General features: G+C 68.4%; 54 protein-coding genes. 29 read left to right on the forward strand and 25 right to left on the reverse strand.

The features are described from left to right. Positions 1-13 precede the first annotated feature (13 nt). Positions 14-1,579, reverse strand: a complete 1,566-nt coding sequence (dnaA, locus tag DIZ26_RS23450) for a chromosomal replication initiator protein DnaA (RefSeq protein ID WP_112245452.1) — start codon at positions 1,577-1,579, stop codon at positions 14-16. Between the two features lie 655 nt (positions 1,580-2,234). On the opposite strand from dnaA, the gene rpmH reads away from it, so the two are divergent. The 8 genes from rpmH (at position 2,235) to DIZ26_RS23490 (ending at position 8,709) form a co-directional block, all read left to right on the forward strand. Further along, positions 2,235-2,372, forward strand: a complete 138-nt coding sequence (rpmH, locus tag DIZ26_RS23455; protein WP_077018336.1) for a 50S ribosomal protein L34 — start codon at positions 2,235-2,237, stop codon at positions 2,370-2,372. 39 nt (positions 2,373-2,411) lie between these two features. Beyond that, positions 2,412-2,768 (forward strand): ribonuclease P protein component, encoded by a 357-nt coding sequence (rnpA, locus tag DIZ26_RS23460; protein ID WP_112245021.1) that lies wholly within the window; start codon positions 2,412-2,414, stop codon positions 2,766-2,768. Beyond that, positions 2,765-3,073, forward strand: coding sequence for a membrane protein insertion efficiency factor YidD (gene yidD / locus DIZ26_RS23465; protein WP_112245023.1), 309 nt, complete (start codon positions 2,765-2,767; stop codon positions 3,071-3,073). Before rnpA ends, yidD begins: the two co-directional genes overlap by 4 nt. Further along, positions 3,074-4,306 carry a membrane protein insertase YidC gene (gene yidC / locus DIZ26_RS23470; protein ID WP_112245025.1) on the forward strand — a complete coding sequence of 411 codons (1,233 nt, stop codon included), beginning with the start codon at positions 3,074-3,076 and terminating at the stop codon, positions 4,304-4,306. An 87-nt stretch (positions 4,307-4,393) separates the two neighbouring features. After that, positions 4,394-4,915, forward strand: a complete 522-nt coding sequence (locus DIZ26_RS23475) for a Jag family protein (protein WP_439648991.1) — start codon at positions 4,394-4,396, stop codon at positions 4,913-4,915. Between the two features lie 52 nt (positions 4,916-4,967). Next, positions 4,968-5,603, forward strand: a complete 636-nt coding sequence (rsmG, locus tag DIZ26_RS23480) for a 16S rRNA (guanine(527)-N(7))-methyltransferase RsmG (RefSeq protein WP_112245027.1) — start codon at positions 4,968-4,970, stop codon at positions 5,601-5,603. A 1,013-nt stretch (positions 5,604-6,616) separates the two neighbouring features. Further along, positions 6,617-7,552 carry a ParA family protein gene (locus DIZ26_RS37530; protein ID WP_269815403.1) on the forward strand — a complete coding sequence of 312 codons (936 nt, stop codon included), beginning with the start codon at positions 6,617-6,619 and terminating at the stop codon, positions 7,550-7,552. Positions 7,553-7,758: 206 nt separating this feature from the next. Then, complete coding sequence (locus DIZ26_RS23490) at positions 7,759-8,709, forward strand: ParB/RepB/Spo0J family partition protein (protein WP_112245029.1); 951 nt, start codon at positions 7,759-7,761, stop codon at positions 8,707-8,709. A gap of 2,237 nt (positions 8,710-10,946) precedes the next feature. Here the strand turns inward: DIZ26_RS23490 and DIZ26_RS23500 are convergent. The 4 genes from DIZ26_RS23500 to DIZ26_RS23515 all read right to left on the reverse strand — a co-directional run bounded on the left by DIZ26_RS23500 (position 10,947) and on the right by DIZ26_RS23515 (position 14,888). Next, the gene (locus tag DIZ26_RS23500) at positions 10,947-11,315 is read right to left on the reverse strand and encodes a DUF3817 domain-containing protein (protein ID WP_112245033.1); all 369 of its coding nucleotides are present in this window, start codon (positions 11,313-11,315) and stop codon (positions 10,947-10,949) included. Between the two features lie 260 nt (positions 11,316-11,575). Beyond that, a complete protein-coding gene (locus DIZ26_RS23505; protein WP_112245035.1) occupies positions 11,576-12,490 on the reverse strand; it encodes an SURF1 family protein in 915 nt (304 codons plus the stop codon). A 7-nt stretch (positions 12,491-12,497) separates the two neighbouring features. Beyond that, positions 12,498-13,445: a D-alanine--D-alanine ligase family protein gene (locus DIZ26_RS23510; protein WP_112245037.1), complete on the reverse strand. Its 948-nt coding sequence runs from the start codon at positions 13,443-13,445 to the stop codon at positions 12,498-12,500. 132 nt (positions 13,446-13,577) lie between these two features. Further along, positions 13,578-14,888: an aminotransferase-like domain-containing protein gene (locus DIZ26_RS23515; RefSeq protein WP_112245039.1), complete on the reverse strand. Its 1,311-nt coding sequence runs from the start codon at positions 14,886-14,888 to the stop codon at positions 13,578-13,580. A gap of 192 nt (positions 14,889-15,080) precedes the next feature. On the opposite strand from DIZ26_RS23515, the gene DIZ26_RS37960 reads away from it, so the two are divergent. The 4 genes from DIZ26_RS37960 (at position 15,081) to DIZ26_RS23530 (ending at position 17,035) form a co-directional block, all read left to right on the forward strand. Then, positions 15,081-15,257 carry a hypothetical protein gene (locus DIZ26_RS37960; RefSeq protein ID WP_166678620.1) on the forward strand — a complete coding sequence of 59 codons (177 nt, stop codon included), beginning with the start codon at positions 15,081-15,083 and terminating at the stop codon, positions 15,255-15,257. 16 nt (positions 15,258-15,273) lie between these two features. Continuing rightward, positions 15,274-15,930 (forward strand): GNAT family N-acetyltransferase, encoded by a 657-nt coding sequence (locus DIZ26_RS23520; protein WP_112245040.1) that lies wholly within the window; start codon positions 15,274-15,276, stop codon positions 15,928-15,930. Positions 15,931-15,937: 7 nt separating this feature from the next. Beyond that, on the forward strand, positions 15,938-16,309 hold the full coding sequence (locus DIZ26_RS23525) for a DUF2784 domain-containing protein (protein ID WP_112245042.1): 372 nt from the start codon (positions 15,938-15,940) through the stop codon (positions 16,307-16,309). A 105-nt stretch (positions 16,310-16,414) separates the two neighbouring features. Further along, positions 16,415-17,035 (forward strand): permease prefix domain 1-containing protein, encoded by a 621-nt coding sequence (locus tag DIZ26_RS23530; RefSeq protein ID WP_232828542.1) that lies wholly within the window; start codon positions 16,415-16,417, stop codon positions 17,033-17,035. 10 nt (positions 17,036-17,045) lie between these two features. Here the strand turns inward: DIZ26_RS23530 and DIZ26_RS23535 are convergent, their stop codons facing one another. Continuing rightward, a complete protein-coding gene (locus DIZ26_RS23535; RefSeq protein ID WP_112245045.1) occupies positions 17,046-17,378 on the reverse strand; it encodes a PadR family transcriptional regulator in 333 nt (110 codons plus the stop codon). 87 nt (positions 17,379-17,465) lie between these two features. Here DIZ26_RS23535 and DIZ26_RS23540 point away from each other — a divergent pair, with 87 nt between their 5' ends. After that, positions 17,466-19,607, forward strand: coding sequence for an MMPL family transporter (locus DIZ26_RS23540; RefSeq protein ID WP_112245047.1), 2,142 nt, complete (start codon positions 17,466-17,468; stop codon positions 19,605-19,607). Here the strand turns inward: DIZ26_RS23540 and DIZ26_RS23545 are convergent. The 8 genes from DIZ26_RS23545 to DIZ26_RS23580 all read right to left on the reverse strand — a co-directional run bounded on the left by DIZ26_RS23545 (position 19,604) and on the right by DIZ26_RS23580 (position 29,732). Beyond that, on the reverse strand, positions 19,604-20,752 hold the full coding sequence (locus DIZ26_RS23545; protein ID WP_112245049.1) for an N-acetylmuramoyl-L-alanine amidase: 1,149 nt from the start codon (positions 20,750-20,752) through the stop codon (positions 19,604-19,606). The two genes, DIZ26_RS23540 and DIZ26_RS23545, sit on opposite strands and share 4 nt — an antisense overlap. 71 nt (positions 20,753-20,823) lie before the next feature. Continuing rightward, positions 20,824-21,141: a thioredoxin gene (gene trxA, locus DIZ26_RS23550; protein WP_369410828.1), complete on the reverse strand. Its 318-nt coding sequence runs from the start codon at positions 21,139-21,141 to the stop codon at positions 20,824-20,826. 61 nt (positions 21,142-21,202) lie between these two features. Then, positions 21,203-22,189, reverse strand: a complete 987-nt coding sequence (trxB, locus tag DIZ26_RS23555) for a thioredoxin-disulfide reductase (protein ID WP_112245053.1) — start codon at positions 22,187-22,189, stop codon at positions 21,203-21,205. A 119-nt stretch (positions 22,190-22,308) separates the two neighbouring features. Beyond that, positions 22,309-23,070 (reverse strand): anti-sigma factor, encoded by a 762-nt coding sequence (locus DIZ26_RS23560; protein ID WP_112245055.1) that lies wholly within the window; start codon positions 23,068-23,070, stop codon positions 22,309-22,311. A gap of 103 nt (positions 23,071-23,173) precedes the next feature. Continuing rightward, complete coding sequence (gene sigM / locus DIZ26_RS23565) at positions 23,174-23,929, reverse strand: RNA polymerase sigma factor SigM (RefSeq protein ID WP_232828543.1); 756 nt, start codon at positions 23,927-23,929, stop codon at positions 23,174-23,176. Continuing rightward, complete coding sequence (locus DIZ26_RS23570; RefSeq protein WP_112245057.1) at positions 23,926-25,593, reverse strand: protein kinase family protein; 1,668 nt, start codon at positions 25,591-25,593, stop codon at positions 23,926-23,928. Before DIZ26_RS23570 ends, sigM begins: the two co-directional genes overlap by 4 nt. A 115-nt stretch (positions 25,594-25,708) precedes the next feature. Beyond that, complete coding sequence (murJ, locus tag DIZ26_RS23575; protein ID WP_112245059.1) at positions 25,709-27,364, reverse strand: murein biosynthesis integral membrane protein MurJ; 1,656 nt, start codon at positions 27,362-27,364, stop codon at positions 25,709-25,711. Beyond that, positions 27,357-29,732 (reverse strand): DUF6049 family protein, encoded by a 2,376-nt coding sequence (locus tag DIZ26_RS23580; RefSeq protein WP_112245061.1) that lies wholly within the window; start codon positions 29,730-29,732, stop codon positions 27,357-27,359. Before DIZ26_RS23580 ends, murJ begins: the two co-directional genes overlap by 8 nt. 63 nt (positions 29,733-29,795) lie before the next feature. On the opposite strand from DIZ26_RS23580, the gene DIZ26_RS23585 reads away from it, so the two are divergent. Together DIZ26_RS23585 and DIZ26_RS23590 are read left to right on the forward strand one after the other, a co-directional pair. Then, on the forward strand, positions 29,796-31,214 hold the full coding sequence (locus DIZ26_RS23585) for a CCA tRNA nucleotidyltransferase (protein ID WP_112245456.1): 1,419 nt from the start codon (positions 29,796-29,798) through the stop codon (positions 31,212-31,214). A gap of 7 nt (positions 31,215-31,221) precedes the next feature. After that, entirely contained in the window at positions 31,222-31,899 is a 678-nt protein-coding gene (locus tag DIZ26_RS23590; RefSeq protein ID WP_112245063.1) for an alpha/beta fold hydrolase, read from the forward strand. On the opposite strand, the gene DIZ26_RS23595 is transcribed toward DIZ26_RS23590, so the two are convergent. Then, entirely contained in the window at positions 31,896-32,717 is an 822-nt protein-coding gene (locus tag DIZ26_RS23595; RefSeq protein ID WP_157979795.1) for an aminotransferase class IV, read from the reverse strand. The two genes, DIZ26_RS23590 and DIZ26_RS23595, sit on opposite strands and share 4 nt — an antisense overlap. 63 nt (positions 32,718-32,780) lie before the next feature. Between DIZ26_RS23595 and DIZ26_RS23600 the strand changes: the two genes are divergently transcribed. After that, positions 32,781-33,389 (forward strand): hypothetical protein, encoded by a 609-nt coding sequence (locus DIZ26_RS23600; RefSeq protein WP_232828571.1) that lies wholly within the window; start codon positions 32,781-32,783, stop codon positions 33,387-33,389. Here the strand turns inward: DIZ26_RS23600 and DIZ26_RS23605 are convergent, their stop codons facing one another. Then, positions 33,390-33,842 (reverse strand): GNAT family N-acetyltransferase, encoded by a 453-nt coding sequence (locus DIZ26_RS23605; RefSeq protein ID WP_112245069.1) that lies wholly within the window; start codon positions 33,840-33,842, stop codon positions 33,390-33,392. A gap of 127 nt (positions 33,843-33,969) precedes the next feature. Between DIZ26_RS23605 and DIZ26_RS23610 the strand changes: the two genes are divergently transcribed. Beyond that, positions 33,970-35,274, forward strand: coding sequence for an amidase (locus DIZ26_RS23610; RefSeq protein WP_232828544.1), 1,305 nt, complete (start codon positions 33,970-33,972; stop codon positions 35,272-35,274). On the opposite strand, the gene DIZ26_RS23615 is transcribed toward DIZ26_RS23610, so the two are convergent. Further along, positions 35,265-37,193: a discoidin domain-containing protein gene (locus tag DIZ26_RS23615; RefSeq protein ID WP_112245070.1), complete on the reverse strand. Its 1,929-nt coding sequence runs from the start codon at positions 37,191-37,193 to the stop codon at positions 35,265-35,267. The genes DIZ26_RS23610 and DIZ26_RS23615 overlap by 10 nt on opposite strands. Before the next feature lie 133 nt (positions 37,194-37,326). Here DIZ26_RS23615 and DIZ26_RS23620 point away from each other — a divergent pair, with 133 nt between their 5' ends. After that, on the forward strand, positions 37,327-38,340 hold the full coding sequence (locus DIZ26_RS23620; protein WP_112245072.1) for a LacI family DNA-binding transcriptional regulator: 1,014 nt from the start codon (positions 37,327-37,329) through the stop codon (positions 38,338-38,340). A gap of 160 nt (positions 38,341-38,500) precedes the next feature. Here the strand turns inward: DIZ26_RS23620 and DIZ26_RS23625 are convergent, their stop codons facing one another. After that, positions 38,501-39,088: a TetR/AcrR family transcriptional regulator gene (locus DIZ26_RS23625; protein WP_232828545.1), complete on the reverse strand. Its 588-nt coding sequence runs from the start codon at positions 39,086-39,088 to the stop codon at positions 38,501-38,503. A 63-nt stretch (positions 39,089-39,151) separates the two neighbouring features. On the opposite strand from DIZ26_RS23625, the gene DIZ26_RS23630 reads away from it, so the two are divergent. Genes DIZ26_RS23630 through DIZ26_RS23655 form a run of 6 tightly spaced genes read left to right on the forward strand, consistent with a single transcriptional unit; the run spans position 39,152 to position 44,714 of the window. Further along, entirely contained in the window at positions 39,152-40,384 is a 1,233-nt protein-coding gene (locus DIZ26_RS23630; protein ID WP_112245074.1) for an acyl-CoA dehydrogenase family protein, read from the forward strand. Next, a complete protein-coding gene (locus DIZ26_RS23635) occupies positions 40,381-41,235 on the forward strand; it encodes an SDR family oxidoreductase (protein ID WP_112245076.1) in 855 nt (284 codons plus the stop codon). Before DIZ26_RS23630 ends, DIZ26_RS23635 begins: the two co-directional genes overlap by 4 nt. After that, on the forward strand, positions 41,232-42,323 hold the full coding sequence (locus tag DIZ26_RS23640) for a phosphotransferase family protein (protein ID WP_232828546.1): 1,092 nt from the start codon (positions 41,232-41,234) through the stop codon (positions 42,321-42,323). The genes DIZ26_RS23635 and DIZ26_RS23640 overlap by 4 nt, the downstream gene beginning before the upstream one ends. Position 42,324: 1 nt before the next feature. Further along, entirely contained in the window at positions 42,325-43,008 is a 684-nt protein-coding gene (locus tag DIZ26_RS23645) for a histidine phosphatase family protein (protein ID WP_112245078.1), read from the forward strand. Between the two features lie 9 nt (positions 43,009-43,017). Beyond that, positions 43,018-43,764 (forward strand): SDR family oxidoreductase, encoded by a 747-nt coding sequence (locus tag DIZ26_RS23650; RefSeq protein WP_112245080.1) that lies wholly within the window; start codon positions 43,018-43,020, stop codon positions 43,762-43,764. Then, complete coding sequence (locus DIZ26_RS23655) at positions 43,764-44,714, forward strand: LLM class F420-dependent oxidoreductase (protein WP_112245082.1); 951 nt, start codon at positions 43,764-43,766, stop codon at positions 44,712-44,714. The genes DIZ26_RS23650 and DIZ26_RS23655 overlap by 1 nt, the downstream gene beginning before the upstream one ends. A gap of 25 nt (positions 44,715-44,739) precedes the next feature. Here the strand turns inward: DIZ26_RS23655 and DIZ26_RS23660 are convergent, their stop codons facing one another. The 5 genes from DIZ26_RS23660 to DIZ26_RS23680 form a co-directional block, all read right to left on the reverse strand. Continuing rightward, on the reverse strand, positions 44,740-45,345 hold the full coding sequence (locus DIZ26_RS23660) for a hypothetical protein (RefSeq protein WP_157979796.1): 606 nt from the start codon (positions 45,343-45,345) through the stop codon (positions 44,740-44,742). Between the two features lie 445 nt (positions 45,346-45,790). Then, positions 45,791-46,288, reverse strand: coding sequence for a hypothetical protein (locus DIZ26_RS37535; RefSeq protein ID WP_157979797.1), 498 nt, complete (start codon positions 46,286-46,288; stop codon positions 45,791-45,793). Between the two features lie 283 nt (positions 46,289-46,571). Beyond that, the gene (locus DIZ26_RS23670) at positions 46,572-46,988 is read right to left on the reverse strand and encodes an MmcQ/YjbR family DNA-binding protein (RefSeq protein WP_112245086.1); all 417 of its coding nucleotides are present in this window, start codon (positions 46,986-46,988) and stop codon (positions 46,572-46,574) included. A 9-nt stretch (positions 46,989-46,997) separates the two neighbouring features. Then, complete coding sequence (locus DIZ26_RS23675) at positions 46,998-48,860, reverse strand: sensor histidine kinase (protein WP_112245088.1); 1,863 nt, start codon at positions 48,858-48,860, stop codon at positions 46,998-47,000. After that, positions 48,850-49,563 carry a response regulator transcription factor gene (locus DIZ26_RS23680; protein WP_112245464.1) on the reverse strand — a complete coding sequence of 238 codons (714 nt, stop codon included), beginning with the start codon at positions 49,561-49,563 and terminating at the stop codon, positions 48,850-48,852. Before DIZ26_RS23680 ends, DIZ26_RS23675 begins: the two co-directional genes overlap by 11 nt. Positions 49,564-49,674: 111 nt before the next feature. Here DIZ26_RS23680 and DIZ26_RS23685 point away from each other — a divergent pair, with 111 nt between their 5' ends. The 4 genes from DIZ26_RS23685 (at position 49,675) to DIZ26_RS23700 (ending at position 54,237) form a co-directional block, all read left to right on the forward strand. After that, a complete protein-coding gene (locus tag DIZ26_RS23685; protein ID WP_112245466.1) occupies positions 49,675-50,733 on the forward strand; it encodes a hypothetical protein in 1,059 nt (352 codons plus the stop codon). Then, positions 50,730-52,028, forward strand: coding sequence for a peptidoglycan-binding protein (locus DIZ26_RS23690; protein WP_112245089.1), 1,299 nt, complete (start codon positions 50,730-50,732; stop codon positions 52,026-52,028). Before DIZ26_RS23685 ends, DIZ26_RS23690 begins: the two co-directional genes overlap by 4 nt. Further along, complete coding sequence (locus DIZ26_RS23695) at positions 52,025-52,717, forward strand: ABC transporter ATP-binding protein (protein ID WP_112245091.1); 693 nt, start codon at positions 52,025-52,027, stop codon at positions 52,715-52,717. Before DIZ26_RS23690 ends, DIZ26_RS23695 begins: the two co-directional genes overlap by 4 nt. Positions 52,718-53,046: 329 nt before the next feature. Then, complete coding sequence (locus tag DIZ26_RS23700) at positions 53,047-54,237, forward strand: ABC transporter permease (protein WP_232828547.1); 1,191 nt, start codon at positions 53,047-53,049, stop codon at positions 54,235-54,237. On the opposite strand, the gene DIZ26_RS23705 is transcribed toward DIZ26_RS23700, so the two are convergent. Both DIZ26_RS23705 and DIZ26_RS23710 read right to left on the reverse strand, forming a co-directional pair. After that, positions 54,223-55,500, reverse strand: coding sequence for an MFS transporter (locus DIZ26_RS23705; protein WP_198676246.1), 1,278 nt, complete (start codon positions 55,498-55,500; stop codon positions 54,223-54,225). The two genes, DIZ26_RS23700 and DIZ26_RS23705, sit on opposite strands and share 15 nt — an antisense overlap. A gap of 172 nt (positions 55,501-55,672) precedes the next feature. Then, positions 55,673-56,155, reverse strand: a complete 483-nt coding sequence (locus DIZ26_RS23710) for a DUF4188 domain-containing protein (RefSeq protein WP_112245093.1) — start codon at positions 56,153-56,155, stop codon at positions 55,673-55,675. Between the two features lie 74 nt (positions 56,156-56,229). On the opposite strand from DIZ26_RS23710, the gene DIZ26_RS23715 reads away from it, so the two are divergent. Further along, positions 56,230-56,862 (forward strand): MerR family transcriptional regulator, encoded by a 633-nt coding sequence (locus DIZ26_RS23715; protein WP_112245095.1) that lies wholly within the window; start codon positions 56,230-56,232, stop codon positions 56,860-56,862. The last annotated feature ends 1 nt before the right edge of the window (position 56,863 follow it).

Genomic DNA, 56,863 nt, shown 5'->3' on the forward strand with positions numbered 1-56,863 from the left:
TCGGCCTGGTAAGTCATTGCTGTTTGGCCTGGTGCTTGATTCGGTTGGTCAGTTCGGTCACCTGGTTGAACACACTGCGGCGCTCGGACATCAGCTGCCGGATCTTCCGCTCGGCGTGCATCACGGTGGTGTGGTCGCGGCCGCCGAACTGCTGACCGATCTTCGGCAGGGACAGATCGGTGAGTTCACGGCACAGGTACATCGCGATCTGGCGGGCCGTCACCAGCACCCGGCTGCGGCTGGATCCGCAGAGGTCGTCGATCGACAAACCGAAGTACGAGGCGGTCTGGCCCATGATCATGCTGGCCGTCACCTCGGGCTTGCTGCCTTCGGGGATCAGATCCTTGAGCACGATCTCGGCGAGCGACAGGTCGACCGGCTGGCGGTTCAGGCTGGCGAACGCCGTGACCCGGATCAGCGCACCCTCGAGTTCCCGGATGTTCGTCTGCACCTTGCTCGCGATGAACTCCAGTACCTCGGGCGGCGCGGTCAGCCGTTCCGTCGCGGCCTTCTTGCGGAGGATCGCGATCCGGGTCTCGAGGTCGGGCGGCTGGATGTCGGTGATCAGGCCCCACTCGAACCGGTTCCGCAGCCGGTCCTCCAGCGCCTCCAGGCGTTTCGGCGCCCGGTCGGAGCTGATCACGATCTGCTTGTTCGCGTTGTGCAGCGTGTTGAAGGTGTGGAAGAACTCTTCCTGGGTCTGGATCTTGCCTTCGAGGAACTGGATGTCGTCGATCAGCAGTACGTCGACATCGCGGTACCGGCGCTGGAACTGGGCGGCCTTGTCGTCGCGGATCGCGTTGATGAAGTCGTTGGTGAACTCTTCGCTGGAGACGTACCGGACCCGCGCGCCCGTGTAGAGGCTGCGGACGTAGTGCCCGATCGCGTGCAGCAGGTGGGTTTTACCCAGTCCGGAGTCGCCGTAGATCAACTGCGGGTTGTACGCCTTGCCCGGCGCCTCGGCGACGGCGACGGCCGCGGCGTGCGCGAACCGGTTCGAACTGCCGATGACGAAGGTCTCGAACGTGTACTTCGGGTTGAGCCGCGCCTCGCCCTGCGCCTCGGACGCCGACTGGATCGGCGAACCGTTCGGCGGCGGCGCGACCGAGGTCGGCTGGCCGATCCGGTCCACCGGCGCGTGCTGAATCCCGTGCTGCTGGGCCGGCTGCATCGACTGGGTCGGCTGCATCGGCTGCATCGGCTGCATGGACTGGCCGGGCTGGAACACGGCCGGCTGCTGCAGCGACTGCCCCGGCGTCAACGCCCCCGACTGGATCGGCGCCGACTGAACGACCGGCGCCTGGACGACGGGTTGCGCCGGAGCGGGCTCGCGGAGCTCGGGATCCAGCGACGGGTCGACCGTGACGGCGATCCGGATGTCGCGGCCGAAGCTCTCGGTGAGGATGCGCTCCAGGTCGGGACGCAGCCGGGTCTCCAGCTGACCACGGGTGAAATCGTCCGGTACGGCGACGATCGCGGTGCTCTCGTGCAGCGTGACCGGCCGGGAATTCGTCAGCCAGGCTCGCTGGTTCGGTGGCAGGCCGGCCAGTACGCGGGTCCAGGCCTCGGTCAGATCCATCACTTCCGCCTTGCTTTCCGCATTGGCGGATTGGTCCTCGACCACGCGTTGCTCCCCGAATCCTTCGCTGCGGTGGCAGCGCCCGACCACTGCGCGACCTTTCGACCCGACCCCCTGCCCGTGCGGCCCGGGGGCCACCTCGTGCAGTTGCTGTTCTCCTCGGCCGGTTTCCTCATTGTCCACACCCTTGTCCACAGTTGTGAACGAAGCGCGGAGCTACTTGGTTACCGACCTCTGGCGAGGGGACCTCTGCTGTGAGGGGCCGACGCTAACAAGTCCGGCCATGGCCCTTCAAGCCGTCATCCACAGGCTATGGATGGCAAATTGGGGGCAACCTCCGGCGTGTCGGGTAGACGCCGGAGGGTGATCATGGTTCGCCTGTCGCCGTGGGTAGCGGTTTCCGTCGCTGTGTGACGGACCGCCGCCAGGGAGTGGACGACGTGATTCTTCCACAGGCCTGTGGAAAACTATGGGGACGGCTGGTTTGACCTGTCCACAGGCGGCCACGTACCGTGGATCGGTCGGTGTTGAACCGGCCGTTTCGTGCTGCGCTCCGTGGGAAGCCTTGGTTTCTCGAGCGGGTGAGCAGGACCTCGGACAGGTCTACCAGTGGATCTGTCTTTCATCTTGATCTCGAGTAACCGGAGTCATTCCAGTGAGCAAGCGGACGTTCCAGCCGAACAACCGTCGCCGGCACAAGAAGCACGGCTTCCGTCTTCGGATGCGTACCCGTGCGGGTCGCGCGATCCTCGCCTCCCGTCGCAGCAAGGGTCGTCAGCGCCTGGCGGCGTGAGCCGTCCGGCCGACACCCGCTGGTGACGGTGACCACCCCGTGTTGCCTTCGTCGCACCGGCTCCGCCGGTCCGACGACTTCCGTCGCGCCGTCCGATCCGGTCGGCGCGCTGGTCGGCGCGCGGTGGTGGTCCATCTGTTCTGCCCCTCCGGTCCACGACCGGCCGATGCCGAGCCTGCTCGCGTCGGATTCGTGGTGAACAAGGCGGTGGGAAACGCGGTTCTGCGGAACCGGGTCCAGCGCCGCCTGCGCGCTGTGATGGCGGCCCGCTTGACCGATTTGCCGGCCGGCAGTCTGACCGTAGTACGGGCCCTCCCGGCGACGGCCACTTCGTCGTACGACGAACTCGTGGCTGATGTCGACGGCGCCCTGCAACGTGTGCTGGGCGCGCGATGAAGCACTCGCCCGTTGCGTACGGGTTGATCGGCTTTCTGAAGGTGTACCGGAAGGTCGTCAGCCCGATGTACGGGCAGGTGTGCCGGTTCTACCCCAGTTGTTCTGCTTACGCCCTGGAAGCGGTCGAGCGCCACGGTGCGGTGCGCGGTAGCTGGCTGGCGGCGAGGAGACTCGCCCGCTGCCACCCGTGGAACCCCGGCGGCTACGACCCCGTTCCACCTAAAGATGTCGACCGCGGAGACCCGGTCTCCGCCAATCAGCCCGGACCGTCTGTGGACACCGGGCCAGCGCAGCGAGGTGCTTGAGTGACTCTTCTGGCCATCCCCGAACTCGCCTTGTGGGACGGGATCGTAAGCATTTTCAACGCCGTCATGACGCCGTTGTACTGGGCGGTGTCGGCGCTGCTGGTGGGATGGCACTGGCTGCTGTCACAGGTCTTCGACCCGAACAGCGGCTGGGCCTGGGCGCTGTCGATCGCCGGCCTGACCATCGTCATCCGGACGCTGCTGATCCCGCTCTTCGTGCGGCAGATCCGGTCCAGCCGGAACATGCAGTTGCTGCAGCCCAAGATGAAGGAGCTGCAGAAGAAGTACGGCCACGACCGGGAGAAGCTCGGTCAGGAAATGATGAAGCTGTACAAGGAGACGGGCACCAACCCGTTCTCCTCGTGCCTCCCGCTGCTGCTGCAGTCGCCGATCTTCCTCGCGCTGTTCCGCGTGCTCGACTACGCGGCCAAGGGTCAGGCCCACAGCGGCATCATGCTGCCGCACGTCAACTCGCTGCAGCACGCGAAGATCTTCGGTGCGGAGATCTCGCAGACGTTCCTGAAGGCCAGCGGTCCGGGTGAGACGAACGTCAAGATCGTCGCCATCGTCCTGATCCTGCTGATGACCGCGACGATGTTCACCACGCAGCTTCAGCTGATGCGCAAGAACATGCCGAAGGAGGCCCTCGAGGGCCAGGCGGCGCAGATGCAGAAGATCATGCTCTACGTCTTCCCGGTGTTCTTCCTGATCGGTGGCTTCAACTTCCCGATCGGTGTGCTGATCTACTGGTTCGTCTCGAACCTGTGGACGATGGGCCAGCAGTTCTACGTGATCCGCCGCAACCCGGCGCCCGGCACCCCGGCGTTCGACGCCATGCAGGCCCGCAAGCGCGAGCACAACCTGAAGGCCGGCCGCCCCGCGGATGCCGGCGAGGCGTCGACCGACACGATCACCGACACCCGTCCGGTCGTTCGCCAGCAACCGAAGCGTCAGTCCCGCAGCGACCGGCGTACCGGTGGTGCGGGCGCGTCCGCCGCGTCGACGGAGAGGCCGACGGACACCCCGGCGGCCGACCCGTCCAGCAACGGCCAGACCAAGCAGACGAACAACGGCCAGCAGCCGGCCAAGAAGGCCGCGGCGAAGCAGCCCGCGTCCGGTGCCAAGCGCCAGCCGGCCGCGAAGTCCCGCGCCGCACGGCAGGCCGCCCAGAAGAAGGCCGCGCAGAAGAAGCCCGGTGGTGGATCGCCGGCCGCCCGCAAGACCGACAGCTGATCGGTCGGGGCCGGAACCCCTGAGTTTCCTCTGCTTTGTACGACCTGGGTCCCCGTGGGGCGGATCTCGAACTGTGAAGGAGTGGCCGTGAGCGACGGCATGCAGGACAACGAGGCGACCGAGAAGTCTGCCCCGACGGCGAACGATCACCTGAAGGCACTCGAGGCCGAGAGCGACATCGCGGCCGACTACCTGGAAGAACTGCTGGACATCGCCGATCTCGACGGCGATATCGACATGGACATCGACGGCGACCGTGCCGCGGTGTCGATCGTCGGCGCCGACCTGAGTAACCTGGTCGGCGAGAACGGCAAGGTGCTGGAGGCGCTGCAGGAGCTCACCCGGCTCGCGGTGTACCGGGAGACCGGCGAGCGGTCGCGGCTGATGCTCGACGTCTCGAACTACCGGGCGAACCGGAAGGCCGAGCTGGAAGAGGTCGGTCGCAAGGCGGTCGAGGAGGTCAAGGCCACCGGTACGTCGGTGCGACTGGACCCGATGACTCCGTTCGAGCGCAAGGTCGTGCACGACGTCGTCGCCGCGGCCGGTCTGACCAGCGAGTCCGAGGGCGAGGAGCCGCGCCGCCGGGTCGTCGTACAGCCCGCGCAATGATCGCTGCGTACTGCTCGTGACGGATCGCGTTTCACGTGAAACCCCGCCGCTCGTGGACAAGCTGTTTCCACGAGCGGCGGATCGGCTTGCGGCCTATGCCGAGTTGCTCGCGACCGAAGGGACGCTGCGCGGCCTGATCGGTCCGCGCGAGGTGCCGCGGCTCTGGGAGCGGCATCTGCTGAACTGCGCCTTGCTCGAACGCCTGATCCCAGAGGGTTCGACCGTCGCCGACATCGGTACGGGAGCGGGTCTGCCCGGCATCGTGCTGGCCATCGTGCGGCCGGATCTCGAGGTGGCGCTCGTCGAGCCGTTGCTCCGGCGTATCACCTTCTTGGAGGAGGCGGTCGAGCAACTCGGCTGCGACAACGCCGAGGTCGTCCGCGCCCGAGCAGAAGAGCTACCTACGGCCTCGTACGACGTGGTTGCTTCGCGGGCCGTTGCTCCGCTCGGGAAGCTGGCCGGCTGGTGTCTGCCGTTGTGTGTCGAGGGCGGTCTGATGCTGGCGATGAAAGGCGCGTCGGCGGAGGAGGAACTGGCCGCCTCGGAGCGGGAGCTGGAAGCTCTCGGAGCCGAGGTTTGGCATGTTCACCAACTCGGTGTGGATGAACTGGCCCAGCCGACGACAGTCGTGAGTATTGTGGCCGGACGTGCTGCGCGGGGATCCCAGCACAGAAGACGCGGGAGGTGAGCGGGTTCGTGAGTCGCGCCCTCGGATGGCCTGACAAGAGCACCGGGGAACCCCGGACCACACAGGGGATCGGCTGGCCCTCGCCTGGCCCGGCAACAGTCCGCCTGGTGACGCCGGACCCGGAGATACTCCCCGACACCGAGCCGGATCCGTCCGACTCCACTTCGCCCCAATCGGCCGATTCTGCCGAGACTGCATCTAGCTCGTCGGCTGAGACGCAGGAGAGCATCGCCGACCACTCGGCCGGTTTTGTAGAGGCTGCGCCTGGCTCGACAGCCGAGACTCGGGAGAACGCCGGCATCCAATCTCCCGGTCCTGCAGAGGCTGGGCCGGGCTCACTGTCCGAGACTCCGGAGAGCGCCGGCACCCGATCTCCTGGTCCTGCAGAGGCTGGGCCGGGCTCGCTGGCCGAGACTCCGGAGAGCATCGGCGGGCAGCCGGCCGGTCCTGTAGAAACTGCGTCTAGCCCAGCTGCCTTGCCGGACGATAGCCACGCCAGCCAATCGGCCCCGGCGTCGATCAGCGCCTTCACCGGCGGCTCGGTTGCTCCAAGCTCAACCGCGGTGATTGATGCGGACGCCGGTCCTGAAGCGGTGGGCGGCTCAGACGCCGGCCTCGGACCTGATGCTGCGGCCGTCGCTCCGAAGCCGCCCGCTGCTCCTGCGCCGGCGAGTGGCGACTCCAACTCTTCTGCCTTCTCGGACCTGTCTGCCGCGCCCTCACCCCTCCAGGCAGCAGCTTCTCTTGGTCTTGGCAGCGACCCCGTCGAGTCCACGACGACACCTGTTTCACGTGAAACAGGTACCGACGTTTCACGTGGAACAGCGCTACCCGCAGCCACGGAAGAGGAGTTCCCGGAATCCCCACCGCCTGTGGATGACTACCCCCTGAACCCCCCTTCTCACGCGGGAATTCGTCCACAGAGGCCTGTGGATGAACCTGGGGGCAAACCCACCCCGACCCCAACGGACATCCTCTTCGGGCCGAGTCCCGCACCTATTGGAATGGGCGCCATGACTGCCGCACAGATCGCCGCGCGGGCCACCTCGGACGAGCTTCAGCGACGCCTTCTCGAAACTCCGATCGCCGCCGCCACCGAACGGACCCTGCTCGTGAACGAAGGACGCACCATGGGCCGCGAGTTCCCGCTGCCTGCCGAAACCCGGGTCTTTGTCGTCGCCAACCAGAAGGGCGGCGTCGGTAAGACCACGACCACGGTCAACGTCGCAGCCGGTCTTGCTCTGTACGGTGCGCGGATCCTGGTGATCGACCTCGACCCCCAGGGCAACGCGTCGACGGCTCTCGGCATCGAGCACTCGGAGGGAACGCCAGGTGTCTACGAGGCCGTCATCGAAGGCGAGCCGCTGAGCAAACTCCTCGTCCCGTGCGCGGAACACCCCGGCATCATGGTCGTCCCGGCGACGATCGACCTGGCCGGCGCGGAGATCGAACTCGTCAGCATCGTGGCTCGCGAGAGCCGGCTGAAGAGGGCGCTGGACGCGCACCTGGCAGAGACCGAGGCCGCGGGCGAGAAGTACGACTACGTCTTCATCGACTGCCCGCCGTCCCTCGGCCTCCTCACGGTCAACGCGCTGACAGCCGCGCGTGAGGTCCTGGTCCCGATCCAGAGCGAGTACTACGCACTCGAGGGTCTGTCCCAGCTCCTCCGCCACATCGACATGGTCAAGTCGCACCTCAACCCGACCCTGGATGTCTCCACCATCCTGCTGACCATGTACGACGCCCGCACGAAGCTGGCCGGCGAGGTGGCAGCCGAAGTCCGCGGCCACTTCCAGGACGCAGTACTGCGGACCGCCGTGCCGCGCTCGGTCCGGATCTCCGAAGCACCCAGCCACGGGCAGACCGTGCTGGCGTACGACCCGGCCTCCGCCGGCGCGCTCTCGTACCTCGAAGCGAGCCGCGAGATCGCCATGCGCAACAACGCCTGAGTTCTTCGGTACGACCTCCACTCGCGGACCGAACTTCGGCCCGGTTGCGGTGGGGTGAGCAGGGAGCGGCTGGGACGACCGGTTACCGTGGCGCAGATGCGGCGCTGCGGGAGCAGATCGCGGCGGCGTTGAGAAGTGACTAGGTGCGGGGGCGGCATGACTAAGTTGTGGTCAGTTCAGGGCAGTCGAATTTCAAGGGAGCGTCGATGAACACCCGACTCGGACGTGGGCTCGGTGCGCTGATCCCCAGCACGGCCACTCCCGGCACCACCACGGCCTTGGGCAGCAAGTCCAGCTCGATCCCCGGTGCGCCGCCGGCCAAGCCGGAGCCCGAGCTCGCGGCGGTACCGGGCGCGGAGTTCGCCGAGATCGACGTCGACAAGATCTCGCCGAACCCCAAGCAGCCGCGGAGCGTCTTCGACGAGGACGCGATGGCGGAGCTGGTCCACTCGGTGAAAGAGATCGGGCTGCTGCAGCCGATCGTGGTTCGCCGGCTCGAGGACGACAAGTACGAACTGGTCATGGGGGAGCGCCGCTGGCGAGCGACCCAGCTGGCCGGCCTGGCGTCGATCCCGGCCATCGTCCGGGACACCTCCGACGACGTAATGCTCCGCGACGCGTTGCTGGAGAACCTGCACCGCAGCCAGCTCAACCCGCTGGAAGAAGCGGCGGCCTACCAGCAGATGCTCGACGACTTCGGCTGCACCCAGGAAGTCCTCGCCACCCGCATCGGCCGCTCGCGCCCCCAGATCTCCAACACCCTGCGCCTCCTGAAGCTCCCCTCCGGCGTCCAACGCCGTGTGGCTGCTGGTGTCCTCTCAGCCGGCCACGCGCGCGCACTCCTCGGCCTTCCGAGCGGAGACGCAATCGAGCGCCTGGCCCAACGCATCGTCGCCGAAGGCCTCTCGGTCCGCACGGTCGAAGAGATCGTCGCCATGGGCGACATGTCAGCCGATGACCCGATCCCGCCGCGCCGCCGCAACAAGCCGGTCGCCCCTCGCCTGGTGGACCTGGCCGACCGCCTCTCGGACCGCTTCGAAACCCGCGTCAAGGTAGACCTCGGCAAGACCAAGGGCCGCATCACCGTCGAATTCGCCTCTATCGACGACCTGGAACGAATCGTCACCCTCATGGACCCCAACAAGCCCACCCCCTGACACGACCACTCGCCCCACACGCGCCCTCCCGCCGCTGGCCGGAGGGCGCCCCCATTTCCACGCCGCCGCCTGGATACCGCCAAGTCGACAAACCGACGCCGCCGAGCCGCCGAAATAGTTCTGTGAGCGCCCTCCTAAGCGAACTAGCGATGCCGACGCCAGGCCGCCCAAAGACAAGACACCCCTGAACACCACCACGAACCGCCCTTCCAACCCCTGCGACCAGCAACTCCCACCGTCCCAAAGCACCCGGCCGCCCGCCCCTGCCGGACACATCAGTGCCCCCTCTAGCCGGATGTACCAGTGACCGCTCTAGCCGGACGCACCAGTGACCTTCTACTGGGAACACCGTCAGCGCTGCCGGATCTGAGCGCCACCGGCCGCCGAGGAATCGTGACCTAGTCGACGAGTGCCCGCCGGTCCGCGACAAAGCCTTACCGATCCACACCAATGCTCGCTGTCGCCTCCTTCAACGCCGTGCGAGGTGCCCTCGGCATCGCATGGAGGGTCGGCGCGACTCCTCGCCAGTACTCAGCGATACGGTCCCGATCGCCGCGGTACTCCGTGCATCGCGCGGTCAACTCGTACGTTGCAACCGTCTCAACGCCGATCCGAGTCGCGGTCAGCTGTAGACGGGTCTCGGACGGCTGGCGATCGTAAAAGCAGATTGCGTCGCCCGAGCGGGACGACGTACGGCCAGGACGGCGAAACATCGAGGCGGCCAGAGACGGACCCAGCTGGCCGGTTTCACGTGAAACCGCCCGAGCATGACGGTTCAAGCGCCCGCCGGCCAGGCAGCGGGGTGAGCTGCCTAGATCGGCGACCACGATTGACAATCAACTCGAGGCGGCTGAGATCGTGTGCTCAGACTGCGTCGGCCGAGACCGCACATCTCAGTCATCCTCTATCGCCTGGCCACCGGTACGAGCAGGCCAACTCCTGGCTGTGGATCGACGAGCCTTCCTTCGCCGGAGCCGAAGCGAGCAGGAGCACGTTGTACCGTCGGCTTCGGTCCGCAAGCCGCACCCGAGTCTGTGGATCGGCGGTGGCGGGCCGAAACGTCACGCTGAAACTGGTGGCGAGTACGGCGACGCGGCCGTCATCGCCTCCCACTGCTCGACCGAGTCACTGAACCCCGCCAGACCGTTTGAAGCCAGCAGGGATTGTCATCCGGAGTGCGGCCGATCATCCGGGAGGAGCGACCGCGCGGTGCCAGCACCACCCTCAGCCTCAGCCCGGTGCGAGTATGTGCGTCGAAGGACCGCGACTCGTGGCCGCATCGCACATCACCTCACCTCAGCTCTGCTCAGCCAGCGCGCAACGGACTCGAAGCCCGAGATCCGGGGCCCGAAATCCGTCGCCGAAGCGCGGCGCTCGAAGCCCGTCGTTCGACGGTCGTCGCTGAAAGTCCGGAGGCCGAAGCGCGGCGCTCGAAGCCTGTCGCTCGAAGGTCGTCGCTGGAAGCCCAGAGGCCGGAGCCCGACGCTCTTCGCCGGAAGCCCGGAAGCCCGGAAGCCTGGATGCCTGGAAGCGCGGATGCGCGGATGCTTGGATGCGCGGATGTCCGGAAGCGGGGATGTCCGGAAGCGGGGATGTCCGGAAGCCCGAAAGCGCAGATGCCCCGAAGCGCGGATGTCCGGAAGCGCGGATGCCCGGATGCCCGGGAGCCCTGACTCCCGGAGCCTGGAGCTCGTCGCTCGAAGCTCCGTCCCGAAACCCCATGCTCGCAGCTCGTCGGCCGAAGCTCGTCGCGAGTCCAATGGCCGGCGTTCGTATCGCGCATCTGCCGTCGGTTGCCGCGATGGTGGCGATGCCCGATGCCTATCGCTCGTTCGTTGCCGCGTGCCGCGTGCCGCGTGCCGCGTGCCGCGTGCCGCGTGCCGCGTGCCGCGTGCGCTCGTGACTCCTCGTGGAGTCCTGGCATGCGGCAGTCGCTCCCACCCACAACGGTTCCGCCGCTCCAGCGCGAACTGCTGCTGGTGAAGGTCAAGGCCGTCAACGCGAGCAGCAGCGCCTGGATGAGGTCGCTGATGACCTCCTTGCAGTCACCCACGCCATCACTCGACAGGTGGCTTCGGTCTCAGGTTGCGCTGTGTCTTCGCGGGCGGGCATCTGGCCTCTGACGGGCCCGCGTGCGGCTGCGGAACTAACGCGGGGATTTGTCGACATAGCTACTTGGAGATGAATCGGCCGATGTTTCATGTGAAACATCGGCCGGGGGAGGAGCGGGGGTTGGGTCAGGAAGGGGTTAGTTCGTGGGTGGTTTTGCGTTCGGCGTAGAAGGAGAGGAAGGGGATGGTTCCGGCCAGGGCTACCAGGACGAGGCGGGGGAGGCTCCAGCGGACTCGGCGGGCGAGGTCGAAGGAGGCGAGGAGGTAGATCACGTACAGGAAGCCGTGGAGGGGGCCGACTACGTTCATGGCGGACGGATTGTCGCCTAGGTACTTCAGGGGCATGGCTACGAAGAGCAGGACCAGGAGCATGACGCCGACGATGTAGGCGATCACCCGGTAGCGGGTCAGAGCGCTGCGGGTGGCCGGCGAGATGGCGGGCGTGGTGGTGCTCGGAGTACCGGCTTGGCTGGCGGGGTCTGCGGGGGAGGTCACCTTGAAACGGTACCGCTTGAAGATCGCGGGTCCCGGGCCGGTGGGGGGAGGTGCGGTGGGCGGCTGGGTGCGCGACTAACTGCGAGTGGGCCCGGCGTTCCGAAGAGTCCCACCGTGCGCGTCTCACGCTCCACCAGCGAACCAACTGGCGATTCGGACATCGGCCTCCTCGAGGGCGAGCGTGCAGGAGGGTCAGGCCTGGGTGCAGAAAGGCTAGGCCTGGGTGGGGGTGCGGGAGGCTAGGCCTGGATGCGGGAGGGTTAGACCTCGGCCGGGTTGGTTTGGGTGTCGCGGAGCATTCGGGTGTACATCCAGAGGGTGAAGGCGGCGAAGATCCACCATTGGAAGGCGTAGGCGACGTTGCGGAGGCCGGCGTGGTCCGTGGGTGGGGCGGGGGGTGCGACGATCGCGGGGGTGTTTGGCGCGGGGGCGGGGGTGGCGGCGGACATGACGACGAAGGCGTCGTAGATGCGGTAGTCGACCAGGTGGACGATGGTCGGGATCCGGAGGGACTGGAGGACGCGGCCCTCGGTGTCGTCGCCGGAGGCGTCCTGGGCTTCGGAGGCGACGATCGCGCCGACCAGTTGGACGTGGCCGGTCGGTGGCTTGGTGGCCGGGTCGGTGACGGCGGGGACCCAGCCGCGGACGACCATGACCGCACCCGACGCGGTGCTGCCGGAGCCCGAACCATCGCCCGACGTCGAACCATCGCTGGACGTTGGGCTATTGCCGGACGTTGGGCTATCACCGGAGGTCGGAGTATCGCCGGACGTTGAACCGTTGCCGGAGGTGTCCAGGAGGAGTGGAGTGACGACCCAGAAGCCGTCGCGGTCGCCCAGGCGGCGGTCCGAGATGTAGAGCTGGTCGGCGGCAGGTCCCCAGGTGCCAGAGACCGTGACTCGGCGACCGACCGCCTTGGAGGGAAGGCCGGCGTCGATGGTGAAGAGGGACTGCAAAGGAACCGGAGCAGCCGTGGCGCGCTCGGCTGTCTTCGCTGCTGTCTTCGAGCGATAGACGTCAAGCTGCCACACACCGAGAACCGACATCACCGCCGCGATCGCCACAGCGAGAGCGAGCAGACCCAGCCACCGCGGCGTGAGGAGCGTCTTCCACAGCGACCGGGTGGGCTCCGCCGGAACAGCAGCCTCGGGTTCGGTGGTCGGTGCGACAGGCATTAGTACCTCAACGTGCTGCGGCGGCGGCCAACAGATCGCGGCACAGTACGCCGAGCTCGATGCCGGCCGCCTCGGCGGCCAGTGGAACCAGCGAGGTCTCCGTCATCCCCGGTGCCACATTGACCTCCAGGAACCACGGCACACCCTCGGCGTCCACCACGAGATCCGACCGCGACAGATCCCGCAGCCCGAGCGCCCGGTGGGCCGTAATGGCCGCATCCGCACAAGCGGCGGCGACAGCAGGCCCAAGCCGTGCCGGGACGATGAACTGCGTTGCACCCGCCGTGTAGCGAGCCTCGTAGTCGTAGAACCCCGAGTCAGGCTGAATCTCGACAGCAGGCAGCGGCCGCGGACCGTCACCAGTGTCGACCACGGTCACCGCAACCTCGGTCCCCACGATGTACCGCTCGATCAAAGCAACCGGTCCATAGGCGTAGCTGTTCACCATCGCCGACGGCAGATCCTCCACAGCACGAACGATCGAGGCACCCAAAGCCGAACCACCACGGGCCGGCTTCACCACCAAAGGAAGACCGATCTGCTGGACGACGGCCTCCATCAACGCCGCCGCACCGAGCTCGCGGAACGTGTCGTGACCGAGCACGATCGAAGGCGGTGTGTGCAGACCGGCCGAACCGACCATGGTGCTCGCGACCGGTTTGTCGAAGGCCGTCCGGCAAGCAGCGGCATCGGCGCCGACGTACGGAACGCCGTACAGGTCGAGGACCTGGCGGAGGGCGCCGTCCTCGCCGGTGACGCCGTGCAGGACGGGAAAGACCGCGTTGGGGGGATCGTTGCGCAGCCGGTCGACGAGGCTCGCGTCGACGTCGCGTTGCTCGACCTCCACACCGACGCTGCGCAGTGCTTCCGCCACGCGTCGGCCGGAGCGCAGCGAAACGTCGCGTTCGTGCGACAGCCCACCGGCAAGTACCAGCACTCGACCCAGATCACTCATAGAACTTTCCCGATCACTCGTGGGCGACTCCGGCGGGGCGCCGGTCCCGAGGCCCATTCGAACGGTACCGCTACCTGTCGGTGGACCGCGGAGCCGCCCGAAGATCCATGCGCAACCTTTGCGCGCACGGCATCAGCTCAGCTCCGGTCCCGGAGCGTCGTAGTCGTGCCCGTGGCCGGCCGGCAACGGACCGAAGGTCTGCCGGAGCTCGAGCTCCTCGTTGATCACCGCGGACAGCCGGGCGACCCCTTCGGTGATCCGTTCGGGCGTCGGGTGACAGTAGGAAAGCCGCATGCACTGCGAGCCGAAACCGTCCGCAAAGAAGGCGGTTCCAGGCACATAGGCGACCCGCGCCGTGACTGCCCGCGGCAGCATCGCCTTCGCGTCGAGGCCGTCCGGCAGCGTGAGCCACACGTAGAACCCACCACCAGGCTTGGTCCAGGTCGTTGCCGCAGGCATCTTGTCGGTCAGCGCCGCGAGCATCGCGTCGCGGCGTTCGCGGTACATCTCCCGGAACTGCTTCACCTGTCCCATCCAGTCGTGCCGGGACAAGTAGGACGAGATCGCCAGCTGGCTGAAGACGGGCGGGCACAGCGTCGCCGACTCCTGCGCCAGCACGAGTTTCTCCCGTACGGCGTGCGGCGCCGCCACCCAGCCGACCCGGAAACCGGGCGCGAACGTCTTCGAGAACGAACCGAGGTAGATGACACCTTCCCGGTCGTCGGCCCGGAGCGCCCGCATCGGGTCGCCGTCGAACCCGAGCAGCCCGTACGGGTTGTCCTCCAGCACCAGCAGATCCGCCTTCTGGCAGATCTCCAGCACCTTCTGGCGCCGCTCGGCCGACAGTGAGATACCGGCCGGGTTGTGGAAGTTCGGGATCGTGTAGAAGAACTTGATCTTCTTGCCGGCCGCCCGCACCGCCGAGATCGCCTGCTCCAGCGCCTCCGGCTGGATCCCGTCGTCGTCCATCGCGACGTGCACGACCTCGCACTGGTACGCGCGGAACACGCCGAGCGCCCCGACGTACGACGGAGCTTCGCAGATCACCACGTCGCCCGGGTCGCAGAACACCCGGGTGACCAGGTCCACCGCCTGCTGACTGCCGACGGTGATGACCACGTCGTCGGGGTGGGCGTCGATGCCCTCGATCCGCATCACGTCGCAGATCTGCTCGCGCAACCCAGGATCCCCTTGGCCCGAGCCGTACTGCATCGCGGTCGCGCCGTGGTCGATCACCAGGTCGCGGACCGCGCTGCCGACCACGTCGAGCGGCAGACCGGCGATGTTCGGCATCCCGCCGGCCAGTGAGACGACCTCGGGACGGCTCGCGACCGAGAACAGCGCCCGGATCTCCGATGCGGTCATGCCCTTGGTCCGTGCTGCGTACCGGTCGACGTAATTGTCGAGACGGGTCTGCCGGACGTCGGGCAGGTCAGCACTCACGGTGGCGCTCCAAGGCGGACTCGAGGGGAAGGTCCAGGTTACGCCGAAGTAGCCACCCGCTGTCGCGGGCCCGGGCTGCCGATCGGCGCGACCTCTCACTACCATGCCTTATAGGGGAAAGTTCGGCCATGTCACCGACTGGTGGCTGAGACGGCCGTCCAGGACCCTGCACACCTGGAAGGCAGGATCAGGATGAGCGTGGGCAAGACGTTCGGCTGGACCCTCGGCGGGCTGCTTCTCGGCGTCGCGGCCGGGTTCGCCGGTGAGCTGTTCCGGCGCCAGCCGGCCGACAAGGTGCAGCAGCGCTATGTCGCCCCCGAGGCGGCCGAGACACCCGACGCCAGGACTCCGGCCCCGGCTGCGCGATGACGGCCTGGACGTCCTGATGGCCCGACGGCTGGAACCGCTGACGCTCGCCAATCTCGGCGACCTGCCGACGTCCTGCCGTGCCTGCGTCTTCTGGGAGCTGGACCCGGTCGCCGCCCGTCAGGCCGGCCGCGCGGGTGACACCGAGCTGGAGAAGGAAGCCTGGTTGTCGCAGTTGCTGCTCGACTGGGGTCAGTCCGGAGTCGTCCTGTACGTCGACGACGAGCCCGCCGGGTACGCCGTCTACGCACCGGCCGCGTATCTGCCGAGGATCCAGGCGTTCCCGACCGCCCCGGTCAGCCCCGACGCCATCGTGCTGGCGACCGGGCGCATCCAGCCGCGGTACCTCGGGATGGGACTCGGCAAGGTCCTGGTCCAGGCGGTCGCCAAGGATGTGCTCAAGCGCGGTTTCCGCGCCCTCGAGGCGTTCGGCGACTCCCGCTGGGACGGCCCGAGCTGCGTCTGGCCGACCGATTTCCTGCGCGCGGTGGGCTTCGGCGTCGTCCGCGATCATCCGCGCAATCCCCGGCTCCGGCTCGATCTCCGGTCCACGGTGACGTGGCGGAGCGAGACGGCGGCCGTGGTCGAGCGGCTGATCGGTGCGATCAGGCCCGAGCATTCGCCGCCCGCGCCGGTGACCGTGCGCGACGGTCTCAGCCGCGAGCCGCTGAAGTAGGCGCCTCATGGTGTACCGCTTCCTCGCTGAGCTGGTGATGGTGGTGCACGGCGCGCTGCTGATCTTCTTCCTGGTCGGCGGTTTCCTCGCCTGGCGGTGGCGGCGACTGATCTGGTTCCACCTGGGCATCGGCCTGTGGAATCTCAGCATCGTGATCCTCGACTTCGGCTGCCCGGTGACCGCACTGGAGAAGGAACTCCGCCGCCGCGGCGGTGAGCAGCCGTACGCCGGTGGCTTCATCCAGCACTACGTGGAGGGCACGATCTACCCGGCCGGCTACACCTGGGTCGCGGAGAAGGTCGGATTCGCCCTGGTAGTGATCTCGTACGCCGGATTCTTCGTACTCCGTCGTCGCCGGCGGACCCGGGTGCCCGTCTGAGTCAGGGACACCTCAGTGGAGACCCCGACGTGTTCCACCCGGCGCGGCCGCATACTGGTAACCGTGCCCGCAACAGAGACAAGCCGAGCTCCAGTTGAGACCTACTTGGCCGAACTGAGCCGGGCCCTGACCGGACCGCGGCGTCGCCGCGCCGACCTGATGGCCGAGGCGCGGGACAGCTTGGAGGACGCCACCGAGGCCTTCGAGGCCGGCGGGCTCAGCCGCTGGGAGGCCGAGCAGCACGCGGTCGCCGACTTCGGTGAGCTCGACGAGGTGGTGCCCGGCTACCGCGCCGAACTCGGAATCGCGCAAGGACGGCGTACGGCGCTGGCGTTGTGTCTGGTGATGCTGGTGCAGCCGATCATCTGGAAAGAAGGCGTCTGGGCCTGGAATCGCGATTCCGGCTCGCCGACCGCCTACACCGCGTTCCTCAACGACCTCGTGATGGTGGTCGGGATGCTGACGATCGCGGGGAGCGTGCTGGCCTTGCTCGCCTCGGGGATCGGGCTGCGCTATCCGGCTGTCCGTGAGCGCGCGACCAGGGCGATCGCCGTCTTCGCGCTCCTCAGCGGCGGCGCGGTCAGCGTGGTCGCAATCGCTTTGTCGACATCGAGCGCCTTGGCCGAACGCTCCGGTCCGGACGGCATAGCGGTCGTCCTCGCTTTCGTGCTGTTCCCACTCCTGCTCGTGGGCCGTTCTGCTCGCCGTTGCCTGCGCCTGGCCTGAGCCGGCAGCGTCAGCTGGAAGCGCCGCGAGGCCGTAGTACGCCTTCTACTACCGCGCGGAAGGCGTCCCACTCGGACTTGCCGGTGGCGAGCATCTTCTGTCCGGCCGACGTGAGCTGATACGTACGCCGTTTGCGCCCGCCGACCGTGCTCCACTCGCTGGCCAGATAGCCGGCTCGCTCGAGCCGGCGCAGCGCCGGATAGAGCGTGCCCGTCGGAAGATCGAGCGCGCCTCCGCTGCGCTCCAGCAGGGCCTCCATGATCGCGTAGCCGTGCAGGGGCTCGTGCTCGACCACGGCCAGGATCATCGGGTCGAGGTGCCCTCGGAGCGCGTCCGCCTTCACGTAGCCAGTCTACTCATACACCTGCTAACGTCGAGGTACTACATGTAGACGGGCTACATGTAGCTGGACAAACCTCAGGGGGCTCCGATGAGCGTGCAAACCACCAGTCAGCGACCGGCGCAAAGCCAGCCGCCGCCGGGCGGACTGCTGCACCGGGTCTCCGGCTGGGCGATGCGCCGAGCCGGCCTGGCGGTCTTCCTCTGGGTGCTCGCCCTGGTCGCTGTCACCGTCGCGTCCACTCTGGTCGGCAGCGCCTATCGCAACGACAACTCACTCCCGGGCACCGATTCCCAGAAGGTCATCGACACCTTCCGCGAACACCAGCCGCACGGCTCGACCGACTCGATCCAGATCGTCCTGTACGACGCCGGCGGCCTGGCTCCCCACCGTGCCAAGATCGAACCGATGCTGGCCGAGGTCGGGAGACTCCAGCACGTCGCGGCCGTAGCAAACCCCTTCACCAGCGGCGGATCCATCTCCCAGGACGGTCGTACGGCGTACGCGACTGTCTCGCTGGACGTCGCGGCCACCGCCATGCCGACCGCTGATGCGCGGGCGATCATCGACAAGGCCCAGGAGATCTCGAAGGACGGGCTGCAGGTCGAGCTCGGCGGCGACGTGGTCCGTAGCGCTCAGGAGAGCAGCGGCGGCGCATCCGAAGGCGTGGGAATCCTTGCAGCGTTGGTGATTCTCGTCTTCCTCTTCGGCTCGCTGCTTGCCGCGAGCCTGCCACTGCTGACCGCGATCTTCGCTGTCGGAAGCACACTCGGCCTCTTGGTGCTGGCCTCTCACCTGTTCAAAGTGCCCTCGTACACCGCGCCGGTGATGATGCTTGTCGGCCTGGGCGTCGGCATCGACTACGCCTTGCTGATCTTCTCGCGCTACCGAAGCGAACTGCTCGCCGGCGCGGACCGTCTCGATGCTGGCCGGAAGGCGCTCGACACGGCAGGGCGCTCGGTGATGTTCGCCGGCTGCACGGTCGTCATCGCGCTGCTCGGCCTGCTCGCGCTCGGACTTGGTTCTCTGCAAGGGGTTGCGGTCGGTGTGACGCTAACCGTCCTGATGACGATGCTGGCGGCGGTGAGTTTGTTGCCGGCATTGCTGACGCTCTTCGGCAAGCGCATCGAGCGGAGCGTTCGCAAGCACGCGGCGAAGGCGCGCCGCAACCCCGGCGACGGCTGGCGGAAGTTGGCGACGCTCGTACAGCGCCGCCCGTGGGTTCCGCTCATCCTCGGAACCGTCGCATTGGTGGCACTCTGCCTGCCCGCTCTCGACCTGCGGCTCGGCTTCGCCGACTCCGGCACCGACGCTCCGGCGAAGACCAGCCGGAAGGCGTACGACCTGCTGGCCAAGGGATTCGGGCCTGGCTTCAACGGGCCGCTGATCGTCGTGTCGAAGGGCGATGAGGCCGCCGCGAACGCGCTCGGCCGGACGCTGGCCGCCGATCCCGGCATTGCCGCGATCGCCCCGCCGCAGCTGATGGCCGACGGCAAGGTCGCCACAGTGATGGCGTTTCCCAAGTCCGCTCCGCAGGACAAGGCGACCAGCGATCTCGTCGAACGACTCCGGGACAAGACCTTGCCCGCATTGGAGACGCAGACCAACGCGACGTACCTGGTCGGGGGAGCGACCGCCGCCGCGGACGACTTCGCCGGCGCGGTGAGCCAGCGGCTACCGATCTTCGTCCTGGTGGTGGTCGGGCTCTCGGCTCTTCTGCTGATGGCCGTGTTCCGGTCCGTGTTGATCCCGTTGAAGGCGGCTCTGCTCAACCTGCTCAGCATCGGCGCCTCGCTCGGCGTGATCACGCTGGTCTTCCAGCAGGGCTGGTTCGGTGCGCAGCCGGGTCCGATCGAGGCGTTCGTCCCGGTGATGATCTTCGCGATCGTGTTCGGGCTCTCGATGGACTACGAGGTGTTCCTGGTCTCCCGCATCCACGAGGAGTGGCGGCGTACGGGCGACGCGCAGAACGCAGTACGGGAAGGGCTTGCGCATACCGGCAGCGTGATCACCGCGGCGGCCGCGATCATGATCGTCGTCTTCGGGGCGTTCCTGCTCAGCCCCGACCGGATGCTGAAGCAGTTCGGTCTGGGCCTCGCGGTCGCCGTCCTGCTTGACGCGCTGCTGATCCGCTGTGTGATCGTTCCGGCCGTACTACGGTTGCTCGGCGACCGCGCGTGGTGGCTACCCCGCAGCCTGCACCGCGTCGTACCGAAGATCGCGCTCGACTAGACGGTGAGTTGGCCGAGGCGGAGCATGCCGGTCGCGGCGTCCTGCTCCGGCGGGAGGTACACCCGCTGGATCGCGACCACGATCGCTTCGGCCACCACGTCCCGGAAGTCCGGATCCGCCAGCCGCGAGGCGTCGTGCGGGTTCGTCACGTAACCGATCTCGAGGCGGACGGCCGGCATCTTGGTCCGGCGGAGCAGGTCCCAGGTCTTCGCGTGGGTGCGGCAGTTCAGCAGGTCGGTGCGGGCGACGACCTCGCGCTGCACCAGGCCGGCGAACTGCTCGCCCACGCTGGACGAGGCGCCGTGCAGATCGGCGCCGTAGTAGTACGTCGCGACGCCCTGGGCCGCCGGGTTCATCGAACCGTCGGTGTGCAGGGAGACGCACAGATTCGCGTCCGTCTCGTTGGCGAACGCGGCCCGAGCGAGCTCGTCCGGCCCCTGATCCCGGCCCCGGGACAGATAAGCCCGTACGCCGGTCGCGCCGAGGCGACCCTCGATCCGCGCGGCCAGGTCGTAGGCAACGTCGGATTCACGCAGCCCGTTTCCTTCCCAGCCGTAGTCGAAGCCACCGTGGCCGGGGTCGATCACCACGGTCTTGCCGGACAGTCGCGGGCCGGCGGCGCGCACCGCTTCGGACGCGCGCAACGCGTCGGGCCGGCCGCCAGTCGCCATCGGCCGGATCCGCTGCAGGGCTTTGAAAGTCGAGGGGCCGCACGTGCCGTCAGAAGGCAGGCCCATGTTGCGCTGGAACTCGGTCACCGCGCGCTGGGTGTCCGGTCCGAAGATGCCGTCCACCCGGGCGACGGCGAAGCCCAGCTCCTGCAGTTTCGCCTGCAGGGTGGCCACGTCGTCCCCGGTGAGCGGATGCGACGGGACGTACGTCAGCAGCCGGTCGCCCAGCCGCCAACGGGCGTCGTCGATCGCGCGATACGTCTGCGGACCGACGATCCCGTCGATCATCAGGCCGCGAGCCTGCTGGAACCCGCGGACAGCCTGCGCGGTTGCCTCGTCGTACACGTGGTGATCGCCGGGCTCCAGCAGGCCCAGCCGCTGCAGTTTGCCGATGATCTCGGCGACAGCGTCACCGCTGTCGCCGATCCGGTAGATCCTGGCGCCGTGCGGGCCATCCAACGAGTTCCCGGCCATCAATGCTCCTTGCTGCTACTACCGTGCGGCGGAAAGTGGCCGTGTCGCCGGGCCACTCGAGCTGTACTGCGTCAGCCGGTGAAGGCAGCCAGTTCCTTCAGCAGCGCGGCCTTCGGCTTCGCTCCGACGATGGACTTGGCCAGCTCACCGTTGACGTAGACATTGATGGTAGGGATACCGGTGACGCGGTAGTTGCTCGGGGTGACCGGGTTCTCGTCCACGTTCATCTTCAGGAAGGTGAGCTTGTCGCTGTGCTCGCCGGCCAGCTCCTCCAGGATCGGGGAGACCTGACGGCACGGGCCACACCACTCGGCCCAGAAGTCCACCAGTACGGGCTTGTCGCTCTTCAGCACCGTGCTGTCGAACTCGGCGTCGGTCACGGCGTTCATCTTCTCGCCCACGGCGATCTCCTTCGGTTTGCTGCTCGAGATGGTGTCGGTGGTTCTTGGGTCAGACGCCGGCGGGCACGGTGGCCGCTGCGGCCGCCGAGCTCTCGGCGTGTTCCAGCGTCGCCAGGAAGCGCTCGGCGTCCAGTGCGGCCGAACAGCCCGTTCCGGCGGCCGTGATGGCCTGGCGGTAGGTGTGGTCGACCAGGTCGCCGGCGGCGAAGACGCCGGGCAGGTTGGTGTTCGTGGAACCGCTCTGGACCAGGACATAGCCCTCGTCGTCCAGGTGGACCTGGCCCTTGACCAGCTCCGAGCGCGGGTCGTGACCGATCGCGATGAACAGGCCGGTGACCGGCAGTTCGCGGGTCTCACCGGTGACGGTGTCGCGCAGGGTGATCCCGGTCAGCTTGTCCTCGCCCTGGATCGAGGCAACCTCGGAGTTCCAGGCGAACTCGATCTTGTCGTTGGCGAAGGCGCGCTCGGCCATGATCTTGGAGGCGCGCAGCTCGTCGCGACGGTGCACGATGGTCACCTTGTCCGCGAACCGGGTCAGGAAGGTCGCCTCCTCGATCGCGGTGTCGCCACCGCCGACGACGGCGATCTCGTGCTGGCGGAAGAAGAAGCCGTCACACGTCGCACACCAGGACACACCGTGGCCGGACAGCCGCTCCTCGTCGGGCAGGCCCAGCTTGCGGTAGCCCGAGCCCATCGCCAGGATCACGGTCTTGGCCCGGTGCACGCCACCGGCCGAGTCGGTGACGGACTTGATCTCGCCGGTCAGGTCGACCTCGACGATGTCGTCGGCGACCAGTTCGGCGCCGAAGTGCTCGGCCTGGGTGCGCATCTCGTCCATCAGCGCCGGGCCCATGATGCCCTCGGAGAAACCGGGGTAGTTCTCCACCTCGGTCGTGGTCATCAGGGCGCCACCAGCGGTGACCGAGCCCTCGAAGACCAGCGGGGCCAGTTGCGCGCGGGCCGCGTACACCGCGGCTGTGTATCCGGCCGGGCCGGAGCCGATGATGATGACGTTGCGGACGCCTGCGTCGCTCATGAAGTGGGTTCCTCGGTTGTCGTCGAGTGGTACGTCGTACTCAACGGATCCTAGAGGCCGACCATTCCCACCGTACCCATCCCAGGCCGCCCGCATGCCGCAGGCTCACGGCACCCGGCTCAGCGGTTGCGCAGCGTCACCGTCGTGTCGTAGAACGGGCTGGCGACGCCACCCGAGCCACTACAACCGGTGACCACGAAGATCTCGATGTCGCGCGCCGTGGCGCCTTGCAGGCCGATCATCGTGGCGCGCTTGCCGTCCACCGTCGCCGGCTGCACCAGCCGAAGCTGCGTGTTCGGCCGGCTGGAGGCGAAGCTCTTCGCGCAGCCGATCTCGTCGGCGCTGCCGTGCAGCACCGGGCTGTTGGCCTTCTCGAGCCAGCGCTGGGTCTGGGGGCCCACCTGGTCGGTCGTCAGCGTCGGTACGGCGTCCGGCAGCGGGCTGGTGTTGATCCCGGCGGCACCCTCGTTGCTCCGGTCCATCGTGCTGATCATCACGCCGGCTCCGGCGGCCGCGATCGCGAGCACGGCCGCAGCGGCCAGCAGGAGCTTGGGCAGATGACGACGCGGCTCCTCGCGGAGCTGGGCCAGCGAGTGCACGCCGACCGTCGACGCACGGAGTACGGACTCGGAGACGATGACGGCGTCCAGGTGCTCGGCGACGTCGAGGGGGATCGGGATGTCGGCGCGACCCTCGTCAGCCAGGTCCTCGGTCAGCTGCACCAATGCGTCGTACGTCTGCTGGCAGTCGGGACAGGCCTTCACATGCTCACGAGCGCGATGGGCCTCGGGCGCGGGCAGCAGGTTCTCGATCAGGTCGGCGATCGTGTCCGTGGACAGATGCTCGAGGTGCTCACTGGTGGGCAGACCGGATTCGGTCATCGGGAACTCGCCCCCTCGTGGGAGGTGCGCAAAGTGGTCATCGCTGAAATGCTCCGGGATCGCGGGTCATGGGTGGGCGACCCCCCTTCGACGGCGGTCCCGCTCATTCGGTTCCCACCGAATCCGCGCTCGTCCGCGCCGGTTCCGCAGCCTTGTCCTTCGCCGAATCAGCCACCGGTACTTCGGGGCTGCCGCCGCGGGTCGTCTGCCAGTGCCGCAGCAACGGCAGCAGCTTGGCCCGGCCGCGGGCACACCGGCTCTTCACCGTGCCCGGCGCGCAACCCAGGATGGCGGCCGCCTCCTCGATCGAGTAGCCCTCCATGTCGACCAGTACCAGAGCGCTGCGCTGGTCGGTGTTGATCTGCTTGAGCGCGTGCAGGACGTCGAGCCGGCGCTCGCGGACCTCGGCCGGATCGTCCTCGGCAGGCCCGGCCAGCTCGGCCGCGCGATCCTCGTCCTCCGGTAGCGGGTCGGCCTGGCGCACCTGGCGGCGGCGGATCCGGTCCAGACAGGCGTTCACCACGATCCGGTGCAGCCAGGTGGTCACCTTCGCGTCGCCGCGGAACGAGTCGGCACGCCGGAACGCGGAGATGAACGCCTCCTGCAGCGCGTCCGCGGCCTCTTCGGGCTCGCCCAGGGTACGGATCGCAACCGCCCACATCCGGTCCCGGTGCCGCTTGACCAGATAACCGAAGGAGTCCGGATTGCCGGCCACGTGCAGCCGGAGCAGCTCGTGGTCGTCCATCGACTCGTACGGCGGGCGCGGCGCGACCGGGTGCTCCGGGGAGCCGCTCACCGGACCGATCCGCGGGATCTCCGACCGCGGGGGCGGGGTGGGGTCCGCATCAAGAGAGGTCATTTCTGGACGACGACCTCCGCGATCTCGCCCTGGTAGTCGCCGCCGACCTTGGGCAGGCTGGTCAGCCAGACCAGTACGAACCGCGTCTGGGTCGGCGCGGCGGGCTTGAGCACGGCGGATTCTCCGGCGTCCTTGAGTTTGGCGACCGACTTCCAGCCGTCGACCTTGTCCGGCGCCGTGGTGGCGCCGGAGTCCGCCGGAACCATCAGCTGGAGGCTGGTCGGGTCGCCGACCAGGGTGACCGTCACCTGCGACACGTTGGTCGGCTGGCCGAGGTCGTACCAGATCCCGACGCCCTTCTTCTGGCCGCCCAGATCCGGCCGCTTGAAGTAGGACTGGGTGGTCCAGCTGGTGTCGGTCTTACCGTCGTAGGTCTTCTTGACGTCTTCGGAGTGCTCGACACCGTTGCCGTCCGGCGGTGGGTCGAAGTCCTTGGCCGCGACGATGGTGGCCTTGGTGTTCGTCACCGGCGGCGGTCCGCTGGTGGTGGGCGTGTTCTTGCCGCCGTTGCCGCCGTTGCCCTGGTCGTTGTTGATCGCGCCCTTGACCAGGAACTGGGCGATCCCGACCACCGACAAGAGGGCGAGGATCGCGAGCAGGATCAGGATCCGGCCGCCCCAGCTGCCGCGGGGCTTCGGCTCGTCCTGCGGCGGCTTGCGGCGGCCGTGACCGTTCTGGTTCGGCGGCGGCGCCTGCCGGCGTACCGGGCGGGTTTCTGCCGCGGTCGCGTACGCCGGTTGCGCCTGGGTCTGGCCGTTGCCGAGCTGGTAGTCGGGCGTGGGGGTCGGGTCCAGCGCGGGCGGTGCGTACGTCGGCGGGACGATCTGGGTCGCGTCGTCGACGCTGCCGTTCTGTCGCGCGACCGCGACGGTCTCGTCCATCTGACTCGGCGGCTCGTGCGAACTGCCGACCACGCCCGACAGAGCGGCGGACAGGCCCGCGGCGCTCGTGATCGGCGCCGAGTGGTGCCGGGGCGGGTCGCCGAGCAGCCGGTCGGCGATGTCGTCCAGCGAGCGCGGGACGCCGGCGCGAACCTGGCGGGGGCTGAGCAGACGACCGTGTTCGATTGGTGCGGGCTGGAGTCCCCAGGCCGGGGCCGGGCCGGGCCACCTACCGGTGAGAGAGGCGTAGAGGAGTTCGCCGAGCGCGCGGACGTCCTGCTCCGGCGTACCGGGGCCGGCTGAGCGCAGGGCCGCTTCGGTGGCGAGACCGACGACCTTGATCGCACCCGCGTCGGTCACGACGACCGTGGCCGGGCTGATCGAGCCGTGGGCGTGTCCGGTGCGATGCAGGTTCTCCAGTGCCTCGGAGACCTCGCGGGCGAGCCAGCCGGCTTGCTGACCGGTCAGTGGGCCCGCGCTGAGCATCCGCTCCAGCGGGCGGCCACCGGCCCACTCGCGAACGCAGTACGTGACGCCCTCGTGCATGTCGCAGTCCAGCACCCGGAGGAATCTCGGGTCGGCCGCGGCCGCTGCCCGGCGGGCAGCCTCGAAGAGCAGGTTCGTCCGGGGATCGCCGACCGGAAGGACGTCCACCACGACAGCGCGGCTGAGCACCTCGTCCACAGCGCGCCAGACCCGGGCGCCGTCGATCTCGGCGAGCAGCTCGGCGATCCGGTAGCGCCCGGCGAGCAGAGCACCCGGACTGACTGTCTGGTTCGACACAGGGTCTCTCGCCCTCCTCGATGGCACTGGTCAGATCGCAGCCCCATGCTAGTACCCCGCGGCGCAGGTGCTCCCGGCCACGCCAAGCGGGGTGCACGAGCGCACAAGCGGCGGATCAGGCGCGCCGGGACCGGCCTGGCAACTTCGATGTGACCATGGACACCACGTCGGTGACCTCGTGAATACGTAGTACCCGGGCCACCGCCACGTACACCGGCAGCATCACCGCGGCTGCGATCGCCAGCAGCACCGCCGAGGTGACCGGACCGTTCCAGTCGGTCACAGACTCGATCACGCTCACGACGGCCCGGCCGATCCCCGCCCCGACGACGGCCGCGATGACCATGGCCAGCAACGGCAGCCCGATCCCCGCTCCGGCCACCTTGGGGATCCGGCGGGCGAGCACGCGGCGCGACAGCAGTACGGCGACCAGGTAGGCGAGCGCGTACGCCGCGCCCAGCATCACACCGCTGTACCGCAGGTGCTCCTTGTCCAGCAGCACTCGCACACCGATCAGCGCTGCAGCGATGTTGGTCGCCGCGATCGCGCACTGCATGAAGAACGGCGTCCTGGTGTCCTCGAACGCGTAGAACGTGCGCAGCTGGAAGTACTGCACGGTGAACGGCACCAACCCGAGCGCCAGCGTCATCAGCGTGTAGGCCATCAACTGGGTGTTGTTCTTACCAGCGCCGTACCCGGCGATCACCGTGACGATCGGGTGCGCGAACGCGATCATCGCGGCCGCCGCCGGTACGACGATCGCCAGCGTCTGGCGGATCGAGTTCGCCGACAGCCGGGCCACCTCGGTCACGTCGTTCTCGGATGCCAGCGCGGACATCTGCGGCAATGCGGCCGTCGCCAGCGAGACGGTGACGATCCCGTGCGGGACCAGGATGATCAGCATGGCCGTGCTGTAGGCGAACAGGCCGGCCTTGGCGCCGGGGTCGGTCGACGCGCTACCCGCGATGGCGAGCTTGGTGACGACCACGAGGGTCACCTGGTTCACCGCGACGAACAGCACCGTCCAGGTGCCGAGCTTGGCTGTCTGGCCGAGGCCGGTGCCACGCAGCCCGAACTTGGGCACGTACGTGTGCCCGCTGGCCTTCAGGTACGGCAGCAGCACCAGGAGTTGCACCGCGATGCCGACGGTGTGGCCCAAGCCGAGCAGCAACTCCTCGCCATGCGTGAAGGTCGGCGGGTTGTCACCGGCCCGGTAGATCAGCAGGAAGGTGATGATCGAGGCGCAGGCGACGATGTTGTTCGCGATCGGCGCCCACATCATCGGGCCGAACCGGCGGCGCGCGTTCAGCACCTGGCCGACCAGCACGTACGCGCCGTAGAAGAAGATCTGCGGCAGGCAGAGCCGGGCGAACATGATCATCGAGGCCTTCTCGGACGCCCGCGACGGGTCGTGCAACTCCTTCGGCAGGTACAGCTCCGAGATCTGCGGCGCCAGCACCACACAGCCCACGGTGACGACGGCGAGAACCACGAAGCCGAAGGTGAGCAGCCGGTTGGTGAAGTCCTGACCGCCGTCGTCGTGGTTCTTGATCGCACGGACCAACTGCGGCACCAGCACGGTGTTGAAGATGCCGCCGGCCAGCAGGATGTAGAGGCTGTTCGGAATGGTGTTCGCGGCGGTGAAGATGTCGCCCCGCAACGCCGTACCGATGGCTGCGGCGAGCAGGGCGATCCGGACGAATCCGAGCAGGCGGGACAGCACCGTTCCGGCTGCCATCACCGCCGCGGATCGCAGGGTGCGGTCAGCCATCCTTCGTCCCGACTCCTTCTTTCAAGCTCTGCTGGGCGTGGCCGTTCGGTTCGGGGGTGGCCGCGAGGTGCGGTTGCAGCTCGTCGGCGAGCGGCTCGACCGGTTCCGATCCGGCGTCGACGGCGTCAACGGCGCCGTCGGTGGTGCCGGTGGTGTCGAGCGGGGCCGGGTGCAGCGGGTCCGGGCCTGGTTCGGTGGCGCTCGGGTTCCGCTTCTCCGAACGGATCCGCCGGTAGATCCGGACCGCCGACGTACCGAACAACAGCGCGCAGGCGGAGCCAACCAGGATCCAGCCGACACTGCCGTACTGTCGGGCCTGGATCACCAGCTCCTGCGACTTGCCCACCGGCGCCTGGGACTGCGAGATCACCTTGGCCTCGGCCCGGATCAGGCCGTTCTGCTCGGCACTCGCCTTGATCTGGAAGGTCGCCTTCTGGTGCGGCGGGACGATCTTCTGCTGGATCGGCTGGATCCGCAGGTCGTCGCGGTTCGGCGAGGAGACCGCGACGCCGATCCGGATCGTGACGTCCAGCCCGTTCTCTACGGTCAGCGGGAACTGTCCCTTGCTGCCGGACAGGTTCACCTTGATCGCCCGGTGCTGGCCGCGAACGCCGCCCGCGTTCGTCACCAGGTGCACCTTGTTGAGCTGCGAGGTGACTCCGCCTTCTTCGTAGCTGACGAACCGCTGAGCCTCGTCGGCGAATCCGCGCCAGCTGTAGGAGGAGGCCCGGAGCAGTGCCCGGCGCAGGTTCTCGTCGGCCTGCTCGATGTCGTTCAGCAGCGAGACGAAGGTGGTCGTCGCGTTGCCCAGCTTCCGCACCTGGTCGAGCTGACCAGGGCTGAGGCCGGGTGCCGGCCGTCCCGCGGGTGGTGCCTTGGTGACGACCGGTTTCGGCGTCGCCGCGATGATCTCGGTCAGCGTGACCGGCTTGACCCACGGCAGGATGCTGAGGCTCTGCACCAACTGGACCGCGGCCTGACCGTCCGGGTCCCAGCCCCGCGGCGGCAGCGCGACGACGGAGATCGGGCCCTTGCCGCTCGATGCGAGCAGCTCGGTCTCGGCGGCGAAGCGCTGCCGGACCTGCAGCGGTGACGAGGCGTCGGCCGGATCGGGGCCGCCGGCGGTCAGCGACGAATCGGCGATCACGGTCCTGACGCTCTTGACCGGGCCCTCAGGCGTGAGCACGTCGTAGACCGGTGAAGGCGACAGACTCGGCCGGTCGGCGGCAGTCCACGAGGAGCTGCTCACCAGCGTGGTGTCGTCCGGCCTGGCCCCGGCGTACCCCGTGGAGGCAGCGGCGAGGTTGCGGCTGGTGACCGCTCCGTTCTCCAGCCACAGCCCGGATCTGAATCCCTGCGCGCCGCCGAGGTTGTACTGCTCGGTGGCGGCCCGCGACTGGCCGACCAGGTCCCTCAGCCCGCCGGCGGCCTCGATCAAACTGCCCACGTCCGGGTCGCCGTACGGGAGCAGGACGACGGGGTTCTTTGCACGAGTGGCGTCGAACGCCCGAAGCCAGTTGGCGACCGCTTTTGCGCCAGTGCCGGGCCGGCTCACGTTGTTGTCGCCGACCACCCGGTAGCCGTCGCGCATCTGCCGGGCCTCGTCGAGCATGCCTGGATCGACCAGCCAGGTGACCTTCTGCTTCTGGCCGAGCGCGAGCAGTCGGCCGAGCGCACCGGTCGGGGCCATCGACTGGGCCAGCGACTCGTTCGCGAACCGGTCGGCGGCAAGCAACGTCGGCCGGTGGCGCAGCGGCAGCACCACCGCGGTGGTCACCTTGCGGGCGGTCGGCTTGCCGTCGGTCACCGGCATCAGCATCCGGCTCCGGCCGGCGGTGATCCGGTTCGTCGCCTTCTGTCCGTCGACGGTCGTCGCGACGGTGCCGCGGAACATCACGCCGACCACGTAGACGCCGGGCTTCTTGCCGATGTGCCACTCGGCGAACGGCACCACCAGCTCGAACTTGACCCTGGCCTTCGGGACGAGCGGTTCGGTGAAGGGCTGGAAGGTGGCGGCTTCGGCACTGTCGAGGCCGTGGCAGTTGTTCCGGTTCCCGACCGGCTTGCTCTCCTCGGTCGGGATGTCGGCGAGCTCGGCCCGGGTGGTCAGCCGCTCGGTGTCGATACAGGCGATCGCCTGCGGCACCTCGAGCGTGACGTTGCTGGTGTTCGTGACCGTGCCGGTGATCGTCACGGCCTGGCCGACCTTGGGGACCGCCGGGGTGAACGAATCGATCGCGACGTCGACCACCGGATCGTCGGCCTGCGGGCTCGCACCGGCGGTCGTCGCGGCGGAAACTGTTGCCGACGCAACGATCATCAGGCTCGCCGCCGTCGCCGCGGAGAGCCTCAGTCGCCGTCTGAACACGCCGTCACCGTAACCTAGTTCCCCGTGTCCTCTACTGCCGACCGTTCTGCCACCCCTGGATCGCTGACCGCCGTGCAGCGGAAAGGGGTCCAAGCGTTGCTGGAGATCGCGCCGGTGGTCGACGAACTGGGCAACCGGTTCGCCGCGGCCGGGCACGAACTCGCCCTGGTCGGCGGTCCTGTCCGGGACATTCTGCTGGGTCGCGGGAGCAAGGACCTCGACTTCGCCACCTCGGCGCGGCCGGAGGCGGTGGAGAAGTTGCTGGCCGGCTGGGCGGACCACGTCTGGGACATCGGCAAGGCTTTCGGCACCATCGGTTGTCGGAAGGGTGAGTGGATCCTCGAGATCACCACCTACCGCTCGGAGTCCTACGATCCCACCTCGCGCAACCCCGAGGTGTCCTACGGCGACAATCTCCCCGACGACTTGTCCCGGCGCGACTTCGCGATGAACGCGATGGCGGTCCGGCTCCCGTCGCACGAGTTCGTCGACCCGTACGGCGGGTTGGCGGACGTCGCCGCCAAGGTGATCCGGACGCCGGGATCACCAGAGGACTCGTTCTCCGACGACCCGCTGCGGATGATGCGCGCGGCCCGGTTCGCCGCCCAGCTGGGATTCACCCCCGACCCGGCCGTGGTGGCCGCGATGACGGCGATGGCAGAGCGGATCACGATCATCTCCGCCGAGCGGGTCCGGGACGAACTGGTGAAGCTGGTCTGCGCGTCCTATCCGCGGATCGGCCTGGACCTGCTGGTGTCGACCGGCCTGGCCGACCACGTCCTGCCCGAGCTTCCCGCTTTGCGGCTGGAGCGCGACGAGCACCACCGGCACAAGGACGTCTATGAGCACTCGCTGACCGTGCTGGAGCAGGCGATCGAGCTCGAGCCGCGACTCGGTGGGACCGAGCCCGACTTCATCAGCCGGTTCGCCGCGCTGATCCACGACATCGGCAAGCCGAAGACGCGCAAGTTCGAGGCCGGCGGCAAGGTGACCTTCCACCACCACGACGTGGTCGGGGCGAAGCTGGCGAAGAAGCGGATGAAGGCGCTCCGGTTCAGCAACGAGCAGATCGAGCAGGTCGGCAAGCTGGTCGAGCTGCACCTGCGCTTCCACGGCTACGGCACCGGCGAGTGGACCGACTCCGCCGTACGCCGGTACGTCCGTGACGCCGGCGACCTGCTCAGCCGGTTGCACATCCTCACCCGGGCCGACTGCACCACCCGGAACAAGCGCAAGGCGGAGGCCCTGCGGTCGGCGTACGACGAGCTGGAAGAGCGGATCGCCCGGCTCCGGGAGCAGGAGGAGCTGGACTCGATCCGCCCCGACCTCGACGGCAACCAGATCATGGAGATCCTCGGCATCGGTCCCGGCCGCGAGGTCGGCGAGGCCTACAAGTTCCTGATGAACCTCCGGATGGACGAGGGCCCACTCGGCGAGGACCGTGCTCGCGAAGAGCTCCTCAGCTGGTGGAACAACCGTTAGCCGACTGATGACCGAGTTCACCCTCGTCCGGGACGACGTGGAGCTGCGGGGTACGGCGACCGGCAGTGGTCCGACCGTCCTGCTCCTGCACGCCGGGGGTGAGGAGCGCGGGGTGTGGGCGCCGGTGGCGGCCGTACTCGATCAGCGCAACTTGCGGAGCGTGGCCTACGACTTGCGTGGGCACGGCGCCAGTTCGGGACAGGCGATCACGCTCGCGCCGATCGCGGCAGACGTCGCCGCGATGATTCACCGGGAGCCTGCACCGGTCGTCGTGGTGGGCGCGTCACTCGGCGGCCTGGCGGCGGTCGGTGCGCTCGCCGACCCGGACACGGCCCAGGCCGTCGCCGGGTTGATCCTCGTCGACGTCGTCCCCGAACCCGATGCGCCTCGGGTCCGGGCCTGGCTCGACAGCATCGGCCTCCGCGACCGGCGTACGAACCTCGTCGAGGACATCTTCGAGCACAGTCACGAACTGCTGGCCACAGCGACAGCCCTCGAACTGCCGATCCTGCTGGTCCGTGGCGGGCCGACCTCCCCGCTCGCCGATGCCGAGGTCGACCGCTTCCGCGCCGCCAAACCCACCGTCGTGGTCACCCGCATTCCAGGCGCAGGACACCTGATCGCCCGCGATGCGCCCGAAGAACTCGGCCGCCTGATCGCGGACCAGGCCACGAGCTGGCTCTAGATCACGTCGAGCGGAACCGCGGCGTAGGCACGCGCGATGAGCTCGGCCGACGCCGGATCAGACTTGTACTGCGTGGTGCCGGCCGGCGTGGTGATCGAGGCGACCGGGAGTGCAGAGTCGATGGAGTTCGTGAGGTACGCCGCGTCGTAGTCGGCGATGGTGCTCAGGGGGACGGGCACCGTTTCACGTGCAACGCCGACAGCTTCGAGGCCGGCTTGGAGCGTGAGCATGGTGATGCCGGGGAGGACGGCCGCCTCGGGCCAGATGATGCGGCCGGCTCTGGCGAAGCAGATGTTCCAGATCGAGGCTTCGGAGACGTTGCCCGAGCGGTCGTAGAACAGCGCATCGTCGTACGACGCGAGCCGCGCCTGGCGGGCGTAGTACGTCAGGCTGAACGTGCCGGTGTGTTTCAGGTGGGGGACGGGGCGCTCGTGCTCGAAGGCGAGCAGCCTCGGTGGAGTGCTGGTCGGAGCGATCGGATCGGAGACGGTGACCAATAGGTCCGGCTCGGGTTGGAGCGTCTCGGCTCGGCGGGTTTCGGCACGCGGCAGGACGAAGGCGCTGATGCGGACGGAGACATCGACCGACCACGCGCGATCGAGCGCGGCTCGTAGTACGGAGAGCACCCGGTCGGCCGAGAGGCCCTGGCCGAAGAGTTCGCGGGAGCTGCGGTCGAGCCGGTCGAGGTGCTGGGCCAGTCCACGGACGCGGCCGTCGCGGACCTGCATCGAGGTGAAGTGCCCGTAGCTGGTTGCCCTCAGCAACATAGGTGGCAGGGATTCGAGCGGTATGCCGTTCAGCTCCAGGTTCTCGGTCACACCCACAAGTCTGCGCGCAGCGGTCCACCCGGTGCGCTGGTCTAGTCTCACGGCGTGGACCTCATGAGCATCATCGGGTGGGGCGGCTCGGCACTCGTCGTGGTGTCGTTGCTGCAGACCCGGATCCTGCGACTGCGTGTACTGAACCTGATCGGCTGCGTGATCCTGGTCGGCTTCAACCTCGCCATCCCCGTCTGGCCGATGGTCGGGATGAACGCCGTACTGGCCGTGATCAACGTGATCCAGCTCTGGCGACTGCTACGCCACCGGCACGACGACGCGGAGTACGCCGTCCTCGAGGTCAACCCCACCGACGCGTACCTCGGCCACGTGCTGACCGCGCACGGCAAGGACATCAGCCGGTTCAACCCGGGCTTCACCTCGGCCGCCAGCCCGTACGCGTTCCTGGTCCAGCGCGGCGAGCGCACCGTAGGCGTCGTCCTCGCCCACGACGCCGGGAACGGCCGCGCCCAGATCGACCTGGACTACGTCCTCCCGGAGTACCGCGACTTCACCCCCGGCGAGTTCGTCTACCGCCGCAGCGACGTCTTCACCGACCACGGCTTCCACCAGGTCATCGCCCCCCGCCGCATGCGCAACTCAGCCTCCTACCTCAACAAGGTCGGCTTCCACCGCGAAGACCAGGACCTCGTCCTCGACCTGCCGCAGTGATCAGAGGTTCTTGGCGAAGCAGAGGGAGGCTGGTTCGTGTTCGAAGGGGGGATAGGGCGGGGTGGGGGTGTAGCCGTGGTGGGTGTAGAGGGCTCGGGCTTCGTGTTGGGCGGTGCCGGTTTCGAGGCGGAGGCGGGTTAGGCCGAGGCGGCGGGCCGCGGACTCGACCTCGGCGAGGAGGAGGCGGGACAGGCCCCAGCCGCGGGAGGCCGGTTCGACGTACATGCGTTTGATCTCGCCGAGGCCGGGAGAGACCGGTTGCAGGCCGACGCAGCCGACCGGGGTGCCGCCGACGAGGAGCAGGATGAACCGGATGTCGGGGTGCAGGCCGACCAGTGGCTGGTCGTCGCCGTAGATGGCGGCGAGCTCGGCCTGCTGGGCGGTGGTGAGCGCGACGATGTCCGGGTCGGTCGACGTCGCCGAGCGCAGTTCCGCCTCGTCGATCAGGGTCATGACGGCGACGGTAGCAACGAGCCGTGACGCTGCTGTTTCGCTTTCCTCACCGATGCTGCGCCCGGTTGTGAGGCCGACAACCCGCAACGGATGCCGATCGACGGGCAGCCGTGCTCTGATGTTGGCTGTGGAGTCCATCGAGGCGATTGCCGCATCCGTCCGAAGTGGTGCAGTCGATCCGGTCGACCTGGTTGAGCAAGCGTTGCAGCGGGCCGAGGAGACGGCCGCGCTGAACGCAGTCGTTCACCTGGACGCAGAAGGAGCACGCAAGGCTGCCGTCGCGCATGACCGTCGTGGTGCGCTGGCCGGCATACCGGTGCTGGTGAAGGAGATCATCGAGGTCCAAGGCCTGCCGTACCGCTGCGGTTCGCTCACGATGGACGAACTCGGCAGCACCGACGCAGACGTCGTACGGCGGTTGCGGGCGGCCGGGGCAATCGTCATCGGGCTCAGCCACAGTCACGAGTTCGCCTATGGCTGCACTGGCACCTCCAACCGAGCTGGACCCTGCCGCAATCCGCACGACCCGTCGCGGATCACCGGTGGCTCCAGTGCCGGTGCTGCTGCGGCAGTAGCCGCCGGTGTCGTCCCACTGGCGATCGGCACGGACACCGCCGGCTCAGTGCGGATCCCTGCTGCCCTGTGCGGAGTGGTCGGCTTCAAACCCGCGCGAAACACACTGTCCACCAACAGAGTCTTCCCGCTGTCCCAGAGCCTGGACCACGTCGGCGTACTCACGGCCACGGTCGCCGACGCGCAGTACGCCGTCGATGCACTGACTGCACAACACACAGCCCGTACTGCGAGCCCGCCGCGCCTCGGACTGGTGTCGAACCCCGAGCACCTCGACTGCTCACCAGAGGTGACCAAAGCCTGGTCTGCTGCAATAGCAACGCTCCGGGCCGCCGGCGCCGCGATGAGCGAGGCGAAGGTCCCCGACTGGGCGGAGACCAACCAGACCGCGATCGACCTGCAGGGGCCCGAGGCGGTCGCCAACCACGTCGGCCGGAACGTCGAGAACTACCAGCCCGACGTCCAGGAGCGATTGCGGGAGGCGGTCGAGATCCCGGCTTGGCGCTACGTCAAGGCTCGCGAGCAGGTCCTCGCGGTGACCGTCGAACTCGGGACGACCATCAGCCGGGTCGACGCCCTGCTGCTGCCGACCGTCCAACTGACCGCTCCGACGCTGAGCGAGGTCGAGGCAGATTCGCTGAGCATCCGAGCCAAGCTCATGCGCAACACCCGCCTGGCCAACCTGACCGGCTACCCGGCGTACAGCATCCCAATGCCGACCGACGGCCTGCCGGGCGGTCTCCAAATCATTGCCTTGGACAACCAATCCGCCAGTGCGGTGGCGCGCTGGGTCGAGCAGGCCCTGACCTCCCGTCCACCGGCTGTGGACGGGAGATCAAGCGGGGCGGATCAGCTGTAGAAGCGCACGTCGGCGAGCGTCCACCAGTGGTCACTGGTACTGGTCGAGGTGATCCGGAGGTAGCGCGCCCGGGTCGGCGCCACGTCGATGTTGGTCAGCTGGCCGTCCGACGTACCGGTGGCCAAGGGCCGCCACGTCGTGCCGTCGTTGCTGTAGGTCAGCTTCCACGAGGCGGCGAAGTCGCCCAGATTGCCGCCGCTGTCGAGCGCCACCCGGCGGATCGTCTTCGCCGTACCGAGGTCGACCTGCAGGTACTGGTCCGGCGCCTGCGCGGCCTTCGACTGCCAGAGCGTCGATCCGTCGGCATCGATCGCCGCCGCCGCATCACCAGCCGGTACTGCGGAAGCCGTCGCGCCGGCCAGCGAGATCGGCGCCAACCACGAGCCACCCGAGCGCGGCCAGGTGAACGTCGCGAGTGCTCCACCCGGCAGCGTGTACTCGAACAACTCGTCGCCGACCGCCACCGCGAAGGACCGCGGGTCGTCGTTCTCGTTGTGCACGACCAGCGCGGTCGAGCCGTCCGGGTTGCGGAAGGCGGCGTCCATCAGTTGCCCGTTCCACCCGGTCGTTCCGTACGACGTGGAGCCGATCCGTACCGCGCCGGGCTTCACGAACTTCGACAGGTGCCCGATCGTGTAGTACTCCGCGTCCGTGCTCACCGTGCCGTCGGGCTGCAGCGTGACGAGGCCGGTGCAGGTGTCGCAACCACCGAGGTGCGGGCCGCCAGTGGAGTCGAGCGCGATGTTCCAGTTCACGACCGACTTGCCCCAGTTCCGCGTGACTCCAAGTGCGAGGTTCCTGGCGTGCCAGGTGAGCGTGCCGCGGAAGATCTGCTCAGGTGTGTCGGTCGCGCCGTGCGAGCCCGAGCACTCGGTGAACCAGATCCCCTTCTCCGGAAAGGCCTTCTGCAAGGCGCTCTGCGCTGCGGCGCTGCCCGAGTAGCAGTGGTACGCCGTACCGGCGATCCACTTGGCGGCAGGAGAGCTGAGCAGTTGGTACGGGTAGTCGGTCTCCGGGTCCTCGCCGGGCGGCGTACTGGCGACGTCACCGGGGTGCGTGGTCCAGTTGTGGTCGTAGCCGAGGATCTTCGTGCGTGGGCTCGCTGCGTGCAGCAGTGGGCCGAGCGCCTCGATCACGGCGGCCTCCTGCCGTACCGGCATGTCCGTGCCCGGGTAGCCGCCCGGCTTGCGGTTCTGCGGCTCGTTCTGCACGGACAGGAAGTCGACCGGTACGCCGGCCGTTGCGTACGCCTTCACGAACTTCACCAGGTAGCGCGCGTAGGCGTTGTAGACAGCGGGGTCGTCCTTGAGCCGGCCACCGATCAGCGAGTCGCCGGTCTTCATCCACGCGGGCGGGCTCCACGGCGTAGCCATCACCTTGACTGCCGGGTTGAGTTGCTTGGCCCGGCGCAGCAACGGCAGCACCTGGGCCTGGTCGTGCGCGATGGTGAAGTGCCGCAGCGCGAAGTCGGTCTGCCCGGCAGGCATGTCGTCGTACGTGTAGTGCTCCGCGGCGGCGGTGAAGTCGGACGAGCCGACCGGCTGGCGCAGGAAGCTCACGCCGATGCCCTGCTTCGGATCGAACAGCGAGCGCAGTGTCTTCTCCCGGTCGGCCGCGCTCAGCCGGTAGAACACCGCCGCGGACGAGTCGGTGATCGCCGCGCCGAAGCCGTCCATGGTCTGGTACTTCGTGGCCGGGTCGACCGTGATCGTCGTGAGCTTGCTGGCCGTCCGGCTGAACGCGACGGGAGCCCGTTCGTGCAGCAGTTCGGTGCGGTCCGGGGTGGTGACCCAGACCCGGGCCGCCGATCCGGTCGAGTGGCTCTGGGCGGGAAGCCGGGCGGCGTCGGCGCCGACGGTCACCCCGCTGAGCACCAGGGCGGAGACCGTGACGGTCCCGCCGATCGCTTGCCAATTCATAGTTCTCCTTCACAGCGGGCGGGCTGTAACAAATGAAACACCTGCCAGGTGTTTCCTGCTCAGAAAACCGTCGGTATAGCGGACTGTCAAGACTGGGATTAGGGTGCAACTGTGAAACAAGGTGATGTAACAAATGCCTAGGCATCGCGCCACCGTGCGGGACATTGCGGCCGAGACCGGCGTCTCGATCGCGACCGTCTCCCGGGTGCTCAACCAGGCCGGCAACGTGGCGCCGCAGACAAGGGAGCTGGTTGAGCAGGCCGTCGAGCGCCTCGGACTCCGGGCGCCCGGTCCGCGCGGAGGACAGCCGAAGCCGGTCGCGGGCGCGGTCTACGTCCGCTGCCCGTACGTGCTGACCGACTACTTCGGCCTGATCGTCTCGTCCATCGCGGAGACGCTCGAGCGGTACGGTCGCCGGCTGGTGCTGGATGCCGGCGAGGCCGCTCAGCACACCCAGGCGCTGGCGCGGCTGACCGGCGGGCACGGGCTGGCCGGCGCGATCCTGATCCTCCCGCCGGAGCCGGGTGAGGAGCTTGTCCGGCTGCAGGGCCGTCGGTTCCCGTTCGTCGTGGTCGACCCGCGGACGCCCTTGCCGCGAGACATCCCGTCCGTCTCGGCCGCACACTTCTCCGGCGCGCGCCAGGTCACAGCGCATCTGGTCGAGCTCGGCCATACCCGGCTCGGGGTGATCGCGGGGCCGCGGGAGTGGCTCGCGAGTGACGCGCGGATGGGGGGCCATGCGGCCGCTTGCGCCGACGGCGGGATCCTTCCGGATGCCGAGTTGGTCCGTTACGTCGAGCCGACGATCGAGCAGGGGTACCGCGCGGCTGGGCAACTGCTGGATCTGCCGGAGCGGCCGACTGCCTTGGTCGCCTTCAACGACAAGGCGGCGGTCGGCGCGATGCAAGCGGCGGTCGAGCGCGGTCTGCGGATTCCGGACGATCTCTCGATCGCCGGGTTCGACGACATCGATCTCAGCCGGGCCACCTCGCCACAGCTCACCACGGTCCGGCAGCCGCTGCAGGAGATGGGCCGGATGGCGGTGAGCCTGCTGACCCGTCTCCTCGACCGCCACGAACTCGAGGCACTCCACGTCGAACTGGCTACTGAACTGATCACCCGAGCCTCCACCGCCCCACCAAACTAACCACCCCACCCTTCTGCGAACCCACACTTTCGGGGGTCGGCCCCTCAACGTGTGGGTTGTCTGCCTGGATACCGCGCGCCAACCCACACTTTGAGGGGATAACCCCCTGAGAGGTGGGTTCGCCGGTTGGCCGGGGGCGCGGGGTTTGATGGGGGCGGGGTTAGAGCGTGCGGAGGGCGTGGAGGGCGGCTATGGACTGGTCTACCAGGGTTTCCGCCGTCACTGGGCGGTCGGGTTCGGGGAGGCCGGACCACTCGACGGCGAGGTCTTCGACGTACGCGAGCCAGGCGTGGACCAGCATGCGCACCGGGGAGGCCGGGTCGGTCGCGGCGGCGGAGTCGCCGAGGAGATCGAGCACTCGGGTGGTCAGCCCGGCGCGGGTCTCGGCGTAGATCTCCACGACGTACAGATCTCCTCCGGCTGCTCCGCGGACGAAGGAGATGTACGAGTCGCGCCGCCGGGTCACGAAGGCGAGGAAGGCCAGCAGCATCTCCCGCAGTTGCTCGGCCGGCGGCAGCGACGGGTCAGGCTTGGTGACTCGCAAGAGCCGTCGCCCAGCCGCGCTGACCACCGCGATGTAGAAGTCGCGCTTGGTCGGGAAGTAGTGGAACAGCAGCCCGCGGGAGATCCCCGCTTCGGCCGCGACCGCGTCGATCGACAGCTGGTGGATCGGCTGGGTCCGCAACATCCGCAGCCCGATGCCGACCAGTTGCTTGCGGCGATCCTCCGCTGTCAGTCGCTGGCGCACGCTATTGAGCATTGCTCAGTAAGTGCGCTACCGTCAAGGAACACCAAGCTGAGGAGGCGTGGGATGGGTTTCGAGCCGTCCAGCAGAGCTCAGGAACTGATCGGCCGGGTAGAAGAGTTCATCCGGACCGAGATCGAGCCGATCGAGGCCGAGGTGCACGCGGCGACGAAAGCCGCCGAAGACCCGTGGCAGCCGCTCCCCGTCTACAAGGAGCTGCAGGTCAAGGCCAGGAAGCAGGGTCTCTGGAACCTCTTCCTCCCGCCCGCCGAGCCCGGCAACGAGCAGTACGGCGAAGGGCTCAGCAACCTGGACTACGCCCCGATCGCCGAGCTCACCGGCCGCTCCTTCCTCGCGCCGTACGTGTTCAACTGCAACGCACCCGACACCGGCAACATGGAGGTGCTGCTCCGCTACGGCTCGCCCGAGCACAAGCAGCAGTGGTTGGAGCCGTTGCTGGACGGCAAGATCCGGTCCGCGTTCTGCATGACCGAGCCGGATGTCGCCTCGTCCGACGCCACCAACATGGCCGCGACCGCGATCGTCGACGGCGACGAGGTGGTCCTCAACGGCCGCAAGTGGTGGAGCACCGGCGTCGGCCACCCGGACTGCGAACTGCTCATCTTCATGGGCCTCACCGACCCCGACGCCCACCGCTACGCCCGCCACACGATGGTCCTCGTCCCGCGCAGCACCCCCGGCGTCAAGATCGAGCGCCTGCTCCCGGCGATGAGCCGGTACGACGAACCGCACGGGCATGGCGAGGTCTCCTTCACCGACGTCCGCGTGCCGGCCTCGAACATCCTGGTCGGCCCTGGTCGCGCGTTCGAGATCGCCCAGGGACGACTCGGTCCCGGCCGCGTTCACCACTGCATGCGCCTGATCGGCCTCGCGGAGAAGTCGCTCGAGCTGGCACTCCAGCGCGGCACCTCCCGTACTGCGTTCGGCAAGCCGCTCGTCAACCTCGGCGGCAACCGCGAGCGCATCGCGGACGCCCGGATCGCGATCAACCAGGCGAGACTGCTGGTGCTGCAAACGGCGTACCTATTGGACACCAAGGGTCTGGCGGGCGCGTTGAGCGAGGTCAGCCAGATCAAGGTCGCCGTACCGCGGATGGCGCAGGACGTGATCGACATGGCCATCCAGTTGCACGGTGGTGGCGGGCTCTCCGACGACTTCCCGCTCGCCGCGGCGTGGACGAGTGCCCGTGCGCTCCGGCTGGCCGACGGGCCCGACGAGGTGCACCGTGGAGTCGTCGCGAAGATCGAGCTGTCCAAGTACACCAAGGAGTCGAAGTGAGCAGGGTTCTCGTCACCGGTGGCGCGAGCGGGCTCGGCGCCGCGCTGGTCCAGCGATTCGTTGCCGACGGCCACAAGGTGCTGTGCACGGACGTCGCCGCCGAGGTCACCGGGCACGGCGCCACGGAGTACCGGCAGTTGAATGTGCGGGATGCCGATGACTGGGAAGCCGCCGTCGCCTGGTGCGAGGAGAACTGGGGCGGCCTCGACATCCTGGTGAACAACGCCGGGATCGCGACCGGCGGACGGATCGACGTCGAGTCGCTGGACGAGTGGGACCGCGTCGTCGACATCAACCTGATGGGTGTGGTTCGCGGTTGCCGCGCGTTCACGCCGATGTTCAAGCGACAGCGCTCGGGTCACTTCGTCAACACCGCCTCCGCGGCCGGGCTGGTGCATCCGCCGATGATGAGCTCGTACAACACGGTGAAGGCCGGTGTGGTCGCGTTGTCCGAGACGCTCTCGCACGAACTGAGCCCGTACGGCGTGAGCGTGTCGGTCGTCTGCCCGTCGTTCTTCCGGACCAATCTGGCCGACTCGATCCAGGGCGACGACACCGAGATGGGCGCGACCGCGCGGAGGCTGATCGAGAAGTCACCACGGACCGCGGACGATATCGCGGCCAAGGTGATCGCCGGGGTGAAGAAGCGCCAGTTCCTGATCATCCCGGACCGGCCGGCCCTGATCGCCTGGCGTACCAAGCGTTTCGCCCGCCCGCTCTACGACCGCCAGATGCGCAAGATCGCCTCCCGGGCCCGCGAGCGCGCGGAAGCGCCCGGCCCGGCAGCGGGTGGGACGGGGGCAGGTGGGTCGACCGGCGCGAGTTCGGTACCGACGGCCGGGGAGCGGTGACGGCTCCGTTGGCAGCGAACGAGGGCGGTGCGGAAGCTCCCGCCGGGGCGCGCGAGGTGCGCGATGAGGACGCCTTCGATGTCGCGGCCGTCGACAGTTGGCTCAGGCAACGAACCGAGCTTCCCGCTGGGCTGCCGGAGGTCAAGCAGTTCTCCGGCGGCGCCTCGAACCTGACCTACCTGCTCCGGTACGCCGGCCGCGACCTGATCCTGCGTCGTCCGCCCGCCGGGACCAAGGCGAAGAGCGCGCACGACATGGGCCGCGAGTACCGGATCCAGTCCGCCCTGGCACCGGTCTTCCCGTACGTACCGAAGATGGTTGCCCACTGCAACGATGACGCCGTCATCGGATCCGAGTTCTACGTGATGGAGCGGATCGCCGGCACCATCCCCCGCCGGTCCGCGCTCGGTGTCGACCTGACTCCTGACCAGACCCGGCAACTCGGCCACACCTTGATCGACACGCTGGTCGACCTGCATCAGGTGGACCCCGCCGCAGCCGGCCTCGGCGATCTCGGCCGCGGCGCCGGGTACGTCGAGCGCCAGGTCTCCGGCTGGACCGGCCGCTACCGCAAGGCGAAGACGTGGAACGTGCCCAGCTTCGAGAAGGTGATGAGCTGGCTCGCGGCGAACCAGCCTGCCGACGTACGGACCTGCGTGATCCACAACGACTTCCGGCTCGACAACGTCGTCCTCGATCCAGGCGATCCGCTGAAGGTCGTCGGCGTACTCGACTGGGAACTGGCGACGCTGGGGGATCCGCTGATGGATCTCGGCAGCGCGCTCGCGTACTGGGTGCAGACCGACGACGACTGGGCCTTCAGGCGCTTCAAGATGCAGCCGTCCGACCTTCCCGGGATGCTCACCCGGGACGAGATCGTCCGCTACTACACGGAGAAAACCGGTACCGAACCGGCGAACTGGGCTTTCTACGAGGTGTACGGACTGTTCCGGCTGGCCGTGATCTGCCAGCAGATCTACTACCGCTACCACCACAAGCAGACCAGGAATCCACGGTTCAAGAACCTCTGGCTACCGGTCAATCTGCTCGAGCGCCGCTGCCGCCGGATCATCCGCAAGGCGGCCTGAGATGGGCGCGATCTACCTCGTACGACACGCCCAGGCGTCGTTCGGCCGCAGCGACTACGACCAGCTCTCGCCACTCGGTGAACGACAGGCCGAGCGCCTCGGCGAAGCCCTGGCCGGGCGCGGAGTGAAGCCCGATCTCGTCGTCGCGGGTGCCATGCAACGCCACGCCCGTACTGCGGAGCTCGCGCTCGCTGCCGCCGGGCTCGAGACGAGTGTCGACGTCGACGAGGGGTTCAACGAGTTCGACCACGACCAGGTGATCGTCGCGCACAAACCGGCGTACAAGCGTCGTGCGGTACTGCTCGCCGATCTGGCGCGGACCGGTCACCCCGCTCGGGCTTTCCAGGAGATGTTCACGGCTGCGACCGAGCGGTGGGCGTCGAGCGACGGTGCGGGTTACACAGAGAGTTTCGCCGACTTCTGCGAGCGCGCGGAGCAGGCAGTACGCCGTACCGCGGACCGCCTCGGCAAAGGCGAGACCGCGGTCGTTTTCACCTCGGGCGGACCGATCGCCGCGATCGCCGGGCGTTTGCTCGGCGGCGACGACGGACTCTGGCGGCGGCTGAACCCTGTCACGATCAACACCGCGATCACCAAGCTGGTGTCCGGTCGCAGCGGTCTGACGCTGATCAGCTACAACGAACACGCACACCTCGACGGCACCGACATGCTCTCCTACAGATAGGGCTGGTTCATGCGACGCAACATCCTGATCACCGGGGCGAGCGCAGGCTTGGGCGCGGAGATGGCCCGTCAGTTCGCCGCCAAGGGGCGGAACCTGGTGCTGACCGCTCGCCGCGAGGACCGCCTGAAGACCTTGCAGGACGAGCTGACCACCGCCCACCCCGGGATCGAGGTGGTCGTCCGCCGGCTCGACGTGACCGATCACGACCAGGTGTTCGAGGTGTTCCGCTCCGCCGACGCGGAGCTCGGCGGGCTGGACCGGGTGATCGTCAACGCCGGCATCGGCAAGGGGACTCCGATCGGCACCGGGCGCTTCGATGCGAATCTGGCGACGACGATGACGAACTACGTCGCAGCGCTGGCCCAGGCCGAAGCGGCGATGGAGCTGTTCCGGGCCCGGAACGCGGGCCATCTGGTGCTGATCTCGTCGGTCGCCGGGCTGCGCGGGATGCCCAAGGCGATGACCGCGTACTCCGCGAGCAAGTCGGCGATCGCCGCGGTCGGTGAAGGTCTCCAGCTGGAACTGCTCGGCAAGCCGATCAAGGTGAGCGTGATCCAGCCCGGGTACATCAGGTCCGACCTGAACGAAGGGGTTCGCAAGCTGCCGTTCGTCGTGGATACCGAGCCGGGCGTCCGCGCGATGGTTGCGGCGATCGAGGCGGAACGCGCCAAAGCCGTCGTCCCGTCGTGGCCGTGGCGTCCCTTGAGTTCGGTGCTCAAGGTCGTGCCGGTCTCGCTGTTGAAGAGGGTGATCTGATGCGCTGGGGTCTGACCGTGCCGTTGACCGGGGTGCCGCTGCGTGACCACCGGCCGTTGATCAGTGAGCTGGCCTCGCTCGGCTACACGGATCTGTGGTCGGCCGAGGTGGCCGGGGCCGACGCGTTCACCCCGCTGGTGCTCGCGTCCGAGTGGGACGAGCGGCTGCGGTTGGGGACTGCCGTGGTACCGGTGCATACGCGTGGGCCGGCCGCGCTGGCGATGAGCGCGGCGGCGTTGGCCGATCTCGCGCCGGGGCGGTTCGTGCTCGGGATCGGGGCGTCGTCGGAGACCATCGTGACCGGGTGGAACGGGATCGCGTACGACCCGCCGCTCGCGCGGACCCGCGACGTACTGCGGTTCCTCCGGCAGGCGCTGGCGGGGGAGAAGGTGGACGGGGAGTTCGACAGCTTCACGATCAACCGGTTCCGGCTGGAGAAGGCGCCGGAGATCCCGCCCGCGATCATGCTCGCCGCGCTTCGGCCGCAGATGCTGAAACTGGCCGCGCGGGAGGCGGACGGGGCGATCACCAACTGGCTGTCGGCTGCCGATGTGCGGCAGGTGCGCGCCGAGTTGGGCGACGACAAGGAACTCGCGGCGCGGATCTTCGTCTGTGTCACCGAGGACACCGAGATGGCGCGCAACATCGGGCGGTACCTGATCGCCACCTATCTGACCGTGCCCGGGTACGCCGCCTTCCACGACTGGCTCGGGCGCGGTGAGCAGATGAAGGAGATGCGCGACGCCTGGGCGGCCGGTGACCGGAACGCCGCGATGGCGGCGGTTCCGGTCTCGCTGATCGATGAACTGGTCGTGCACGGTTCGGCCGACGACTGCCGGGCTCAGATCGACGCCTACGTGGCGAACGGCCTGGACACCCCGATCATCGCCGCGCTGCCGACCGGCACCGATCTGCTGGAGACGGCCTGGGCGCTCGCACCGACTCACTGAGACGACGTGCCGGCGCAGGTCGCATTCAGTTCGGTGCGACCTGGAGGGCCCTGACGCAGGGGTGTCCGCCCTGGTCCTCGACGAGGACGATGCCGGTGACGCTGTGGCCGTTCGTCGACCCGTTGATCCTGACGATGATCACCGTTTGACCGATGGTGTCGCCGACGGTCAGCTTGGTCGGCGGCTTGATCAGCACCTTGATCAGCGTCGGCAACAGTTCCTTGGACTCCTGGCAGGCCAGGGCGGCCGCGGCGGTCGGCTTGTTCGCGTTGAGCTGACCGACGAACCGGGTGACCAGTTCCTTCGCCTGCGCCGGATTGCCGCTCGAGGGCATCGTCGGCACGGTGATCGTCGGTTCGGAGGGCTGCACGGTCGGGTCGTCGGTCGGCGGTTCCGTCGGGAAGTACGTCGGAAGCTCGGTCGGGATGTCCGAAGGATCCAGGCCGCCGGGCTCCGTGGCGACCGAGGTCTTGTCGGTGACCAGGTTGTAGGCGACCACCCCACCGATCCCGAGAACGGCGATCAGCACCACTACCAGCAGCACGATGAAGAGCCCGGCCCGGTTCCGCTGCGGCGGCCGCTGGTACCCGGGCGGACCGCCGAAACCACCGGGCCCATTCGGATCGAACACCCGCGTCTCGTCCTGGGGCCTGTTCGGCTGGTACCGGTTCTGGTCGTACCCCGTCCACTGCGTCGGTTGACCCGGCGACGGTTGACTCTGGGGCGGCTGACCTTGGGAGGGCTGGTTCTGGGACGGCTGACCGTACGGCGGCTGACCGTGCACCGGATGACCGTGCACCGGCTGACTCGGGGACGGTTGACCCTGGGGCGGCTGACCTTGGGAGGGCTGGTTCTGGGACGGCTGACCGTGCGCCGGCTGACCGTGCGGCGGCTGACCCGGGGACGGTTGACCCTGGGGCGGGTGGTTCTGGCTGGGCCAGCCGGGCGGAGGGCCGCTGGGGCCGGGCCGGCCTTCGCCGGGCGGGCCCGGTGGCGTCGGAGTGCTCACGCCTCAGTGTCGCAGGCTGCCGGTGCCAGCGCCGGAAGCTCACAACGGAACTTCCGCCACCGCGGCATCAGGGCGTCTGGAAGATCCGGACGCAGAGCGGCTCGCCCGGCACGTCCTGGATCCGTACCCAGCCGTTCGTCGGCCGGTACTTCACCGTGCCGCTGATCGTGACCAGATCCATCCGCATCGGGTACGCCGAGGTGCCGGGCTCCTCCACCGTCGCCGTACCGGCCGTCAGGTTCGTCGACTCGTCCACGATCAGCGAGATCGCCGTCGGCAGCAGTTGCTTCGAACCCTCGCAGCCCATTGCGGCAGCGGCCTTCTGGTTGTTGGTGTTCAGGTAGCCGAGGAACTTCTTGGTCATGACGACCGCGTTCGCGAGCCGCGGCGCATCGGCCGCCGGACTGGAGTTGTCAGTCGGTCCGGCAGTCGGGCTTCCCGCGGGCGCGGAGGCGGTGGTTGTGCTCGTGGGCTCGTCGTCACCGAAGAAGCTGTCCCGGAGGAAGTAGCCGAGGACGCTCGCGCCGACCAGCGCAACGCCGACCACGACCGCCAGCACGATCACACCCCGCTTCCGCTTCGGCGGCTGCCCACCGACACCGGGCGGCGGCCCATAGCCCGACGGAGACCCATAACCCTGCTGAGGCCCATAACCCGGAGGCGGCCCATAACCCGGAGGCGGCCCGTAACCCGGAGGCGGCCCGTAACCCTGCGGCGGCTGGCCGTAGGTGGGCGGTGGTCCGCTGGTTTGCGGTGGCTGGCCGTAGGGCTGTTGCGGCGGGCTCTGCCAACCGCCTTGGTTGTTCGGTGAGCTCACGGCACGCAGTGTCGCATCCGGGAGGGGCGAGTCAGCTGAGGCGATGTTCCTTCAGCCAGGTGTCTGCCCGGCGCTTCGAGGCGCGTGACAACCAGGCGTCCTGGATCACCTCCGTCAGTTCCTCAACGCTCAGTTCGCCCAGCCGGCTCGCCCGCACCAGCACCGACAGGTGCCCGTCGAAGTGCGGAGTCGTGAAGAAGGGGTTGCTGTCGTCGGACACCAGCGCCAGCTTGTCGTCCTCCGACGGCACCCAGATCACGATCACGTCGTCGTACCGCTCACCGGTCTCCGGATCGAACGCGTCCGGCCGCTTGGTCCGGAAGAACACGAACGACTTCCCGCCGACCTGGTAGACCGGATTCTCGCCGCCACCCTGTACGACGGTCACATGCGGCATCCCGCCCGCGACCGCGTGTACGTCCGCCACGCGAGCTTTCCGTCCGGCCATGCCGACAGTCTAGGGACGAGCGGGGAGCCGGATCGTGAAGGTGGAGCCATGCCCCGGCGTACTGGTGACGGTGATCGTGCCGCCGTGCGCCTCGACCAGATGCTTGGTGATCGCCAGCCCGAGCCCGCTGCCGCCCGTCGTCCGGCTGCGGGAATGCTCGGCACGGTAGAAGCGGTCGAACAGATACGGCAGATGCTCCGACGCGATCCCGGCACCGCTGTCGGTCACCGTCACCTGATAGCCGTCACCAACCCGCCGTACGCCGACCAGGACGTGACCACCTGCCCCGGTGAAGCGGATCGCGTTCGACACCAGATTCCCCAGTGCCTGACGGATCCGTGCGCCGTCGACGACAGCAGGAGCTGCTCCGGCCACCTCGGCGCTGAGTGTGACGCCCGCCGACTCGGCTGCCGGGCGATGCGCCGAGACGACCTGCTGGGCGAGCTCGCCCAGGTCGCGCGGATCCTGGTGCAGGCGCAGCATCCCGGCGTCGGCGAGGGCCAGGTCCTGGAGGTCGATCACCAGGCGCTCGAGCAGCCCGGCCTCCTCCAGCAATGAAGTCACCAGCTCCTTGTCGAGCGGCACCACGCCGTCCTCGGAGGCGACCAGATAGCCCTTGATGTTGGCGAGCGGAGTCCGCAGCTCGTGCGCCACGTCGCTCACCATCGCCTTCCGCTGAACGTCGTGATGCTGGATCGACTCGGCCATCGCGTTGAAGGCGTGCCCGAGCCGGGCGACCTCGTCCCGCCCGGTGACCGGGACCCGGGCCGCGTGGTCGCCGTTCGTCATCCGCTGGGCGGCGCCCGTCAACGCCAGGATCGGCCGGACGAGGCGGCGGCCCGCGAACACCATGACCAGCGCGGCGATCAGGAGCACGCCGAGCGCTGTCGCCGCAGTACGGAGGAGTCCTTCGCCGGAGAAGACGTTGAAGGTGCTCTTGGCGCCGAGGTAGAGCTTCGCCTGCGGAGCGACGTACGGCGCGAGGGCGTCGGAGCGAGCCTGAACGGTGCAGTCGACGAACTGCTTGGAGACGTTGGACTTGTCCTTCGGAGTGACGACCTGGAGTCCTTCGGTCTTGGTGGTCGCCTGGAGCGTGTACTGCTCGCCGGCCGCATCGAGGCAGGCGATCGACCGGTGGATCTCGTCGTTGTTGATCTTGATCGCCTTCGCGCTCGGCGCGTAGAGGCCCGCCGGGAGGCACGAGTCGTTCTCGGTGGCGGCCGGCTTCGGGATCTCGGTCATGGAGTAGCCGGAGAGCTGGGTGGTCTCGTAGGCCAGGGTCGGGACACCATCGGCGGTGGTCGAGACGGTCACGTTGCGGCCGTGCGCCCGGTAGCAGTCCACCGCCTGCGCCGCCAGCTTCTCGCGCTGCCGTAGCTCGGCATCGGTCAGTCCCCATTGGCCCGCGCCGACAGTGATCGCAGCGAGCGAGGCTTTTCCGAAAGCCACCGACCGCGGTGCGGTTGCGGCGACCGCGCTGACGAACATGCCGCCGGCGCCCGCCGTACCGCTGTTCCGCGCGTCGATTGTTGCCGCAGGCACCGAAGGCAGGTCCGGGCCGGCGCCGAGCACCCGGGCGGAGTCGACGATCATCGTCCCGTCGGCATCGGTCAGCGCGATCCGGCGGCCGGTCTGGTCGGCCAGTTGCCGGACGAACTTGTCGACGCCCGACCAGGTGGCGTGATCGGCCGCGAAGGTGCTCAGCCGGGCATAGATGTCGCCGTCCACCTGCAGTTGCGAGGTGTTGTCCTCCAACTCGCCCTGCAGCTTCTCCGACGTGCTGTAGGTGGCGATCACCGCCGTCGCGATCACCGCGCCAAGAGCCACCGCCAGCGACAGCCCGAGGAATCTGAGCAGGACGCTACGACGCATCCGAGGTCACCACCTTGTCGGCCAGCTTGTAGCCCACGCCGTACACGGTCTTCAGGTACGCCGGGTTGCCGGGTTCCGGCTCGATCTTCTTGCGCAGGTTCATCACGTGGACGTCGATGGTCCGGTCGAACACGTAGTGGTCGAACCCGAACGCGTGCTCCAGCAACTGCTGCCGCGAGAAGGCCCGACCCGGCGACGCGGCCAGGCAGGCCAGGATCTTGAACTCGGCCGGTGTCACGTCGACCAGGTCACCGGCCAGCCGGACCTCGTGCCGCACCGGGTCGATCTCGAGCACACCGACCCGGTACACCTCGCCCTCGGCCCGCCCGCGCGTACGCCGTAGTACGGTCCGGACCCGGGCTACCAGTTCACGCGGGTTGTAGGGCTTGGTGAGGTAGTCGTCGGCGCCGAGGTCGAGGCCGAGCAGCAGGTCGTCCTCGGTCGCCCGGGCGGTCAGCATGATGATCGGGACGTCTCGATCACCAGCACCGTCGGCGCGGAGTACGCGGCAGACATCCAGGCCGTCGACCTTCGGCATCATCACGTCGAGGACCAGCAGGTCGGGGCTGCGCCGGCGCGCCTCGTCGATGGCGGCCCGGCCGTCGTGGACGACGACCGTTAGGTGGCCCTCGCGCTCGAGGTAACGCCGGATCAGCTCCGCCTGCTTGCGGTCGTCTTCGGCGACGAGGATCCGGGCTGGCATCTGTTCACTGTCGCCGAACTTGATGAGATTTCGATGAAGATCAGCTGAGAGCATCGGGTGCTGATCGGTCCTTCACAGGTTCTTCACAGCACCCCGGCCACGCTCGGTGCCATGAAGAACTCACGCAAAGCGCTCTCACTGGTCGCCGTGCTGGCACTGGCCGGTTGCGGGATCGTCAACGGTCCGGCGGCAGACAAGAAGCCGGTGCAGAGCGAGGAGAAGAGCCCGCTCGCGGAGTACATGGGGGACGGCTTCAGCAGCAGCTCCGGCGGCGGCATGCGGATGGCGGTGCGGGCCGGTGGTCCGCAGGAGTCCGACGAGGAGCAGTTGGCCAAGCAGCGCAAGGTCGAGGACGCGACGGCCGCCTGTATGAAGACGGCCGGCTTCGACTACGTCGCCGTACCGCCGGAATCGAACCCGAAGTCCAAGTTCAACGACGCTTTCAACCTGCCGCCGGACAAGTTCGCCGAACAGTACGGCTACGGCATCAGCACGATCGACTGGTCCAAGCTGGGCAAGGACGACACCAGCAACCCGAACACGGCCATCCGCAACAAGCTGTCGCCGACGGCGAAGAAGGCCTACGACAAGGCGTTGAACGGCCAGTTCGCCACCAACGGCGGCAATGTCGTCGTGATGCCGGAGGGCAAGAGCAACGCCAAGATGGACACCGGCTGCCGGGGGAAGGCGGCCGAGGAGGTGTACGGCAAGGCGGGCGACAAGATGGCCGACTTCAGCAAGTACGACTCGCTCTTCAAGGACATCCAAGCGCTGCAGAAGCGGATCGAGGCCGACCAGCGAGTGGTCGACGCCACCGCTGCCTGGTCCGACTGTCTGGCCGACGCCGGGCACGCCGGTTTCAAGAAGGTGGACGAGCCGCGGGACAAGGTGAGCAAGAAGCTGGACGAGCTGACCGGCAACGGCGGCGCGCAGACACCCCGGCCGGGCAAGAACGTGGTGGTCGGGCCGCCCTCGTTCGACAAGGTCGACGCGCAGAAGCTGGCCGACCTGCGGAAGTTCGAGATCGAGCTGGCCAAGGCCGACCAGGGCTGCAAGGCGAAGGTGTACGACGCGCCGTACAAGAAGGCACAGTTCGAACTGGAGAAGGAGTTCGTCAGCACCCACAAGGCCGAGTTGGAGGCCTACCGCGACGGAATGGCGAACCGGTGACCGCTTCGCCCAGATCCCGCCGGCGGGTCCTGGTCGGGGTGTCCGCGGTCGCCGCGCTCTCCCTGGGCGTCGGTGTCGCCGCGGGCAGCCGGATCACCTCGCCAGAGGACGCCGCCGCGAAAACCGCACCGCCGAAGGCCTCCCAGATCACCGTGCCGGTGGAACTCAAGGCGCTGGCCAGCAAGGTGGTCGGCCGGGGCGACACCTCGTTCGACGGGGCGGTGAACATCCGGGTCGAGACCAGCGGGCTGACCACGCCGGCGGTGGTGACCGGGAAGGTCCCGACCGTCGGGTCGACCCTGAAGGAGGGCAAGGCCCTGCTGGAGATCACCGGACGTCCGGTGATCGGGCTGGCCGGCGTACTGCCGATGTACCGGACGCTCTCGCCGGGTAGCAAAGGGCCCGACGTGCTGCAGCTCGAGCAGACGCTCGATCGGCTCGGGTTCGACCCCGGGACGGTCGACAGCAAGTACGACCTCGACACGGCGAACGCCGTCGAGCAGCTCTACGAAGCCGCCGGGTACGACGCGCCCGAGCCGGACGAGCGGCTGACCCAGGCGGTCGACGGCGCCAAGAAGAACGTCGACCAGGTGAAGAACGCGCTCCGGCAGGCCCAACGCGCGCTCCGGCAGGCCAAGGCGATGCCGGGGAAGAAGGACTTCTCCGTCGAGCAGGGTGCGGTGAGCGACGCGCAGTCCAACCTCGACGACGCGGAGACTGCGCTCGCGGACGCCAGGTTCAAGGCCGGTACGCCGCTGCCCGTGTCCGAGGTGGTCTTCGTGAAGTCGCTGCCACGCCGGGTCGACGACGTGAAGGTCGAGCGGGGCGGCACCGTCAACGGCGTGGTGATGTCGGCCAGCGGTGCGTCCCTCGTCGTCACGCTCAAGGTGGACGCGCAGACGCACGAGCGGCTCAAGGCGGGGATGACCGCCAGCCTCGACCTCGGCGACGGCACCATCGTGGCCGCCACGGTCCGCCGCATCACTCGCAACGCCGACCAGTACGACGTGGTGGTGGCGCCCAAGTCGCTCACCCCTCACCAGTTGGACCTGCTCCGAGACGCCAACGTCCGGGTCACCATCCCGATCAAGAGCACCAACGGCAAGGTGCTCGCCGTACCGGTGGCCGCGTTGTCGGCCGGGCCCGACGGGAGCTCGAGGGTCGAAGTACTGCGGAACGGCAAGGTCGAGCTCATCCCGGTGACGGTCGGGCTGTCGGCTGACGGGTATGCGCAGGTGACGCCGGCCGGCGATGCCAAGCTGGTCCAGGGCGACCAAGTGGTGGTCGGGCGATGACCGCCACCGCGGTAGCCCTGCCGGCGCCGGTGGTCGAGATGATCGGCGTACGGCGGTTCTTCCCCGGGCCGCCCGAGGTACAGGCGATCCGCGAGGTGGACCTCACCATCCGCGAAGGGGAGTATCTGTCGATCGTCGGGCCGTCCGGGTCGGGGAAGTCGACGTTGCTGCATCTGCTCGGGCTGCTCGACAACCCGACCGGTGGCGTCTACCGGTTGGACGGCGTCGACACGATGAGCCTGCGAGAGCGGCGTCGCGCCGTACTGCGCGGGGAGCGGATCGGGTTCGTCTTCCAGTCGTTCCATCTGCTCGACCACCGCACGGTGCTGGAGAACGTCGCGCTGTCGATGGTGTACGTCGGGGTGCCGCGCAAGCAACGGATGGCTCGGGCGCGCGTCGCGCTGGAGCGGGTCGGGCTCGCGCATCGGATGGATTTCGGGCCGGGCACGTTGTCCGGCGGTGAGCGGCAACGGGTCGCGATCGCCCGGGCGCTGGTCGCCGAGCCGAGCCTGCTGCTCGCCGACGAGCCCACCGGCAACCTCGACAGCGCCAACGCGGAGGCGATCCTCGAAGTCTTCGACGAACTCCACCACGAAGGCATGACCCTCGCCGTCATCACCCACGACGACCACGTCAGCCAACGAGCCCAACGCCAGGTCCGCATCGTAGACGGAACCCTCCAATGGTGACCCCCACCCCCGGCTCCCCGCCCGACCCCACCGACAACCGACCCACCCCCCGATCCGGCACGGGGGCAGAGCCCGCCAACACCCCGCCCACACCCCGAACCGGCTCCCCGGATCCCGCCGGCGAGCCGTCCACTTCCCCGCCGGACGGCGGAGGTGCGTCGCTCCCCGGCTGGATCGTCTCGCCTTCCGGGGAGGCGGAGGCTCCGCCGCCCGCCCGTGTCAGGCGGTTGCGGCTGGCGTTCGCCGGGATGATTCGGCGAGCCGCCGGCTCGCCGGCCGGCGGGCGCAGCCGCGAACAGGGTCGAAAGCGGGTCAGGAGTGGGCCCGCGGTGCGGGACTTGCTGGATGAAGCGTTGGCGGGGGTGGCTGCGCGGCCTACGCGGTTGATTCTCACCACGCTCGGGACCGTGCTCGGTGTTGCCGCGCTGGTTGCGACGGTCGGGCTCGGGCAGACGGCGAACGGGCAGATCACCCAGCGGTTCGACCTCGCCGCCGCGACCCGCGTCGTGGTCTCGCCCGACGACAAGGGCGGTCAGGAAGGCGAGGCGGCCACCCAACTGCCCTGGGACGCACCCGACCGAATCCGACGGCTCAACGGAGTCGACGCAGCCGGCACGGTGAGCACCCTCGACGTCGGCGACGACCTCGTCCGCAGCGTCGCCGGCCTCGACACCCAGAAGAACGGTCACGCGCTGACCGTGCTGGCGGGATCACCCGGCCTGTTCGACGCCGTCCGGGCAAGCCTGCGCACCGGCCGGTACTTCGACGCCGGCCACGACTCGCGCGCCGATCGAGTTGTTGTCCTCGGCAAGAATGCGGCCGACCGCCTCGGCATCAACCGGGTCGATTCGCAACCGGCCGTCTTCATCGGCGACCAGCCCTACACCGTGATCGGCATCCTCGACTCGGTCAGCGGCCGCGCCGAACTCCTCGACTCGGTGATCATGCCGAACGGGACCGCCAAAGCGGCGTACGACCTCGACGCCCCGGACTCCCTGGAGATCCGGACCCAGGTCGGCGCGGCGCAGTTGATCGCGAGGCAGGCACCGGTCGCGATCGACCCGAACAACCCGAGCACGCTGAAGGTCGACGCGCCGCCGGCACAGGGCGGCGTACGGAAGGGCGTGCAGAGCGACCTCAACGCACTCTTCCTGCTGCTCGGAGCAGTCGCACTCCTCGTCGGCGGTCTGGGCATCGCGAACGTGACGCTGCTGTCGGTGCTGGAACGTGTCTCCGAGATCGGCCTGCGACGAGCACTCGGCGCCGCGCGACGACACGTGGCCGCGCAGTTCCTGGTGGAGAGCGTGGTGGTCGGCTTCCTCGGCGGATTGCTCGGTACTGCGGTCGGCGTATTGCTGACCGTCGGCGTCTCCTGGGGCCGGGACTGGACGCCGATCCTGTCCACCTCGCTGTCGTTCGGTTCGCCGTTCCTGGGCGCGTTCATCGGCCTCGTCGCCGGTACGTACCCCGCCTGGAAAGCCTCGGCGATCCAGCCGATCACAGCCCTACGCGGTGCTTAGCGGCTGCCGCGCGGAGAGCCTCGAGTAGGTCAGTGCGCTGAGTGCGAAGCCGAGTACTACGAAGGTGAGCACCGGGTAGGACTTTCCGTCGTCGGGCAGGATCACGGCACCGAGCGCGGCCGCCGAGACCTGCCCGACGTTGAAGATCATGTCGTAGAGCGAGAAGACCCGCCCGCGGTAGACGTCGTCGACACCTGTCTGGACGAGGGTGTCGACGCTGATCTTGATGCCCTGGGCGCAGAAGCCGGTGAAGAAGCCGGAGACCAGGATCGCCGGCTGCGTGTAGAGGCCGCCGGGAAACGCCGTCACCACAGCGGCCGCCACGAAAAGCACGGTGATCCAGCGTCTGAGCGTGAGTACGCGAGTCGCCCAAGGAGTGACGAGAGCGGCGATGAACAGGCCCGCGCCGATCGCGCCGGTCGCCAGCGCGAGTGCGCCGAAAGCCTTGTCCAGTTGGTCAGGACCATAGAACTTGTTGCGGTACAGCAGGATCATCGCGACCGTGACAAGACCGAAGAAGAACCTGAGCGACCCGATCGCGGCCAGTCCTAGGGCGGCTTGCCGTCGCTGTTTCAGGTGCCGGCCGCCGTCGATCAGGCCGGCCACGATGCCTCGGATCGCCTCGACGACGCCCGGCTCGTCGCCGGTCAGGTCCGGGCCGAGTTGCCGTCGGCCGAGCCGCAACGCGAGGAGGGCAGCGACGAGGTAGACGGCGGCCGTCGTACCGAGAACTGCGAGGTCCGAGTCGGAGACGAGTTTGACGCCGGCTCCGACGCCGCCTCCGATCAGGAACGACGCGGTGCCGGACGTCGGCGTGACCGCGTTCGCCATCACCAGTTCGTCGGGGTCGACGACGTGGGGGAGACCGGCGGACAGGCCGGAGAGCAGGAAGCGGTTGACGCCGAGGGTGAGCAGTACGGCGAGATAGAACGGCACTCCGGCGTTGCCTAGGGCAACAATCAGGCCGACGACGAGGACCAGGCCGGCCCGGGTCAGGTTCGCGCCGAACAGGATCTGCCGGCGCGACCAGCGATCGAGCAGTACGCCGGTGAAGGGACCGAGGATCGAGAACGGCAGCAGGGCGACCGCGAACAGCCCGGCGATCGCGGCCGCGTCCGGCGCCCGCTCCGGCGAGAACAGCACGTACGCCGCCAGCGCGACCTGGAACACGCCGTCGCCGAACTGCGACGTCAGCCGGACCGCGAACAGTCGCCGGAAATCCCCACGCCGCAACAGCCTGCCGAGATCCCGGATGAACTGCACGGCTGCACTGTAACCGCCCCCGCCGCCTCCGCCCGGCGCCGGACTCTGGGACCCAAGCGGGGCAGCGGAAAGTGGGTCGGGGAGGGGCGCGGGAGGGAGTCGCCGGGGAGAGGCTGGCCGGATGCCGCCCGCCGCGTGACCGGCATCGACTTCACCCCCACCGCGGGGCCGCTCAGGAGACCGGCTTCTTGGCCAGTCGCTCGGCGGCGGTGCGGCCGCGCTTGTTCGCCGGGACGACGCCGGATGCCTTGCCGAGGCCGAGCAACGGCATGTTCCCGTAGATGGTCTCGAAGTTCCCGGCCGGTACGACGTACGTCTCGTGCCAGATCCCCACGTTGTTGCCCTTGTAGGCGAGCTTGTAGAACTCGGTCCAGGCTGGGCGATGCGTGCGGTCCGGGTCGTTCGCGAAGGCCTGCAGCTTCTCGGTCGACTCCCAGTACTGCAGCATCGTCGTGTTCCGCAGCCCGAAGAAGCTGCGGAATCCGAGCAGCCCGCTGTCCGGGTCCTCAGACAGTTCGCGCAGCATCGGGCCCATCCCCTTCGCGACCGGCAGCCACTGCCGCCATGCGCGCAGCTTGTTCACCCGCATTCCGATCAGGAACACCACGATCTCGCCCTCGTGCGCCGCCGTCTGCCGCCCCTCGACAACATCCATGATCGATCCCCTTAGATAGTTTGACTCTCCAATATTGGAAAGTGATACTCTCCAAAAGTCAAGAGGGAGTGAGCATGTGGATCGCTGAACTGTCCCGGCAGACCGACGTACCGGTGGCGACGATCAAGTACTACCTGCGCGAAGGCCTGCTGCCCGCGGGCGAGTCGGTCGGCGCAACCAGAGCCCGGTACGACGAGTCGCACGTCCGCCGCCTTCGCCTGATCCGGGCGCTGGTCGAGGCAGGCGGCCTCAGCCTCGCCCGAGTCCGCGGTGTACTAGCCGCGGTCGACGAGGAGTCCCAGCAGATGCACGCCGTACTGGGCGCTGCCCACGGCGCCCTGCTGCCGGAGTCCATCGAGGCGTCCACCGGGTCCCTCGAAAGGGTCGACGAACTACTGGCCGATCATGGCTGGAAGGTGCACGAACGGTCGCCTGACCGCGCACTGCTGGCCAACGCCCTCGATGCCCTCGACCGCGTCGGACACCCACTCGACTCGACCCTGCTCGACAGCTACCTGATGGCAGCCGAACAGGTAGGTGACGCCGACGTCGCCCACCTCCCGGCAGGCGACCGCGCCCAAGCCGTCGAAGCCACGGTCATCATCACCGCTCTAGGCGGCCCGGTCCTCCTGGCCCTCCGCCGCCTGGCTCAACAGAACGCCTCAGCCCGCCGCTACGGCGTAGTACGAGGTCCTGTCTGCCCGTAGG

Origin of the sequence: Kribbella monticola (assembly GCF_003261635.1) — a bacterium.
In the GTDB taxonomy this organism is placed as follows: domain Bacteria; phylum Actinomycetota; class Actinomycetes; order Propionibacteriales; family Kribbellaceae; genus Kribbella; species Kribbella monticola.

Excerpts from the sequence above, each read along its gene's own strand:
- DIZ26_RS23675 (WP_112245088.1), bottom strand. The coding sequence starts at position 48,860 with ATGCGTCGTAGCGTCCTGCTCAGATTCCTCGGGCTGTCGCTGGCGGTG.
- DIZ26_RS23645 (WP_112245078.1), top strand. The coding sequence starts at position 42,325 with ATGGGCGCGATCTACCTCGTACGACACGCCCAGGCGTCGTTCGGCCGC.
- DIZ26_RS23560 (WP_112245055.1), bottom strand. The coding sequence starts at position 23,070 with ATGACCGAATCCGGTCTGCCCACCAGTGAGCACCTCGAGCATCTGTCC.
- DIZ26_RS37960 (WP_166678620.1), top strand. The coding sequence starts at position 15,081 with ATGAGCGTGGGCAAGACGTTCGGCTGGACCCTCGGCGGGCTGCTTCTC.
- DIZ26_RS23490 (WP_112245029.1), top strand. The coding sequence starts at position 7,759 with ATGAACACCCGACTCGGACGTGGGCTCGGTGCGCTGATCCCCAGCACG.
- DIZ26_RS23680 (WP_112245464.1), bottom strand. The coding sequence starts at position 49,563 with ATGCCAGCCCGGATCCTCGTCGCCGAAGACGACCGCAAGCAGGCGGAG.
- DIZ26_RS23540 (WP_112245047.1), top strand. The coding sequence starts at position 17,466 with ATGAGCGTGCAAACCACCAGTCAGCGACCGGCGCAAAGCCAGCCGCCG.
- DIZ26_RS23520 (WP_112245040.1), top strand. The coding sequence starts at position 15,274 with ATGGCCCGACGGCTGGAACCGCTGACGCTCGCCAATCTCGGCGACCTG.
- DIZ26_RS23685 (WP_112245466.1), top strand. The coding sequence starts at position 49,675 with ATGAAGAACTCACGCAAAGCGCTCTCACTGGTCGCCGTGCTGGCACTG.
- DIZ26_RS23715 (WP_112245095.1), top strand. The coding sequence starts at position 56,230 with ATGTGGATCGCTGAACTGTCCCGGCAGACCGACGTACCGGTGGCGACG.
- murJ (WP_112245059.1), bottom strand. The coding sequence starts at position 27,364 with ATGGCTGACCGCACCCTGCGATCCGCGGCGGTGATGGCAGCCGGAACG.
- DIZ26_RS23525 (WP_112245042.1), top strand. The coding sequence starts at position 15,938 with ATGGTGTACCGCTTCCTCGCTGAGCTGGTGATGGTGGTGCACGGCGCG.
- DIZ26_RS23600 (WP_232828571.1), top strand. The coding sequence starts at position 32,781 with ATGAGCATCATCGGGTGGGGCGGCTCGGCACTCGTCGTGGTGTCGTTG.
- DIZ26_RS37530 (WP_269815403.1), top strand. The coding sequence starts at position 6,617 with ATGACTGCCGCACAGATCGCCGCGCGGGCCACCTCGGACGAGCTTCAG.
- DIZ26_RS23590 (WP_112245063.1), top strand. The coding sequence starts at position 31,222 with ATGACCGAGTTCACCCTCGTCCGGGACGACGTGGAGCTGCGGGGTACG.
- DIZ26_RS23655 (WP_112245082.1), top strand. The coding sequence starts at position 43,764 with ATGCGCTGGGGTCTGACCGTGCCGTTGACCGGGGTGCCGCTGCGTGAC.
- yidD (WP_112245023.1), top strand. The coding sequence starts at position 2,765 with ATGAAGCACTCGCCCGTTGCGTACGGGTTGATCGGCTTTCTGAAGGTG.
- dnaA (WP_112245452.1), bottom strand. The coding sequence starts at position 1,579 with ATGGATCTGACCGAGGCCTGGACCCGCGTACTGGCCGGCCTGCCACCG.
- DIZ26_RS23630 (WP_112245074.1), top strand. The coding sequence starts at position 39,152 with ATGGGTTTCGAGCCGTCCAGCAGAGCTCAGGAACTGATCGGCCGGGTA.
- DIZ26_RS23620 (WP_112245072.1), top strand. The coding sequence starts at position 37,327 with ATGCCTAGGCATCGCGCCACCGTGCGGGACATTGCGGCCGAGACCGGC.
- DIZ26_RS23615 (WP_112245070.1), bottom strand. The coding sequence starts at position 37,193 with ATGAATTGGCAAGCGATCGGCGGGACCGTCACGGTCTCCGCCCTGGTG.
- DIZ26_RS23695 (WP_112245091.1), top strand. The coding sequence starts at position 52,025 with ATGACCGCCACCGCGGTAGCCCTGCCGGCGCCGGTGGTCGAGATGATC.
- trxB (WP_112245053.1), bottom strand. The coding sequence starts at position 22,189 with ATGAGCGACGCAGGCGTCCGCAACGTCATCATCATCGGCTCCGGCCCG.
- sigM (WP_232828543.1), bottom strand. The coding sequence starts at position 23,929 with ATGACCTCTCTTGATGCGGACCCCACCCCGCCCCCGCGGTCGGAGATC.
- DIZ26_RS23670 (WP_112245086.1), bottom strand. The coding sequence starts at position 46,988 with ATGGCCGGACGGAAAGCTCGCGTGGCGGACGTACACGCGGTCGCGGGC.
- DIZ26_RS23710 (WP_112245093.1), bottom strand. The coding sequence starts at position 56,155 with ATGGATGTTGTCGAGGGGCGGCAGACGGCGGCGCACGAGGGCGAGATC.
- DIZ26_RS23510 (WP_112245037.1), bottom strand. The coding sequence starts at position 13,445 with ATGAGTGATCTGGGTCGAGTGCTGGTACTTGCCGGTGGGCTGTCGCAC.
- DIZ26_RS23545 (WP_112245049.1), bottom strand. The coding sequence starts at position 20,752 with ATGGCCGGGAACTCGTTGGATGGCCCGCACGGCGCCAGGATCTACCGG.
- trxA (WP_369410828.1), bottom strand. The coding sequence starts at position 21,141 with ATGAACGCCGTGACCGACGCCGAGTTCGACAGCACGGTGCTGAAGAGC.
- DIZ26_RS23605 (WP_112245069.1), bottom strand. The coding sequence starts at position 33,842 with ATGACCCTGATCGACGAGGCGGAACTGCGCTCGGCGACGTCGACCGAC.
- DIZ26_RS23505 (WP_112245035.1), bottom strand. The coding sequence starts at position 12,490 with ATGCCTGTCGCACCGACCACCGAACCCGAGGCTGCTGTTCCGGCGGAG.
- DIZ26_RS23650 (WP_112245080.1), top strand. The coding sequence starts at position 43,018 with ATGCGACGCAACATCCTGATCACCGGGGCGAGCGCAGGCTTGGGCGCG.